The organism is Polaribacter glomeratus (assembly GCF_002954665.1).
GTDB classification, from domain to species: Bacteria; Bacteroidota; Bacteroidia; order Flavobacteriales; family Flavobacteriaceae; genus Polaribacter; species Polaribacter glomeratus.
This window is the reverse complement of record NZ_MSCM01000001.1, coordinates 310,802-368,472: the sequence shown is the minus strand read 5'-3', so window position 1 is coordinate 368,472 and position 57,671 is coordinate 310,802. Positions and strand designations below refer to the sequence as shown.

The following is a 57,671-nucleotide window of genomic DNA, read 5'->3' as shown; positions in this document are numbered from 1 at the left end:
TTTACCCATTCGCGTTAAAAACATTTTCATTTGATTGTGCGTAGTATTTTGCGCCTCATCTAAAATAACAAATGCATTGTCTAAAGTTCTACCTCTCATAAATGCCAAAGGTGCAATTTGTATAACTCCTTTTTCTATATGAGATTCTAGTTTTTCGTGCGGAATCATATCTCTTAATGCATCATATAAAGGTTGCATATACGGATCTAATTTTTCTTTTAAATCACCAGGAAGAAAACCTAAATTCTCACCAGATTCTACAGCTGGTCTTGTTAAAATAATTTTTCGAACTTCTTTTTCTTTTAATGCTCTAACCGCCAAAGCAACGGCAGTGTACGTTTTACCCGTTCCCGCAGGGCCAACAGCAAACAGCATGTCATTTTTTGACATTAATGCAACCATTTTACGCTGATTTTCTGTTTGTGGTTTTATCAACTTCCCGTTTACACCGTGCACTAAAACATCTTTTGCAAATTTTGCTGCGACTGACTTTTCTTCATTTCCGTTGGATGTTAAAATTTGCTCAATGCTGTTTTCATCCAACTTGTTGTATTTATTAAAGTACTTTATTAAACGTTCAAAACGAATTTCGAACTCGTCTAAAACGCCTGCCTCACCATAAATTTTTAATTTAGAGCCGCGAGCAACAATTTTTATTTTAGGAAAGTACCTTTTTAACTGCTCAATCGTACTGTTTTGTGCGCCAAAAAAATCCTTTGGACTTATGTCTGTTAACTCTATAATGCGTTCGTTCAAATGTTTAAATTTTTTAGAATATTAGTAAGAATTATTAAATTAAAAATAGGCATTAAAACTAGTAAATTGATTAGATTTGCGTAAAATAATCAACAACTTTTACACAATTAATTAACAGCCAAAAATTAAATGTCTTTTATTACATTAACTACAGATTTTGGAACAAAAGACCACTTTGTTGGGGCTGTAAAAGGTGCAATTTATTCTGAGCTTGCAGAAGCTAAAATTGTTGATATTACGCACGAAATATCCCCTTTTAACATTACCGAAACTGCTTATATTTTAAAAAACTCTTACAAAAGTTTTCCTGATGGAACCATTCATATTGTTGGTGTAGATTCAGAGTTAAGTGAAGATAACAAACACATTGCAATGGAATTAGACAAGCATTTTTTTGTATGTCCAGACAATGGTATTATCTCAATGATAGCATCAGAAATTAAACCTACAAAAATTGTTGAAATTAACATTCACGATCGTGTTGAAAGTAGTTTTCCTGTATTAGATGTTTTTGTGCAAGTTGCCTGTTTTATTGCGCGAGGAGGAAATTTAACAGTTATTGGCAAAGAAATTACAGAATTTAAAAAACTGATTGAAATTCAGCCAAAGGTAAATCAAGCTCAAACACAAATTATAGGTGGTGTTGTTTACATCGATAATTACGGAAATGTAATTACCAACATCAGTAAAAAAATGTTTAATGATATTGGTAAAGGACGCGCATATAAAGTAACTATATCTCGTTATTCTTTTAAAAAAATATATAAAAAATACAATGAAATTGTTGGCAACAATTCGGAAGATGCAAGACAGTTTGATGGTAATAAGTTAGCCATTTTTAACTCTGCTGGTTTCTTAGAAATAGCCATTTACAGAAGTAACTTAAATACTGTTGGTGGCGCATCCAGTTTATTAGGCTTAGAATACAGAGATCCAATAATTGTTGAGTTTTTCACTGAGACTAAGACAGAATACACGCTTTTATCTTAAACCTATGTTTGTTAGAATTGTAAAAATGAGTTTTCACCCAAAACATATTACTGAGTTTTTAATATTGTTTGAAGAAAAAAAAGAATTCATTAGAAGTTCTGATGGATGCAAATTACTAGAATTATATCAAGATAAAACCAACCCAGAAATATTTTTCACCTACTCTTATTGGGAAAGCGAAAATGATTTAGAAAATTATAGAAACTCAAATTTATTTAAAACAGTTTGGGCACAAACTAAAACCTTTTTTAATGACAAACCAGAAGCTTGGAGTGTTGATAAAAAAGTTTCACTTTATTAATAGTACTATGAAATTACAAAAAATTACATTTTTATTTTTTACACTTTTTACGCTAATTTCATTTTCTCAAATAGAAAAAGGAACTTTTTTAATAGGTGTAAATAGCAATTTAAATTTTAAATTTGAATCTTATACTGCAGATGGCGATAATTTTTCTAGAGATGCTGGCTCTGCAAAACAATTTATAATTTCTCCTGAAGTTGGTTATGCAGTAAAAAATAGACTTTTTCTTGGTTTAAGTCTAATATATGTATACTCAGATATTGATGACAAAGATTTTGGATATGCATCTGTTACAAATGCTACCTCAATTGCTCCTTTTATAAAGTATTATTTTTCAGGAGAAAAAATAAAACCTTTTTTAAGAGCAAGTTATGGTTTAGGCTCTGAAAAAAGTGATAGTCGTTTTTCATTCGGCTCAAATTCATTAATTACTTCTAAAGCTAGCATTTCTTCCTTGAACCTTGGTGGTGGAATAAGTTACTTTTTTAATGAACACGTAAATGTTGAGTTTAGCCTAAATTATTTAAGAGGTACAAGAGATCTTGAAGACCAACAAAATGAAACTTACATTACAAATAATTTTAACTCAAATATTGGTTTTACCATTTTTTTATAAACACTTATGAATTACAATTTTACTCCTTTTCCTGTTTTAGAAACAGAAAGATTAACTTTAAGAGCATTAAATTTAGACGATGCAAAAGCAATTTTTGGTTTAAGAACCAATAAAGAAGTTAATGAATTTATTGATAGAAAAACACCAAACAATCTTTCTGAAGCAAGAGCTTTTATAGATCGTATTTCTAATTTAACCTTAAATAATAAAGGCATTTTTTGGGTAATAGAATCTAAAAGTAACCATCAATTAATAGGAACCGTTGGTTTACGTAATTTTGAAGATGAAGAAGATTATGCAGAAATTGGCTACGAATTAGACCCAATTTCCCAGCAAAAAGGTTTTATGAGCGAAGCTTTTGAAGCAGTTTTAAAATTCGGATTTCAAGAAATGGAATTAAAAACCATCGAAGCATTTACACATAAAAATAATATGGATTCTATTTCGTTGTTAGAGAAACAAGATTTTGTTTTTCAACCAGAAATTAAAGATGAAGGTTTTGAAAATAATATTAGTTATCGATTAATTGCTTCTTAGTTTTTAGTTTTTAGTTTTTAGTTTTTAGTTTTTAAAAAACGAAAAAATCATATCATCGAACTATATAAATTTTAAATTTTTGAATCTTTGAACCCAATAAAAAGTAAAATTTGATTGCCATTTTAAAAAAAGAAATTAACTCATTTTTTGCATCACCAATTGCTTATTTAGTAATTGGTGTTTTCTTGCTGATAAATGGTTTGTTCTTATTTATTTTTAACGACGATTTTAATATTTTAAATACTGGTTTTGCAGATGTAACTCCGTTTTTTTATCTAGCGCCTTGGGTTTTTCTTTTTCTGATTCCAGCAATAACAATGAAAAGTTTTGCTGATGAATTTAATACAGGAACCATCGAACTTTTAAAAACAAAACCTTTAACCGATTGGCAAATCGTTTTGGGTAAATTTACAGCATCGCTACTTTTAGTTATCATTGCTATTATTCCTACTTTTATATATGTTTTTACTGTTTACAAATTAGGTAATCCTACTGGAAACATCGATTTTGGCAGCACTATTGGTTCTTATATAGGTTTACTTTTTTTAGCGGCAACGTATACATCCATTGGTTTGTTTACATCTACTTTATCAAAAAATCAAATTGTAGCTTTTATTCTAGGCGTTTTTATAACGTTTTTTCTTTTCTTCGGATTTGATGCCATTGCTACTTCTTTTGGAAACAGTAGTTTAACGATTCAAAAACTAGGAATTAACGAGCATTTTAAAAGTATTTCTAGAGGCGTTATAGACACAAGAGATCTTATTTATTTTTTAAGTGTAACTTTTTTCTTTTTATTCATTACTAAAACAAGATTAGAAAATGAATAAGAAGCTAAAAAATATTTTATTTCTGATGATTGGTTTGGTTGCTTTAAACACTATTAATCAATCATTTTACCATCGTTTTGATGTAACACAAGACCAACGTTACACACTTTCTGAAACTACAAAAACCATTCTTTCTAAGGTTGACAAACCACTTTTTATAACGGTCTATTTAGAAGGCGATTTTCCATCAGAATTTAAAAGATTACAAGTTGAAACGCGTCAATATTTAGAAGAATTAGCGGCAAAAAATAGCAATATTATCATCCATTTCGAAAATCCTGATGAGCAGCGCGAAGACTTGATAAAAAGAGGGATGATGCCAAGTCAATTAACCGTTGAAGAAGATGGTAAATTATCCGAAGCCATTATTTTTCCTTGGGCAGAAATTAACTTTGCCGATCAAACAAAAACAGTTTCATTATTACCAACAGCAATTGTTGCCAGCCAAGAAGAACAACTGCAAAAAGCGATTGAAAATTTAGAATATAGTTTTAGCAATGTTATAAATTCAATCACTCAAAAAGAACAAAAAACAATTGCATTTTTAAGTGGAAACGGACAATTAGCAGATATTTATTTGATTAGCTTTTTAAGTAAAGTTGCTCAAAAATACAGGTTGGCAAAATTCACGTTAGATTCTGTTGCTAAAAATCCGCAGAAAACCTTGCAGGAATTAAACTCCTTCGATTTGGCTATTATTGCAAAACCAACTCAAAAATTTACATCCGAAGAAAAATTTACCATCGATCAATTTATTGCAAACGGCGGTAAAACCTTGTGGATGATAGACAATGTGCAAGCAGATCAAGACAGTTTACTTGCATCAGGAAAAATGATGGCGTATCCAAGAGATTTAGACTTGACAGATTTGCTGTTTTCATACGGAATTAGAATAAACACAACACTTGTTAAAGATTTATATTCCGCAAAAATTGCCTTAGCAACGGGTACAGTTGGCAACCAAACTCAGTTTCAGAATTTAGATTGGTTTTACCATCCATTAGTTGGCGGTAATCCGAATAGTGCGATTACAAAAAACATTGCACCCGTGCGATTACAATTTGCAAATCAAATTGATACGCTTAAAAATAACATCAAAAAAACACCTTTATTACAGAGTTCGCCGTTAACTCAAAAAGTAGGAACGCCCACAATTATTGAGCTGCAATCTATTGCTGATGAGCCTTTAGAGCAAGAATACGTTTCGGGAAATCAACTGTTTGCTATTTTGCTCGAAGGCGATTTTAAATCAGCCTATAAAAACCGTGTAAAACCTTTTGAAACTTCACTTTTTAAAGAAAATGCAATCGATAATAAAATGATTGTAATTTCGGATGGTGATGTTGCTAAAAATCAAGTTTTAAAAGGAAAACCGACCGATTTAGCAAGAGATAAATGGACGAATGAAGAATTTGGTAATAAAGATTTTCTCTTAAATTCTATAGATTATTTATTAGATGATACAGGCTTAATCGAACTAAGAAACAAGACTTTAAAAATTAATGTTTTAGACAAGCAAAAAGCTTACAAAGAAAGAACTTTTTGGCAATTTTTAAATGTCGTTTTACCGCTAATTTTACTGTTTACTTTTGGATTTGTATTTAATTACTTGAGAAAGAGAAAGTATAGTTAGTTTTTAGTGAACATTAAAAAATAGTATGTTAAAAAGGTTCTCGATACAATTTTCTCAAAAAAATCGAAAATCACTCTAACTTACAACGAACTGGCATTTAGACCTTGCTAAAAATAAACTAATGAGAAATCTCGAATAAAAAGGGTAAAGCTTCAACGAGATCTTTTCACTTTCTTGCTCAGAATTATAAAACACTAAAAACCTTAAAACTAGACACTTAGCAAATCATCATGAATAAAAGTATAACCTAAAACTTCTTGTACTTTTTTAGAGCTTATAATTTTCCATTCGTAGATATCAGTATCCTCAAATTCTGGAACCTCAACATCATTACTTAATTTTGCAATTGTGTAAAACTCTCTTCTTGTTGGATGATGATTAGAGCAGGCATTAAAGGTTTCATTCCAACAATTTTGAGCAATAATTTCAAGAATAATTTCAATGCAATCTTCTTTATGAATCATGTTTACAAAACCTTTTGGTTGCGGAATTTTTCGACCGTTTTTAAACCAATTCGCAGGATGCCTTTGATCACCAAACAAACCAGCAAAACGAATGATTGTTGTTTCAAAAAAAGTATTTTCTCTAAACAAGTTTTCAATTTCTGTTAAGGGAGTTTTTAAAACTTCATCTTCTTCTGTGATTACTCTATTTAACATTCCGTACACAGAAGTAGAACTTATAAAAATTACTTTTTGAATGCTAGAACTTTCAATTTGAGCAATCAAATTTTCGAACCCGTCAATATCTTTAGAAGTAATTGCTATAATTAAAATATCCGCATTTAAAAAATCATCAAACTCTTCAAAGTCAGAAATATCAACGATATAGGGTTCGATATGATTCAGTTCTAAAAGCTCTAATTTTTCTTCGGATGTAGTAGAACCTTTTACGGTATAACCTTCATCTAACAAAGAAATTGCTAATGATTTCCCTAACCAACCAAAACCTAAAATACTAACATTTTTCATCTAAGAAACTCTATTTATAGCAACAAAGATACAATCCCTTATTTTAAGATTTTGTTAACAATTATACTATTTTGAAATCGTAGATTTAACAAAATTAATAAAACACAAATATCATGAAAAAAATATTATTAAGTTTATTTGTAGTAGCGATTGCGTTTTCTACAAATGCACAAAAAAAAGCACCTGCTAGTCCTTCTCAAAAAATTGAACAAGTAGTAGGTTTTACAACTATATCTGTAGACTATTCTAGACCAGGCGTAAAAGACAGAACTATTTTTGGAGATTTAGTTCCGTTTGATAAAGTTTGGAGAACTGGCGCAAATGCGAGTACTAAAATAACTTTTAGTAAAGATGTAATGGTTGGAGATGCAAAATTAGCAGCAGGAACGTATGCTTTGTATACAGTACCTAATGAAGAATCTTGGGACGTTATTTTTTATACGGATACTACAAATTGGGGAACTCCAAAAGAATGGGATGAAGCTAAAGTTGCTGTAAAAGTTGCTGCTGAAGTAATGCCAGTTCCTGATACTATTGAAACTTTTACAATTCTATTTGATGATGTAAAAGACACAAGCACTGTTTTAGGTTTCCTTTGGGAAAACACGTATGTTGGTGTACAAATTGATGTAACTAATTAACTTACAAAAAATTACATTTTAGAATCTCAAGTGAAAGCTTGAGATTTTTTTTGTTTAAACTATATTTTTATTATATTTTTTTCTGTTTAAAAAACACTAACTTAGCTAAATTGTGATGCAAATTACTACTTTTAAATTTAATTCAAGATTAAAACTATCAGCAAATAGTTGTTAAATTAATAAACAAGGTAAATGAAATACGAAATAAAAATTCCGAAACCATGCAGTGAAAAATGGAACGAAATGACCACAACCGAAAAAGGGGCCTTCTGTTTAAACTGTAATAAGGAAGTTTTTAATTTCACAGAAAAGTCAAATTATCAACTCTCAAGAATTTTAGATAGCAATCAAAAATTTTGTGGAAAATTTAAACCTGAACAATTAAACATAGAGATCTCTTCTTTACAAAATAATAAATACTCTAAAACCGGACTACTTTTTGGAATTACAACTTTGCTTTCCTTAACAACTCCAATATTTAGCCAAAATAAAACTACAGAAAAAATAAAAATAACGCAGTTAAATAGCGTGAATAAAGATACTGTTTTCAATAAAAAATTAAAAGATTCTTTAGAGATTAAAGGTCATGTATTTGATGAAAATGGAGGTTTACCGGGAGTAAACATCCTTTTAAAAGGATATTCTAACAAACTTGAAACTGATTTTGACGGAAATTTTACGATTACCATCAAAAAAACAGCATTAGATAAAAATCTTATTCTTATGTTTTATTATCTGGGATTTGAAATGCAAGAAATACAAATCAACCATGAAACAGAATATCTAAATGTAAAAATGATTGAAAATACTCTTGTTATAGAAGAAATTATAATGGGAGAAGTTGTAATAATAAATAAGCAAAATATATTTAGAAAAATTGTTAATATATTTAGAAGAAAATATTGAACAAAATTTCAACCTAAGACTACATAAAAATTAATTGCATTATAGTTTATCAAAGTAAATTTATTGTTCGTTTTTAAAGTATAGTAAAAAACAATTCATGTTAAATACCGCTAAAACTTCTTTAAAAAAAAAGTAAAAATACTAATTAATTATATTTAAAAATAATTCATTACATTTGTAATGAGCAGTTTAAGAAATAGTTATCAAGTAAACTTCTCTCACCCCCCAGCAAAATTTCCCCCAGAAATTAAAAAAATCGCTAATTATAAATAAATATTCCTCGCTATGGAAACATCAAATTTCAATAAAACTCTTGTTTTATTTTATGTAATTTTTATCTACAATATTTTCAATACTCAATCTCAAAATATTGCAATTAATGAGATAATGTCATCCAATAAAATTACGATTTCTGACGAAGATGGTGATTTTGAAGACTGGATTGAAATATATAACTATGGTTCTATAGCCATAAATTTAGAAGGATTTGGTCTAAGTGATAACGAATCTGATCCTAAAAAATGGATTTTTCCTAGAGTTACTATATATCCAGATCAATATCTATTAATTTGGGCTTCAGATAAAAATCGCATAATCCCAAATAAACCATTACACACCAACTTTAAAATTAGCTCTAATGGAGAGAAAATAATTATTTCTGACTCTTCTGGTAACATCATAAACAACTGCCCTTCTGTTGTTTTACAAAAAGATGAATCTTATGGGCGTCAAATAAACGGAACGGGTAATTGGTCTTATTTTTCATCTCCAACACCTAATTTATCAAATAATTCTCAAGTTGATGCAGAAAAATTGAATCCACCCACTTTTTCACATGTTTCTGGCCTTTACAAAAATCCATTTAACTTAGAACTTTTAAACGATAATACGAATGCAACAATTGTGTATACTTTTGATGGATCAGAACCAGATATTAACAACTTATCAGGCACAAGTTTTCAATATAAAAACATTTATCCAGATGATATTGGTGATCCTTTTGGTCCTTTTATTGACGAAACTTATGTATCTCAGATATACAATTCTTCAATTTTAATTAGAGACCGCTCTAATGATGTGGATAAAGTAGCAAACAAAAACTCAGTTCAAGATGACATTTATGTTCCTATAAACCCCGTGCGGAAAACCACTATCATTAAAGCAAAAGCTTTTTTAAACGGTAAAACTTCTGAAACAGTTGCAAAAACTTATTTTATTTGGAAAAACGGTAACCCTTATACAATACCAGTAGTTTCTATTCAATTACAAGAAAATGTATTGTTCGATTACTACGATGGAATTTATAATGCCGGTATAGATTTTGATACTTGGAGAGAGCAAAATCCTTCAGATAAAAATTCATACAAAGTTCAGAATAACAACTATTGGAGAAGCGGAAGAGAATGGGAATTTCCTGCAAGTGTAGAAATTTTTGATTCAAATTCTTTAAATCCTGTTCTAAATGTAAATGCAGGATTTAGAGTGCATGGAAATAATTCTAGAGGTAGTATCTTAAAAAGTTTAAGATTATATGCAAGAAGTGAGTATGATAATCAAAATACTTTTGAGCATAATTTATTAAAAGAAAAAATTCCTGGATCAGTTTTTAACAGCAGTAATAAAAGATTATTACTAAGAGGAGATGGAAGTGGTGGAGATGTTGCTTTTGACGTAGTTTTTAATAAATTAATGCAACCTTTTTACCATGGAATCACAAGAATTCAGAATGTTGTACATTTTATTAATGGAGAATATTGGGGTCTATCGGCTATAAGAGACCGTTTTGATGAATATCATTTTGCCTATAATTTTGGTTTAGATAAGGATAACGTACTAATTGTAGATTGTGACAAAGGAAGATGTGAACTTGGTGAAGGAGAAGAAAGCGATTTTATAAGTTATGAAGAAATGAGAGATTTCATTCTAAACAATGATATGAAGGTAAGCGAAAACTACAACAGAGCTGCCGAACTATTAGACATGGAGTCGCTTATAGACGAATTAATAATTCAAATATTTAGTGAAAGTAGAGCCCATGAATGGAATTTTTGGAAGGTAAGAAATCCTGAAAATAATTCTTACGGTGATGGGAAATGGCGCGCAATTACAAGAGATTTTGAAGCAACCTTAGCCGATGATCAAAATTGGTTAGAAGAACATGCCTTAACAACCGGAAAAGTCGATATTTCTATATTTGGAAACCTTTTAGAGAATGTAGACTTTAAAAATCAATTTATAAAAAGATTTGCAGATTTATCAAATTCTGGGTTCACAAAAGAAAGATTTAAAAATATAGTTAAAGAAACATTTGATGAGGTTACGCCTTATCTGGCTGAAGACATTAACCGCTCAGATGAAAGAGATGAGGGTTTTTATAGTAATTCTAGTAAAAGAAATCTTTTAGAATGGATAGAAGCGAGACCGTTAAGATTACAAAATCAAATAAAAACTTTTTTTAATATAAATAATACGTATCAATTTAATTTAAATATTTCTAATAAAAATGGAGGTTTTATTAAAATGAATACCATTTCTATAAAAAATACAACTGCGGGAGTATCTCAAAATCCCTATCCTTGGACGGGTCTTTATTATGAAAACATCCCTATTAAATTAGAAGCAAAACCTTTAAGTGGTTTTGTTTTCTCTCATTGGTCTGGAGATGCCTCTGGCACGAATCCTGTGATAACAATGAACCCTAGTAAGGACGCTAATATAATTGCAAATTTTAATAAAGATTCAAATACAGCTTCTCATTTAATTTATTTTTGGTTGAAAGATAATAGAATTCCTAACGATTTATCATTAGAAATATTGAATGCTACTTATTCCAGAAATGGACTGAATGCTTCTTTAAAATACACATCTTCTTTAACCGGTTACCCATTCTCTAAAACAAATGAAAATTGGCGTAAAGCTTCTTTAGAAAGAAAAAATGACCCAACAAATATAAACTACAAAGCAGAAGCTAATAATAATACTTTGTATACAGCAGACATTATAAGAGGATTACAAATTAAACAACCTTTTAAATTTGGCGAACTTGAAAATACAATAGAATTAGAATTTTCGACCACAAATTTTGATGAAATTAAAGTTTCTCTAGCTATAAAATCTGATGGTGCTGCAAACAGTTTATTAATTGATTACTTTGATGGAGATAACTGGTCTAACAGCAATTTAAGTGTAAATTCAAGCTCCGTTAATTCAAATTACTCCTTAAAACAGTTTGATTTTTCAAGTGTTGAAAGTGCAAATAATAACCCAAATTTTAAGGTTAGAATACGATTTAATGGAAATAATATGTTTGAAGAAACCGGAAAGACTGTTGTTCTAAATAATATTTCGGTAGAAGGCAAAAGCACCGATTCAGCTTTAAATACTAAAAATGTTTCATTAAAATCAAATCTTAACATTTTTCCAAACCCAACAAAAAAGAACATCCGAATTGTTTCAGAAAAAACGATAACAAGAATTTCTATTCATAATTTAATAGGACAAATAATTTATAATGAAAAGCCTAATAATCAAAACCAACTTATAAATTTAAAAGATTATAAATCTGGAGTTTATTTTATAACAATATATACCGATAATGAAAAAAGAACCTCAAAAATCATAAAAAACTAAATAGTATTAATACTCCAACCCAATCATCTTTCTAACTTCATCCAACGTTTTTATCAAGTTTTTAGAAAATTCAAAAGTCATTACATCACTTTCTTTTTTACTTCTTCTTAAAAGCTGATTGAAGTGTTCTGTTTCAAAATTATAACCAATTGTTTTGTATCCAAAATCGATAGTTTCTTCATTCTTACCTTGAATAATTGTTACTGTAGAAGGCGCATGAAACTGTGTATTAATTTTTACAATCGCAGCATCAAAAGTGTAAATTGCTTCGGTTTTTGTTTCCTCTAACAACGTACTTTTTAAAGTAGCTTTTGCGTCTTTATACTTAAAAATCATGGTACACTCAGCATCTGCTCCTGTTTCAAAAAAAGTAGCTTTTGTATCAATATCATCAGGCATTCCTAAAGTTGACAAAGCTGCAAAAATTGGATAAATTCCAATATCTAATAAACTTCCTCCGCCAATTTCTTTTTTAAACAACCTACTTTCTAAATCGAAAGTTGGCTTAAACCCAAAATCCGCCTCTAAACTTTTTAAATTTCCAAATTTCTCGTTTTTAACAAGTTCTAAAACATAGTTAAAATGCGGTAAAAAGAACGTCCATAAAGCTTCCATCAATAAGACATTATTTTCTTTTGCAACAGCAATCATTTCTGTAACTTCTTGCAAATTCATTGCAAAAGGTTTTTCGCACAAAACTGCTTTTTTGTTTTGCAAACAAAGTATGGAATGTTGTTTATGAAAACTGTGTGGAGTAGCAATATAAACGGCATCTACATCCGTATCTTTCGCTAATTCTTCATAAGAATTATAGGCTTTTTTTACATTGTATTTTTGCGCAAAATCATTCGCATTTCCCTGATTTCTTGAAGCAACAGCCACTAATTCTGTATCATCTAAAGCTGATAAATCTGTTGCGAATTTGTTTGCTATTTTTCCGAGACCAATAATTCCCCAACGTATATTTCTTTTTTCCATAAATTACTCTATCCCAATTGTTTCGATCGCTTCACTCCTATTCTCTTTTGAGGGAACCATAAACTGTAACAGAATTGCAATTGCCATTACCAAAGCACATCCTAATAAATTTAACCATAAATACGGCAACCAGTCTAATATAAAAACCCCAATAATTAGAACTTGCGTAATTAGTGCTGCTATAAAAACAGCATTTCCTTTTACAAATTTGATAAAAAATGCTAACAAGAAAATACCTAAAACGTTTCCGTAGAAAATAGAACCAATAATATTTACTAACTGAATTAAATTATCAAATAAATTAGCAATACACGCCACAGAAATCGCTATAATTCCCCAAACTAGCGTAAACCACTTAGACGCTTTTACATAATGTGCATCGCTCTTTTCTTCCTCAATATTTCGCTTATACAAATCCATTGCTGTTGTGCTGGCCAACGCATTTAATTCGGATGCTGTAGATGACATTGCTGCCGATAAAATAACCGCTAATAAAAGTCCTATTAATCCTCTTGGTAAATTATTTATAATAAAATGAATAAAAACATAATCTTTATCATTTGACTCTATCTTCTTTAAATTATTTTCGTCGGAAACCTTATTAATAATGTCTTTTGCAGCTTCTTTAATTTCTAAATCTCTTGCATTTAAATCTCGAATTTGTTGTTTTTCAGCAGCTTGAAAACCATCAGCAAAAATTACTTTTTTAGTGTTTTCAATATTGATGTGTGCGGCTTCTAATTGTTGATATTCTTCAACATATTTCGACTTTGCAACTTCTTCATTTGCTCCTGGATTAAAATTTAATGGCGATGGATTAAATTGATAAAACACAAAAACCATCACACCAATTAACAGAATAAAAAACTGCATGGGCACTTTTAACAATCCGTTAAAAATTAAACCTAACTGACTTTCTCTAACAGATTTGCCTGATAAATAGCGCTGCACCTGACTTTGATCTGTTCCAAAATAAGAGAGCATTAAAAAGGTTCCTCCCAAAATCCCTGTCCAAACTGTATATCTATTGCTTAAATCAAAAGAAAAATCTAACACTTGCATTTTATCACTTGCACCCGCAATTTCTAGGGCTTTTGTAAACGTAATATCCGCAGGAAGCTGACTCATAATCATATAAAAAGCAATAACCATTCCTATAAAAATGATAATCATTTGTTGCTTTTGCGTAACATTTACGGCTTTTGTTCCTCCAGAAACCGTGTAAATAATTACTAAAAACCCAATGATAATATTTAAGGTTAATAAATCCCAACCTAGCACTGCACTTAAAATAATTGCTGGCGCAAAAATGGTAATTCCCGCTGCCAAACCTCGTTGAATTAAAAATAAAATGGCTGCTAAACTTCTAGTTTTTAAATCGAATCTACCTTCTAAAAACTCATAAGCTGTGTAGACTTTCAACTTGTGATAAATAGGTATAAAAACCACACAAATTATTACCATAGCAATTGGCAATCCAAAATAGAATTGCACAAAACCCATTCCGCTATGAAACGCTTGACCTGGAGTTGATAAAAACGTAATTGCACTGGCTTGCGTTGCCATAACAGACAAACCTATCGTCCACCATTTCGAGTCGTTTCCTCCTTTTATATAATCCGTTACATTGCTGTTTTTTCTGGTTACATAGGTTCCGTAACCAACAATAAATAATAATGTCCCTGCAAGAATTATCCAATCTATATAATGTAATTTGCTAGTAATATCCATCAATTAAACTGTAAAATAATTAGTGATCAAAAAGAATATAATGATGTAAACAAGATTTGCAATCAACACAAAACTGTATTCTTTTTTCCAAGTGTATTTTTGTTCTTTCATTATATCTTATATTTTTAAGAAGCTAATTCCTGCTTATTGGGCTAAACTTGATTCAGTATCTAACTCGCTTTTTTTAGTGTGCGCTAGATACAAATGTGCGAAAGGCAAATTCACTCGAACTGACACTAAAAAAGAGCCCAAACAACTGTTTCAATCAGGGCTAAACTTATTTGCTAACTTTTAGATTATCTATAAACTAATACTTAAGTTTATTACTTATTCTTTAAATTTAGTTTTAGAAAAAGTTCTCGATACAAATTTGCAAAAAAGCAGATTTACTCGAACTGACATTTTTATTCCAACTTTCTAACACCCAATTTAAAGATTTTAAACCTACTTCTTTTTCCCAACAGACAACATGTTTGCAAACAACTTATACGCTCCAGAAACTCCTGCAGGCAATTCTCTAAAGAAACTTAAACCTGTATAAATGTAATTTCCTTTTCCATATTTAGCAATTAATAAACTCCCGTTTTTTGCCGTTTCACCTTTATCATTCATAGAAAAAATGGGCGAATATTCCGTACTCCAAGAGTCAGGAAAATACAAGCCTCTTTCTTGCACCCAACCTTTAAAATCATCCGCAGTAATTTTATTTGGGAAATTTAAAATTTCATGATTTTTATCAATAATTCTTACATCAGCAAATTCATCTGTAACTCTATCATTAGATAAATTTAAAGTAAAGGGTGCAAAAACATCTACACCTCTATCTGTGTTGTATTGCACAACCATATTTCCGCCTTTTTCAACATATTGTAGCAAATATTTTTGTTTAAATTTTAACTCATCAACAACATTATAAGCTCTAATTCCTAAAACAATTGCGTCAAACTTTAGTAAATTTTTTTCATCTATTTCCAATGGATTTATCTCAACAACCGTGTATCCAATTTGTCTTAAATCTTCAGGAATTGCATCACCTGCACCATTGATATACCCAATATAGCTTCCTACTTTTTCAATATTTAAACGAACAATTTTAGCTTCTGAATTTAACAAAATCGATTGCTTTGGAATGTGATTATAATTGATTTCAATTAATTCTTTTTGATACGTTTCTCCTCCCGAAGTCGCAATTACTTTTAGTATACCTTCTGCTTGATTTTTTGGAGGTGTCACTAGAAACTCAACCGTTTTTTTATCGTTTTTTTGACTGATATTAAAATCGATTTCTTTAGGTGAAACAACCCAATTTTCTGGAGTTTGCAAACTCACTTTTCCTGCTATATTATTAGCACCTGCTCTAACTTCTACTAAAACTTTTTGAGGAGCATCATCAGAAAAAATAAGTACTTTATTTTTTAACTTTGTAGTAATTATTGGTAAAATCTCAAAAGGCTCATAAATTTCACCTTTATCACGCTCAGAAAATCTATGAACTATATTTTTGGTAATAGTAATAGGTACACTGTTAATCGTTAAATTAAAATCAATTTTTGCAGGTCTTGGCGTTTCAGGCTTTCCAATTAACAATTGATTATCAACCTTATAAACACCTAAAGAACCTTTTTCTTTTAACCAATAAGGATCAGAAAAAGCATTAGTTTTTAGATTGATTGTTTCTTTAAATTCAATTTTCTTATTTGGTACTAAATCAACTTCTTTTACACTGTTTCTTTTATCAATAGTAGATGTAATTGAAGTTAACTCAATTTGAATTGTACTTCTATTTAAAGCTTCTAACTCAACTTCTACAGCGGCATTTGGCGTTCCGTAAGAACTATTTACCGATGCTTCTAAATACAAACCAGCACAAGCCTCAATAATTTCTTTGAGTTGTTTTTCTTTAATTTCGCGCCAATGTGCATCTTCTAATTTTTGGATTAATTGATAGGCTTCCATCAATTTTGGTAGATGTTTAGACGGATTTACAAAATCAAAATTTTCTTCAACATCGTATAAAACAACACCAATTTCACCTCCGTTGTTTATACGATTCCAAGTGGTGTTAATTCCCGAAAAAATATCATTTTTATCTTTTAAAGGATCTCCTTTTAAAAATTCTACATATTCTTCTTGTTCGCCTCTGGTGGTTAATCTACCAAAACCTTGACACAAATGTTGGCTACTTGCCATTGACGCTAACTCATTGTTAGACAAGCCTTTTAAAGGATAATAAACACCAACATCAAAAGAAGTTAACTTGCCTTTTGTGGCGTTGTCAAAGTCTTCTTGATTTCTATAAAACCAAGAAGAAGTGTTAAAAAACAATCGTTTCGGAGTCCAAACACTGGTATGTTTTAGTTGATCAGAAAACTGAGAACGATCACTAGCCAAGTCAAAAGCTTCTAAGCTTAACATAGCAGAAGCTGTATGATGACCGTGTGTTGAACCCGGAGTTTTATGATTAAATCTATTAATAATAACGTCTGGTTTAAAAGTTCGAATTGCCCAAACAACATCGCTTAAAACTTTTTCTTTATCCCAAATTTTCAAGGTTTCATCTGGATGTTTAGAATAGCCAAAATCGTTTGCTCTTGTAAAAAACTGTTCGCCACCATCAATATGCCTTGCAGCTAATAATTCTTGCGTTCTTATAACACCTAATAATTCACTAATTTCTGGACCAATTAAATTTTGACCACCATCGCCTCTGGTAATCGATAAATAACCCGTTCTAGCTTTTACGTTGTTTGCTAAATATGCAATTAAACGAGTGTTTTCATCGTCTGGATGTGCAGCAATATAAAGAGCTGTTCCTAAAAAATTAAGTTTTTGAATTTTTTCGAAAATCTGATTTGAGGTTAATTTCTCTGGTTTCTGTGCAAAAACGGTACTAAATATAAGTAAGAAAGAAATGGTACTAAAAAAGGTGTTTTTCATTTGTTTGGTTTGATAATAAAACAAAAATAGCTTTTTTAAGACCTAAAAGCCACCAATTAACATAATTATAACGTTTTAAATCCATTAACAAAATGGGGATAACCTGTTGATAAATTAATTTTTAAAGTCACTTTTTTAGAATATATTTGTAATTCGAATCAAGAAAAGAAATTAAATGAAATTTATTGTATCAAGTTCACAATTATTAAAGCAATTACAAGTTTTAGGTGGCGTTATAAATAGCAACAACACATTACCAATTTTAGATAACTTTTTATTTGAAATTTCTAAAAATCAGTTAAAAGTCTCAGCATCAGATTTAGAAACAACAATGAGTTCTGTTGTAGATGTAGAAAGTGACAGTGTTGGTTCTATTGCTGTTTCTGCACGTTTGCTGTTAGATACTTTAAAAACTTTTCCAGATCAACCTTTAACCTTCAAGACAGAAGGTGCTAATACAATAGAAATTAGTTCTGATCAAGGAAAATATGACATGGCTTATTTTGGTGGAGATGAGTTTCCAAAAGCGGTTTCTTTACCATCACCAAGTAAAACCATAATTCCTGCACATATTTTAGGAACTGCAATCTCTAAAACAATCTTTGCCGCTGGTAACGATGATTTACGCCCTGTAATGAGCGGAGTATTTTTTCAATTTAGCTCTCAAAGTTTAACTTTTGTTGCTACGGATGCGCATAAATTAGTAAAATATTCTAGAACAGATGTTACTGCAGATCAAACGGCAGAATTTATTATGCCAAAGAAACCTTTAAATTTATTAAAAGGAATTTTAGGTGGTTCTGATAGCGAAGTTACTATTGAATATAATGATGCTAATGCAAAATTCACGTTTGATAATGTGGTGTTAGTTTGTCGTTTAATTGACGGAAAATACCCAAATTATGAAGCTGTAATCCCTAAAGAAAATCCAAATAAACTAACTGTTGACAGAGCATCTTTTTTAAACTCTGTAAGACGTGTTTCTATTTTCTCTAGCAAAACGACGCATCAAATCCGTTTAAAAATGGCAGGAACAGAATTAAATATTTCTGCAGAAGATTTAGATTTCGCCAACAAAGCAGACGAACGTTTAAGTTGCGATTATCAAGGAGATGATATGCAAATTGGTTTTAATTCTCGTTTTTTAAGCGAAATGTTAAACAACCTGAGTTCTAATGAAGTTTTAATTGAAATGTCTTTACCAAACAGAGCAGGAATTTTAACTCCTATTGATGGTACAGATGAAGGTGAACAAGTTACCATGCTGGTAATGCCAGTGATGTTGAATAATTAATTTTTAATAAAAAAGATTCTTTTGAATCAAGATATAAGATAAAACCACAATTGAAAGATTGTGGTTTTTTATGCTTTATAATTATGAGAAAATGAATTACTATCTTGTGAAGGATAAACAACCAAAAATCTATGATTAAATTCTTCCGAAAAATTAGACAAAACTTACTGTTACAGAATAAAACAGGCAAATATTTTAAATATGCCATTGGAGAAATTGTTCTTGTCGTAATTGGGATATTGATTGCGTTGAGTATAAATAACTGGAATGAAAAAAAAGCGAATGACACAAAAATAGCATTCATATTTGAACAAATTAAGCGAGAACTTTTGGAAGATGCTATAACTGCCAATAATTTAAATATATTTTGGGAACGCCAAGATTCTCTTTATAAAATTGCCATGAGCGATTCTGCAACTATTAAAATGTATAAAGAATCTCCTCAACTTAGATCCTTCTTTTATTTTGCTGAACAAAACACCATTCAAACAAATGGTTTTGAACTATTGAAACTAAATGCCAATTTAACAGAAGAAAGTTTGAGTCCATTAATTTCTAAAATGTCGAAAATGTATAATTACTATACACAAGAATTTGAAATTAATCTCCATGAAATGATTGTGACTATTAATAATCATACTCAAAAAATGGCAGAGAAGCATGATTGGTATTATAAAGACAGAAAAAGTGATGAATGGCTCAACTATTTAGTGAACAGTTCAGAGCATAAAAACAACCTAACATTATATGGTACCGCTATTTATCTAAATCTTTATGACAGTAGAACTTTTATGAAACAGGCAATTGATGTTTTACAATCTATAGAAGAAATGCAGACTAGTAAAACAGTAAAAAAAGAAACAATTTTCTCTAAAGTTATTGGACCCATTAAAGTTTTAAATATGAAACCTTCTAAGGAAAATATTCCTAGAAGTAATTTTAGAAGGGATTCAGAGAGATACTATTCAATTTTTACAAATGAAACAGGGAATCCTATTCAATTTTCTTACCTCTTTAAAAATGGCAGTGAATTTAGGTTTAAACAGAATAATATTGCAACAAAACAAAAAGATGAATTAATAACTATAGCAAGTGGTGATTCATACATTTTATACATTATTTCTGATGTAACACTTAAGATTATGAATATGAATGATGATTGTATTGGCTATCATGTAACAACAAAAGAAAACGCTGCAATACATATTAAATAACCCATAGAAAAAGTAATATTGCACAAACAAAACCAATATTGCCATTCACAATTTTGTTACAAATTTCTTATCTTTACTAAAATACAAGTTATGAGTACTTTAAAAATTCGCAATGAAATATTAGAGATTGTAAAAATGAAGATGAATCTTCATTGGGCAATTTATATCAACTTATAAAAAGCTACAAGCATCAAAAACAATTAGATAAAATGATTGAAGAAGGTGAAGAAGATATAAAAGCTGGAAAAACATTTACTACTGAAGAAACGTTTAAGGTGCTTAAAAGTTGGATGTGAAATAATAAATGATATTTTTAATTAGTTTTCGATAAAAGTTGCACAAGTATTTGAAGATTTTATAAACTATATAAACATTTAATATTTCGCCCTTCTTGGGCTTATAATATCTTCAAAACATTAAGCTATTCATATTTCATCCCTTTGAGATTTTTTAACTCCATTGGAGCGTAATATTAATAAGAAAGTAGCATATAAAATAAATTCAAAGCTCCATAGGAGCGAAATCTAAATGAACAAAATTATTTTTGATTCTTAATATTTTAAAACCACATCTTTTAGTTGTGGTTTTTAACTACTTTTACTTCAATGAATTTTCTAGCACATTTATATCTCTCACAAAACAACACCAATATAATGATTGGCAATTTTATTGCAGATCATATTAGAGGTAATATTTATGAAGGATTTTCTAAAGAAATTCAGCAAGGTATTTTTCTACATCGAGAAATAGACACGTTTACAGATGCTCATAAAGTTGTAAGAAAAAGTAAAAGACGTTTGCACAAACGTTATAGACATTATGATGGCGTAATTATAGATATATTTTTCGATCATTTCTTAGCTAAAAACTGGGCAAATTATTCAGCGATTCCTTTGGATATGTATACCGATGCAATTAATGATTTATTCGACAGTATTTCATCAGAATTACCCGTAAAATCACAACAATTTATCAAATACATGATTGAATATAACATTCTTTTTAATTATCAATTTGAAGACGGAATTGAGAAAGTTTTAAACGGAATGAACCACAGAACCAAAGGGAAGTCTCAAATGAATTTAGCTATTGAAGATTTACAAATTTTGCACAAAGAATTTGAAGAAGATTTCACACTATTCTTTAAAGATTTATTATATTTCACTAATCAAAAATTAAAAGAATTAACCGTTATAAAGTAGTAACAAATTTCATTCTGAATCTACGAATAATAAATTTATTTAAACACTTCTAAATGAAATTAACCTTTAAAATGATAAAATCCTGAATTAAATTCAGCTAGATACACCTCGAAACTCATGAAAAAAATTATCTTCTTTTTTGCTATTTCTTTATTGTTAATAAATTGCAAAACAACACCTGAACCAGAAAAAATTACTGGTTTAATAGCAGAAAAAGCAATGGTAGTTTCTGCAAAACAAGAAGCTTCTAAAATTGGTGCTGCGATTTTACAAAAAGGTGGTAATGCTTATGATGCTATGGTTGCAACGCATTTTGCTTTGGCAGTTGTATACCCTGTTGCTGGTAATATTGGTGGCGGCGGTTTTATGGTATACAGAGATAAAGACGGTACAACTGGTACGTTAGATTTTAGAGAAAAAGCACCAATTACCGCTCATAAAGACATGTATTTAGATGAAAATGGCGATGTTATAGAAAATAAAAGCACCTTGGGCGCACATGCAGTTGCCATCCCTGGTTCTGTAGCGGGTGTATTTGCTGTCTACGAAAAATTTGGAAGTTTACCTTTTAAAGATCTAATTCAGCCTTCTATCGATTTGGCAAGAAATGGCTATGTTGTAACCAAAAACGAAGCTGAAGATTTAAACGGTGCTGCTGATAGGTTTAAAAAAGTAAATAATTATGAAACTGTTTTTGGTAAAGAATGGAAAGAAGGTGATATTCTAAAACAAGAAGAACTAGCAAAAACTTTAGAAAGGATTCGTGATTTTGGAAAAGATGGATTTTACAAAGGTGAAACCGCCGATTTTTTAGTGAATTATGTAACTGAATTAGGCGGAATTATATCGCACGAAGATTTAGAAAAATATGAAGCTGTTTGGCGTAATCCCATCACTTTTAATTTTAAAGGTTATAAAATAACTTCTATGGATTTACCTGCGAGTGGTGGAATATGTTTAGCTCAAATTTTAAAATCTATTGAGCCTTATGATTTATCTAAAATAGCACACAATTCAACCGAATACATTCAATTATTAACAGAAGCAGAAAGAAGATCGTATGCCGATAGAGCACATTATTTAGGTGATATTGATTTTGTAAAAGTGCCTGTTGATAGTTTAACAGACACCAACTATATTAACAAAAGAATGCGTTCTTTTTCTTGGGATAAAGCAACGCCTTCATCCGAAGTTTCGCAAGGAAAAATTTTGGGATATGAAAGTGATGAAACAACACATTATTCAATTGTAGATCAATTTGGAAATGCCGTTTCTGTTACTACAACTTTAAATACTGGCTATGGTTCTAAAGTAGTGGTAAAAGGTGCTGGTTTTATTTTAAATAATGAAATGGACGATTTTAGCGTTAAAGCCGGAGTGCCAAATGTTTATGGTTTAGTGGGTTCTAAAGCTAACGAAATTGCATCAGAAAAAAGAATGCTAAGTTCTATGGCGCCAACAATTGTAGAAAAAGACGGAAAATTAAAAATGGTAATTGGAACTCCTGGCGGTTCTACAATTATAACATCGGTTTTACAAAATATTTTAAATGTAACCGAATACAATATGGGAATGCAAGAGTCTGTTGATAAAGCTCGTTTTCATCATCAATGGTTGCCAGATTATATTACACTTGAACCAAATGGTTTTAATGCCGATACAAAAAATAAATTAGAATCTTTAGGATATACAATTTTTGAAAAAAATTCTTTGATTATCGGTAGAGTTGACGCCATTTTAGTATTGCCCGACGGTAAACTAGAAGGCGGTGCAGATAAACGAGGCGATGATGCTGCTGTTGGGTTTTAGGGTAAAAAGTTTTGAGTTTTGAGTTTTAAATAAAATTTAAAAATCCGGCATAATAGGTGTTCTCGATACAATTCCGATGAAAAATTGGAATCACTCGAACTGACAGTAACCAACTTTGAACTTTTAAACTTTTATACAAAACTAACAACTAATAATGATACAACCATTCCACTTAGCAATTCCGGTGCAAAATTTAGAAAAATGTAGAACTTTTTACAGAGATATTTTAAGCTGTGAAGAAGGACGTAGTTCTGGGAATTGGGTAGATTTTAATTTCTTCGGACATCAATTAGTAATTCATCAAAAAGAGGACTTTAAACCCGAAAGAATTTCGAATCCTGTGGATGGTCATGATGTTCCTGTTCCGCATTTTGGAGTCGTTTTAACTTGGGAAGATTGGCATATTTTAGCTGATAAACTAAAAGCTTCAAATACAAAATTTGTGATTGCGCCTTGTATCCGTTTTCAAGGAAAAGTAGGCGAACAGGCAACAATGTTTTTTAATGATCCAGAAAATAATGCACTTGAGTTTAAAGCTTTTAAAGATATGAGTCAATTATTTGCTAAGTAAACTACAGCTCTAAAGGTAGAAAAATATTAACAAAAAGTGCTACCAAATATATTTTTGAATAAAATTTTAAGTAAAAAATTTAATTACATCTCATCGATTTTAAGAAACCGGTGAGATGTATTAATTTAAACAAAATCGATTATCAATCAAAACTTAAAAAAAAATTGACTCATTTTACACTTGATGAAGTTTATCTTTTATCAAAAAAAAATAGTAAGAAATAACCTTGTTAATTCTTACTATTCTACTTTTTTTATACGATTCTAATCCATTAAATATTTACACGTATTTTATACAATTCCTAAAGCCGAAGAAAGCAAAGATGCCAAACCTAAGAAACTAAGAAACCCACAAATATCTGTAACGGTTGTTAATATAATAGAAGATGACGTGGCAGGATCTTGCCCAATTGCCTTTAAACCTATTGGAATTATAGCACCTGCAAAACCAGCAATCAACATAGAGATTACCATAGAGATTGCTATAACTATTGCAATTCCTAATGAAGATGTCCAGAAATAAACGATGGTTCCTGTTGTTAAAGCCACTGCTACACCGTTTACAAAACCAACCATAATTTCTTTTTTGGCTACTCTAAACCATTGCGAAATTCTAATTTCTTTTAAAGCTAAACCTCTAATTGTTACTGCTAAAGCTTGTGAGCCCGTATTTCCTGATTGACCTGCAACTACAGGTAAAAAAATAGCAAGAATTGTAATTTTTGCTATAGTTTCTTCAAACAAACCAACTACCATAGAAGCCAAAAATGCTGTGGCAAGATTAACTTGTAACCAAGGTAGCCTTTTACGAACTGCAAACGTCCATTTAGACAAAGCTTGCTCTTCTTTACCTGCTCCAAACATAGATTGTAAGTTTTCGGTAATTTCTTGTTTAGAAGCAGACATTAAAGCATCATTTCTAATAATACCAAGAAGTATATTATTTATATCTGTAACAGGTATTTGCAAAAGATCTTCCTTTTCAATAGCTTCTAAAATCTCTTCTCTAGTGCCCATTGCATTTATAAATGGAGCAGCACCCATTAATTTTGCTAGTTTTTCTGTTGGATTAGAAATTGCAATGAGTTGTATTGGAACTTTCCCTAATAATTTACCTTCTTCATCTGTAACGTAAATAACCATTATGTTGCGTTTACCAATTTTTCTAATTCTAGTAAGAACGTCATTTACTAAATTGTCTGAATGAAAAGTTATTACATTTGTTTCCATAAGATAACCAGCAGTATCTTCTTTATAATTTAAAAAATCTAGAATTTCTCTAGAAATTAAATCAGGAAGTAACGAAAGTTTATCAGTAACTTTATTTTTATCTAAACGAGAAAGTAATCGTGCTGCTAAATGTGTGTTTACTTTAAAAAATAACTCTCTAAAAAGTGCATCATCCATATTTAGAATTAGCTCGGTTATCAATTCTGGAGTTAATTGAAAGAAAATATCTCTAGCATTATCAACTTTAAGTTCTGCTAGATATTTTAAAACTATTTCAGCAGAAAATAAATCTAATGTATGTGCAGCGTCTTTTGGAAATTTCGAAAAATATTCGTTTCGTAATTCGCTTTCTATAATTTCAGTTTTTAATTTCATATCGCTTTTATTTACCTACACTTTTTAATAACCCGGTTAAACCAATACGATATAATTCGCCTAGAGCACCTGCCGTTTCTAAAACTTCATTTTTAGAAGTATCAATATTTTCGTCCGTAAGTTCCATCGCTTTTTTGTAGGATAAAGTGCCTAAGATTTTTTCTGATTTATCGATTACAGCTATATGACGATAATCAAACCAAACGGCATAGTTTTGAACACTTTTAATCTGAGTTTCTGGAAATATTTTTGGAATGGAGGTAATAATCAAATCTTCTAGTGTCGCTTTTTTATCAGCAAGTAAAAGGTCTTTTACTATTACAACACCTTTTAAGGTGCGATCTAAATCTATAACATATAAATAAAACTCTTCTTTGTCTTTATTATTTTTTATTATATTAATTGCCTCTTTAACAGTCATTTCTTTATTTACACATAGTGCAGTTTCCATTAATGCGCCAACAGTGTTTGGTAAATGTTCCATTTTACGCATAATAATATCTTTTTTATCAGATGTTATTTTTTCTAAAAAAACATCACGCCTTGGTGCTTCTATTAACTTTAATAAAGAAGCAATAAAATTAGGTTCCCCTTTTTCTATTAAATCTTTAGTTTTACTAGTTGGCAAGAACAAAAAACATTCAGATGCTTTTTTAATATTCATAATGCTTATTAGCTTTAAGCTCTTTTCTATTGGCAATGATTGCATAAATAGCGCTACTTCTTCGCTATTCATTCTATCTAGTGTGTGCGCTGCTGCAAACGGTTGCTTATCTATAAAATCATTTAAAATTGTTTGATTTACATTCATGTTTAGTGCTTTATTATTTTATTAGATAAGACTTTGTTTCATTAAACTCTTTTGCAGGAATAGTAAGTTCTCCTATCTCATTTTCTAAAATTACAGTTGTGGTATCTATTTTTATAATCTTACCTCTTGTCTTTCCTATTTGTACTTCATCCCCTTCTTTATATCTTTTACGCACATAATAACAAGCCAAAATATTACTTATAGAAGTTCTTGCTCCTAAGCCAAAAGCTAAAGCAGCTCCAAATAATAAGGCCGCAAAAGCGATATCAATAATATCTATAAGTAAAGAAATTTCTATACCTATTTGATCTAAAGCTATTATTATAGCTACAGAAAGCAGTAAAAACCTTATAAATCTTACTAACGTTATACTGTATTGAAACCCTTTACGTTTACTAAAAGACGCTATCAAATCAGAAACTAGATTGCCTAGCATTATTGAAACAAAGACAATTAAAATGGCTGCAAGTATGTTTGGTATGTACTGAATTATACTTTGAAACCAATTTGTTAAAATAGTTAACCCAAGTATATCTGTAATTAACAGAATACTTGAAAATATAATTAACCAGAAAAAAGCCGTACCCAGAAAAGAACCAGCTTGTGTAAAGTTTTGGTTGCTAAACTTTCTACTTACTAGTTTCCCTAAATACCTAAAAAAATAAGCCACTAAAGATTTAACCAAACGAGCAATTATGTAGCCTATAGCCAACACTATTAATGATACAAGCATATTAGGAATCAGTTCTAATAATTCACTTTTTAAGCGTTGAAACATACTATTAATTTCCTCCATATAATTTAGTTTAATTTTAATAATTGAATAATGTTATCGTTTTTAAAAATAACACGAATTACTTCAATAAATAGTTTTGAAGAATTTAAAAGCTTAATCTATAAAGTTTTAATTCGTTATTATTTTTCTAATTGTTTTTTGTAAAAAAACATTATTTGGCAAAGTTATTTCTTCTTGTGTTTCTGTTGTAACTAAAGTAACAAAGAATAAACCAATATCTGTAACCTTGCCTTGAATCTCATAATCTTTAGATTCCATAATTGATATGGTATCGTCCATTTTTACAGAATGATTAAAAAACAACACAATACTTGCCGTTATATTAGATAAAATAGACCATTGAGCAAACATAGCAACGCCAATAACAGTTAGAACAGAACCTATGAAAACTGCTAGTTCAGACTGCTTAACTCCCCAGATTATAAGTAGAATAGTAAGACAAATTAATAAGATTATAAAACGAATGGTTTTTCTAATAATTTGACTTCTTGATTTTTGTACTAATCGCTTTTTAACAGTTCTATTTATAAGTTTGTAGGCTACAATACGTGCAATCACAAATACGACAAGAACAATTAACGATTCTATTATTTTACTATAATAATTTTCCATGCTATTTATGTCCAAAAATAAACTACAATAATTTATTATGCAAAATTTATGGCTATTTTATTAACAAAAGACGCTTTTGTTAAATGGTTTTAAACTTGACAATAAATGCCAAAGTTTAAAAAAACATAATTTATTTAAGCTTTAATCGTTTACAGTTTTTCTAAATTTAGAACTGTATTCATTGTTTTAGAAAGTCTATTAATCAACTCATAAATTTCTTCCTCATTATACGAAGCAAAACCAATTCGAATACAATTATGATTTAGTTTATATTGATCATAACGTTGCCAATCTCCTATTTCTAATTTGTATTTTTTCGCAATTTTAGTAACTGTTTTCCAAGAATAATTTTTATTCAATTTAATCCAAACAGCCATTCCTCCTTTAGGGATTTCAAAAGTAAAAACATCAGAAAAATGTTGTTTTAAAAGAGTACAAAATAATTCTTTTCTTACTTTATATACTTTCATCACCTTTTTAATATGCCTATCTAAATCACCATTTTTAATAAATTCTTCAAAAGTTAATTCTAATAAAGCATCTCCTTGTCTGTCAATAAATCTTCGCTGATTTGCCGCCTCATTTACAAATTGTTGTGGAGCAATTAAGTACCCTATTCTAAAAACAGGTGCTACCGTTTTACAAACAGAACCAATATAAATAACATTTCCGTTTGTGTCATGACTCGCAAGAGGCAAAATTGGCGAATGTTGATAATTAAAATCGTAATCATAATCGTCTTCTATAATTGCAAAATTGTATTTTTTAGATAAATTTAATAAATGAATTCTTCTTTCTGCGGATAAAGTTACTGTTGTTGGATGGTGATGATGAGAAGTTACATACACTGCTTTTATTTTTTGAAGCTTACAAAGCTCTTCTATGTCTTTTGTGACCAACCCATTTTCATCTACTTTTACTCTTAAAAGTGTTGCTTTTTGTTGCATAAAACAACTATCTGCAGATGTGTAATTCGTTTCTCCAACCACGATTAAATCCTTTTTTTGCAACAACAATTTAGCAGATAAATGAATACCCATTTGACTACCTCTTGTAATTAAAATATTTTCTTTGGATGTGTTTAAGCCTCGTGTTTTATTCAAATAACTAGAAAGCGTTTTTCGTAACTTTTCGTTTCCATAAGTAGCTCCGTAAGACATTTCTTTAAAAATCGTTTTTCTACTACTAATTCTTCTGTAAATTCTTGCAATATCATTTATAGGAGTCAGTCTTACATCACAAACACCATCATTTAAACTCATAAAATCGTCTTTGGTATCAAATGATTTTCTTTCTAAAAACGAATCTTTATAAAAACTAAATCCTATTAAATTTTGCTCATTTTTACTTTCTTTTTCTAAAAATTCTTGTTGCTGCAATTCTGGTAAATTAGCATTTACAAAAGTCCCTTTTTTGGCAACACTTTCTACCCAACCTTGTAAATGCAATTCTTCATAACAGGCTACAATTGTTTTTCTATGAACTTGCAATAATTCTGATAAAACTCTACTTCCTGGTAATTTTGTTTCTGGCACTAACTTTCTATCTTTTATCAACGCAATAAATTGATTTGCCAATTGCAAATACAATGGGCTCTTAATTTTTCTTTTTAAAATAAAACTAGTTTTATAAGGAAACATAAACTGGACTATTATTTATTTACAATCTGGATGATTATAACAGTCCATAAATATAGTAGTTTTGAAGTATTAATTTGCGATACCTAAACAAAAATCTAAGAATGCTAGAAATTAGACCCAATTGCGAGCATTGTAATAAAGATTTACCAAACACCTCTAAAGGTGCAATGATTTGTTCTTTTGAATGTACTTATTGTAAAACGTGTGCCTTAGATATTTTTAAAAATGTGTGCCCAAGTTGTGCTGGTAATTTTGAGAAACGCCCAATTCGTTCATCAAAAATGATTGAAATATATCTAGCATCAGAAAAAAGAATATTTAAACCAAAAGACTTAGAAAGCGCAAAAATTACATCAGAAAAAACAAAGAATAGCTCATCAGAAAAAAGTTAAGAAATGAAAGAATACCAACAATCAAAATTAAACAGAGTTAAAAGAGGCGCAATAAGAGCAACCTATGATGTAGAAAAAATAAACAGCATTTTAGATGCTGGTTTTATTGGTTATGTTGGTTATATTTTTGAAGGAAAAGCAATTACAATACCAATGGCTTATGGCAGAAAAGGCAATATAATAATTTTACATGGCTCAAATGCAAACAGAATGCTAACCTCTTTATTAACTGCAAAAGAAATGAGCATGACGGTAATGCATTTAGACGCGTTGGTTTTGGCACGCTCTGGATTTCATCATTCCGTAAATTATAGATCTGCAACCTTATTTGGTGCTGTTAAAAAAATTGAAAGCAAAAATGAAAAAAATGAAGCACTTTTATCTTTTATGGAACATATGATGAAAGGCAGATGGAACGGAATTAGAGAAATGAATCAAGAGGAATTTGATAGAACTTTGGTTGTAGAAATGACCATAGAAACTGCTTCTGCAAAAGTAAGAGATGCAGGAGTTTTAGATGAACCAGAAGATTATAACTTAGATGTTTGGGCCGGAATAATGCCAATTAAACAAGTTGCAGGCTATCCTATTTCGGACAAAGGCAAACCAGAAAACATTAAAATTCCGAAACATGTTTTAGATTATTATGAAGAAAACAAATAAGGCCGACTAAAAAAGAATTAAATTAGCTTTTTTAAATTTTAATGTATAAAAATGAAAAAGGTTTTTAAATTTATTGGTATCCTTTTATTGGTGCTGTTTGTTGCTGTTGGCGTTTATTATTTTGTAAATAATGAGCCATTGCCAAAAGGTAAAAAAGGCATAGAGGCAGACGCTCTTGCAATTAAAATGTTTAACGCCATAAACCATGAAGCGTACGAAAATACAGAAATTTTAGAATGGAACTTTAGAGGCGAACACTTTTACAAATGGCGCAAAAAAGACGGTTTTGTAATCGTTTCCTGGAAAAATAACAAAGTTTTTTTAAATACAGCGCAACCAGAAAAATCTGAAGTTTTTATAAATGATGAAAAGGTACAAAACCAAGTAATTTTAAAACAAGCAGAAGACTTTTTTAACAACGATTCTTTTTGGTTAATTGCTCCTTATAAAATATTTGATGCAGGCACAGAAAGAAGCATTGTAAATTATAAAGGTAAAGATGCTTTGTTAATTACCTACACATCGGGTGGTTCAACTCCTGGGGATTCCTATTTGTGGATTTTAGATGAAAACTACGTTCCTACTTCTTTTAAAATGTGGACTAAAATAATTCCTATTGGTGGTGTTTCTGCAACTTGGTCTGATTGGAATACTACTGCATCTGGCATAAAATTACCCACAAAACATACACTTTCTCTATTCGATATGCAATTAGATATGCGTTCTGGAAAAGGCTATAACCCCAACGCAGATGCCCTAGCTACTAAAGTTTTAAAAGCAATAAACCATGAAGCATACAAAAAAACTCGTTATTTAGAATGGAGTTTTGGCGGAAAAAGAAGTTTTAAATGGGATAAAGATAACCATATAGTAGACGTTTCTTGGGATACGATTCGGGTAAATTTACAACCTAATAATTTGCAAAAAAGCACTGTTTTCTATAATGAGATAGCTCAAATAACTGCCAATGAAAAAATTATAAAAAGAGCTTTAGATATTTTTAACAACGATAGCTTTTGGCTAGTTGCACCTCATAAATTATTTGACGATGGCACAATTAGAAGCATTAAAAAAATTGACAAAAAAGATGCGCTTCTAATAAAATATACCACTGGCGGCTCTACTCCTGGTGATTCTTATATTTGGATTTTAGACGAAAATTATATCCCAAAAAATTATAAAATGTTTGTTCCCAGTATGCAAATGAACGGCGTAGATGCTACTTGGGAAGATTGGATAACCACAGAAAGTGGCACTTTATTGCCAACTAATCATACTTTTGAAAGTGGAAATAAATTAAGTATGGGAGACGTAAAAGGATATAACTAATGACTTCAAAAAGCATTTCAAACGGAATTTTAAGAGCCTTAGCAATTGTATCTGGTATTTTATTTTTACTCTATTTTTTATTCGAAATTCAATCTGTAATTGTTTACATCGTTATTGCAGCAGTTTTATCTTTAATTGGGCGTCCTTTAATTCGATTTTTAAGAGATCGCTTAAAATTCCCAAATACAATTGCCGTAATTGCTACAATGCTTTTAATGCTTAGCCTTTTAACAGGTTTAGTGGTTTTATTTATCCCTTTAATTCTAGAACAAGGCACAAATTTATCGCTTTTACATGTAGAAGATTTACAAGCAAGTGTACAAGATATTTTTAATGAAGTTACCGCCTACTTTTCGTCTAAAGGGGTTGATATTTTAAGCAAACTAAAAGACATCAATTTTGTATCGCAATTTAAAGCAATACCAGATTTGTTAAACGCAGTTTTAGGTGCTTTAGGTTCGTTAAGTGTTGGTTTATTATCGGTTTTATTTATTTCTTTCTTTTTAATGAAAGATAGTAGAATATTAGAAACCAGTTTATTAACATTAATTCCCAGCGATACTGAAGGCAGACTTTCTAAATCGCTAGAAACCATCAACAACTTATTATCTAGTTATTTTATTGGTTTAATTATTCAAATAACAACGCTATTTATTATTTACAGTATTATTTTACTAAGCTTTGGTATTTCAAACCCAATTGTTATCGCATTTTTATGTGCGCTTTTAAACCTAATTCCTTATGTTGGTCCTTTAATTGGTGCCTTAATTATGTTTGTCTTATCGATGATAAGTAATATTGGTCAAGATTTTCAGGCTGTTATTTTACCAACCTCTTTATGGATTTTATTTTGCTACGGATTGGCGCAATTGATTGATAATTTTGTGAGCCAGCCATTAATATTTTCAAAAACTACTAAATCACATCCTTTAGAAATTTTCTTAGTGATTGTTATTGGTGGTTTACTATTTGGTGTTATTGGTATGGTTACAGCAATACCTTGTTATACAGCATTAAAAGTGATTTTAAAAGAATTTTTATCAGAAAATAAAATTGTAAAATCGTTAACAAAAGACATTTAATCAATTTTGAATCTTGCAATTTTACATCCCAAAGTTCAGCAGTTTATTGTTGATAATTTAAAATCCAACATAACAAAACTGATTTTAAAAGGAAGCCTTTTTGTTGAAGTTTCTGTACAAGAATTGGCAAATCAAATTCTTGCCAAACAAAAAGCGGAACACAAATTACCTACCTGGTTTACTGCTAAAAATATTTATTATCCGCCAAAAATTAGTATTGAGCAAACTTCCTCAGAAAGTACTGCTGCTTACAAAGCAAAATTAGTTTCTGGTAATTGTTTAGTTGATATTACTGGTGGTTTTGGCATTGATTGCTTCTATTTTGCAATGCAATTTAAGAACGTAACGCACTGCGAAATTAATACTGAGCTATCAACTATTGTACATCATAATTATCAACAATTAAATCTTAAAAATATTGATACTTTTACGGGGGACGGTATTGATTTTTTAAAAGAAACCACGCAACTTTTTGATTGTATTTATATAGATCCATCCAGAAGAAGTGACACCAAGGGAAAAGTATTTTTATTAAAAGATTGCTTACCAAATGTGCCAGAGAATATTGATTTTCTATTTACAAAAACCAATCAAATTTTATTAAAAAACTCACCTATTTTAGATATTTCTAGTGCTATATCAGAATTAAAATTTGTAAAAGAAATTCATATTATTGCCATTAAAAACGAGGTAAAAGAATTGCTGTTTTTACTTGAAAAAAACTACGAAAAAGACATCCGAATAAAAACCATCAACCTTATAAATGACGATTCACAAAAATTCGAATTTAATTTTAATGAAGAAGTAAAATCAAATTACTCTCAACCACTTACCTATTTGTATGAACCAAATGCTGCCATTTTAAAATCTGGCGGTTTTCATCAAATATCAACACAATTAAACCTATTTAAAATTCATCAACACTCGCATCTTTATACTTCAGAAAAATTAATTGATTTTCCCGGTAGAAGTTTTAAAGTTAGTACTGTTTTAAAGTATGATAAGAAAAAAATAAAAAGTCTTTTACCCAATAATAAAGCAAATATTACAACTAGAAACTTTCCTAAAACAGTTGCACAAATTAGAAAAGAAACCAATCTAAAAGATGGCGGAACAAACTACCTCTTTTTTACAACGGATAATAAAAATGATTTACAGGTAATTATTTGCAAAAAAACCAATAACTAATCTACATTGTACTTAATTATCAGTTTTTTAACATACTCTTTTTGTACCTTTATAAAATTGATGTGTTTTAGTTGTAGGGATTTAAAACACTTAACATTAAGTCTCGAATTTAAATTCGAGACTTTTTTTAACTATCATTTTTAAGTAAGTTTGTGTAGAAAGTAGTATTTTTATTTTTATGCAAAGTTTACAGTATCAAGGTTTAAAAATAGCATCCAATAATCATCAAAAGGTTGATGACTTTTTAGTGATAGAAGCCGCACTTCAAATAAATATCAATAATGAGCCCTATACAGTGGTAATGAGGACGCCAAATGATGATGTTGAGTTGGTTAGAGGGTTACTTTTTGCCGAAGATATTTATAAAAAAGCAGCTCCTTTATCATTTAAAATAATAAAAAAAGAGGCAGCTATTATTTCTATTATTAATGTTAATATCTCTAAAGAGGATTTAGGAAAAGGCTATTTAAACAAAAGAACTTTATTATCTGTTTCGTCTTGCGGTATCTGCGGAAAACAGGAGTTAAAAGATATTAAAGTAACTGGAAATAAGTTGGATCAAATAGTTTTTTCATCAGAAAACTTGCATAAAATGTTTGCTAAAATGGGCGACTTTCAAGAAACTTTTAAAAAAACTGGAGGCTGTCATGCAGCAGCAATTTTTGATAAAAATCAGAATTTACGAAGCATTAAAGAAGATATTGGCAGACACAATGCCGTTGATAAAACGGTTGGTGATTTGCTAGAAAAAGGAAGTCTAAAAGAAGCCAACTATTTATTGGTAAGTGGTCGTGTTTCTTATGAAATTGTAAGCAAAGCATTTATTGCTAAAATACCTATCATTGTTGCGGTTTCGGCATGTTCTTCTTTAGCGGTCGATTTTGCAAAAGAATTCGGAATTTGTTTAATCGGTTTTTCACGAGAACAAAAAATGACCATTTATTCGAACCCTAATTATCTAAATAATTTAGAAAATGTCTAAAAAAACAACTGCACAACCGCCAGAAAAATTAACAGGAATTCAGTTCACAGCGATTCCAAAATCTGCTGTAGGTTTAAAGGCAATTGCCTCTTCGCTGCGTCATATTAAAGATGAAGTTGGTATTTTAAAAGGGATTGGTTTGTTAAAAAACTTAAACCAGAAAGATGGTTTTGACTGCCCAGGTTGTGCATGGCCAGATCCTGACGAAAAACGTGCTTTTTTAGCTGAGTATTGTGAAAATGGTGCAAAAGCGGTAGCAGAAGAAGCTACTAAAAACATGGTTTCGCCTATGTTTTTCGCAACTCATGCCGTTGCCAAATTGGCAAAATTATCTGATTATGAAATTGGTAAAAGTGGTAGAATTACCCATCCAATGTATTTAGCTGAAGGCAAAACACATTACGAAGAAATTTCATGGGGTAAAGCTTTTAAATTAATTGCTGATGAGTTAAATGCATTAAATTCTCCTGACGAAGCTATTTTTTATACCTCTGGCAGAACCAGTAATGAAGCTGCTTTTTTGTATCAATTATTTGTGCGTGAATTCGGAACAAATAATTTACCAGATTGCTCTAATATGTGCCACGAATCTAGCGGTGCTGCACTTTCTGAAACTGTAGGAATTGGCAAAGGTTCTGTTACTTTAGACGATTTTAACCATGCCGATTTAGTAATTGTAATTGGGCAAAATCCAGGTACAAATCATCCAAGAATGTTAACCGCTTTAAGTGAAACAAAAAAGAAAGGCGGAAAAATTATAACTATTAACCCACTTCCAGAAGTAGGATTGATGAACTATATAGATCCTCAAAACCCTTTAAAATGGTTTGGTGACGGTCAAGATTTAACAGATTTATTTCTGCAAGTAAAAATAAATGGAGATGTTGCGTTGTTAAAAATCATCTTAAAATTGATGAAAAAACAAGAGGATATCAAACCAAATTCGGTTTTTAATCATCAATTTATAAAAGAGAAAACAGCCGGAATTGACAATTTATTAAAAGATTTAGACAGCTATTCTATAGCCGAATTAGTGCCACAAACTGGCATCAGTTTGGCAGAGATAGAAAAAGCTACAGAACTCATTATCAATAATGAAAATATTATTATTTGTTGGGCAATGGGTTTAACACAACATAAAAATGCTGTAGATAATATTCGTGAAATTGTAAATATCCTGCTTTTAAAAGGAAGTATTGGCAAAAAAGGAGCTGGAACTTGCCCGGTTCGTGGGCATTCTAATGTGCAAGGAGACAGAACCATGGGTATTTGGGAAAAACCACCCGCAACTTTTCTTGACAGTTTAGAAAAAGAATTTAATTTTAAAGCACCTAGAAAAAATGGTTTAGATGTGGTAGATGCCATTGAAGCCATGCATCAGAAAAAAGCAACCATATTTTTTGGAATGGGTGGTAATTTTATTTCTGCAACGCCCGATACAGAATTTACTGCGGATGCCCTGCGAAACTGTAATTTAACCGTGCAAGTTTCTACAAAACTAAATAGGAGTCATCTAATTACAGGTAAAAAAGCATTGATTTTACCTTGTTTAGGTCGTTCGGAAAGAGATTATCAAACTTCTGGGCAACAGTTTGTTTCTGTAGAAAATTCTATGGGAATCGTACATCAATCTAGAGGACATTTAGAACCTTGCTTTGAAAAGTTATTAAGCGAAACTGCCATTGTTGCCAATTTAGCGAACTTCACTTTAAAAAATTCAACTACAAATTGGATCAATTTAACTTCTAACTACGATTTAATTAGAGCTAAAATTGAAGCTACTATTCCTGGTTTTGAAAACTACAATAAACGAGTACGAATAAAAGGCGGATTTTATCTACCCAACAACGCAAGAGAAAATAATTTTGAACCTACAGCAACTGGAAAAGCAAATTTTAGCATTAACAAACCATCTGCAATTGCTTTAGAAAAAGACCAATATATAATGATGACGATACGAACACATGATCAGTTTAACACTACTATTTATGGCTTAAATGACAGATATAGAGGCGTTTTAAACGAACGAAGAGTTATTTTTATGAATGCGGATGACATGAAAAAACTTGGTTTACAAAAATTAGATTTGGTAGATTTAACGAGTCATTTTAAAGATGAAAAAAGAGAAGCTAAAGGGTTTTTAGCGATACCATATAGCATTCCAAAACAATGTACCGCAACTTATTTTCCTGAAGCTAATGTGTTAGTTCCTTTAAAAAGCACCGCAGACACTAGCAATACGCCTACTTCTAAAACAGTTATTATTACCATCAAAAAAAGATAAATACATTCTATGAAAAAGTATATTTTTTTATTGGCAGTACTTTGTACTAGTCAATTTATAAGCGCTCAGAATGAATCAATTCCAGAAAAAAAATTCCAAAAAGGATTCGGAAAAATAGATTTTCTTTCAATTGAAATGCCAGAAACTACCATTCCTAATGAAGCAAATATGGGCTTTACAGGAATTCATTACAATTTAATGCTAAATGATTGGTCTTACGCAGGTTTAGGTATTTACGGAGCAGTGAGCGGTGCTCGAGGTGGTTTTTTTACATTGGGTATCAATGCCGGAATTAAAAAATACTTTTCTGATACTTTTTATATAGATACTGGTTTTCACTTTGGCGGCGGCGGTGGTGCTGCTGCACCTGATGGTGGTGGAGCATTTATTTTACCACATTTTAATCTAGGTTATAATTTTAAAGATTTTTCTGTAAATTCGGGTTGGAGTTATGTTAACTTTTTTGATGACGGTCTAATTAAAGGACATCAATTAAATGTTGGTTTAGAAATTCCGTTAGACTATTCGTATGCTAATTATAACGTTTCTGGTGATGATTTTGATTTTGAAGGATTGCAAAAATCTAGTTGGAATGTAAATTCTAAAAAAACATCACTCATGCTGCACTTAAATAATTTAATGATAAAGGGTGATGATAACAATGCAAATGTGCAACGCTTTAATAGAGCAACTATTAGACTTGCCGGTTTTGAAATGGCTTCGTATCTTACTAAAAACTGGTTTGCTTTTCTAAAAGTAGATGGGGCATTTGATGGAATTAAAGCGGGTTATATGGATGTGTTTTTAGGCGCAGGATATCATTTGCCATTCAATAAAAACCGCACTAATATTCTTGCCAAATTTGGAGTTGGTGCTGGTGGTGGTGGTGGTGTAGATTCGCAAGGCGGATTTTTAATCTATCCAGATATTTCTATTGAACAGCAAGTTTTTAACGCTTTTTACCTTTCATTAAATAAAGGCTATGTAATGTCTCCTAATTCGCATTTTTACACCTCTTCATTTGGAGTTGGTTTAAAATATTATGTAGAAAGAAATGGTATTATTTCTGATGAAAAATCGTTTTCTAAAGGAACATTTAAAGGGTTAGAAATAATTACAAAACAAGACCTTTATATAAATGCCAAAAGAGATGGTAATCCTACAGAAGACATGCAACAAATATCGGTACAAGTTAATTTAGACCTAAATAAAAACCTGTATGTTGCAGGTCAAACTTCTTTTGCAAACTTTGGCAATGCAGGCGCATATGCAGAAGGAATTGTTGGTTTTGGCGCAAAAACAAATCCTTTTTTAAATAACAAAACAACCTTTTTTACGCAAGTCTTAGCAGGTGCTGCAGGTGGTGGCGATATTAGCACAGGGCAAGGATTTATTGTAAAACCAAGTGCTGGTTTTAGCTACCAACTAAATGATGCTTTAAGTCTTAGAACGGCTGCAGGATATGTAAAAGCAAAAGGTGGCGATTTAAGTAGTACTTTTATAAATCTAGGGATTACCTATCATTTATCATTTTTAAAAATGAACTGATAAAAAACCCCTATTTTTAAGAATAAAACCTCAGCAAACATGAACTATAAAATTTTAATAGTATTTATTTCTTTTCTTTTAATTCCTATTTTGACGGCAAACGCACAAGACATTAACATCATTCCAAAACCTCAAGATTTTTCTTTTGGTAAAAGCACTATTGTTATTGACGATAGCACAATTATAATTCATACGACAGAAAGTACTGCATCCGCAAAATTATTACAAAACCATTTTAAAGAAAAGTATAATTTAGAGTTACTATCAACCGAATTTCAAAGCAATAAAAAGAAAGCTATCAATTTTAAAATAGATAAAAATTTACCAAGCGAAGGCTATGAATTAACGATTGCTGATGACGGAATTACCATTTGTGCTTTAGACGATCGCGGTTGGTTTTATGCCGTGCAAAGTTTAATTCAATATTGTACTTCTAATGCTTATTTTTCTAAGTACGAAAAAACAATTAAAATAAAAGAAGTGGTTATTAAAGATGCACCAAGGTTTAAATGGCGCGCTTTTATGTTAGATGAGGCTAGACATTTTAAAGGAATGGAACAAGTAAAAATGTTGTTGGATGAAATGGCTTTTTTAAAAATGAATGTTTTTCATTGGCATTTAGTAGATGACCAAGGTTGGAGAATCGAAATTAAAAAATACCCAAAACTTACAGAAATTGGTTCTAAAAGAAAAAGTACTCAAATAGGACCTTTAGAATGGGACAGTCCTATACAATCTGCAGAACCACACAAAGGTTTTTATACGCAGGTAGAAATTAAAGAAATTATAAAATATGCATCCGAAAGACATATTACCATTGTACCAGAGATAGAAATGCCAGGTCATTCATCGGCAGCAATTGCTTCGTATTCTTGGCTGGGAACATCAAAAGAAGAAATAGAAGTTCCTATTAAATTTGGTGTTGGTGCAGATGTATACGATGTTACAAGCCCAAGAGTAATCAAGTTTTTACAAGATGTTTTAGATGAAGTAATGGCACTTTTTCCATCCAAAGTAATTCATATTGGTGGTGATGAAGTAAAATACAATCACTGGAAAAACGCTGCTTCGGTTAGAGAATTTATGTCTCAAAAAAACTTAAAAACTCCGGCAGACTTACAAGTATATTTTACAAATAATATGTCTGCGTATATACAAGGTAAAAACAAACGAATGATGGGTTGGAATGAAATTATGGGGCATAATTTACATTTTTATCAAGATAAAGAAGATACAAAAACTACTCAAAAATTAGCAAAAGAAACCATTGTACATTTCTGGAAAGGTGATACTGAATTACTAACTACAGCTGCCAGCAGTGGCTATAAAGTGGTAAACTCGCTTCACTCGTACACTTATTTAGATTATACCTATAAAGTGTTACCGCTTTCTAAGGCGTACGATTTTGACCCGATTCCGGAAACTCTAGACCCTAAATACCATGATAAAATTATTGGTTTAGGTGCACAAATGTGGGGAGAATGGATTCCTACAAATGGTGAGATGCATTTTAAAGTTTTTCCAAGAATAGCTGCCTACGCAGAAATTGGTTGGACAAACAAAGAACATAAAGACTTTAGCGCTTTTAAAACTGCTTTAAAACATATTCAAAAAAGATGGACGGCCAAAGGTATTTATTTTGCCGCTGATGAATATGTAGAAAAAAAGTAATCAACTATTAACTGTACTATTAAATTTGGTTTAATATAATTTGATATTATTTTTAGCTCAAATACTATAGTTGCCCTTTTTTTATTGCTTGGCTATGCATCCTTATTTTTTAAACTTTATTATTTTATTTAGGAAGCTAGTTGTTTTAATCTATTTTAGCGTTCTATTCTTTAAAATAAAAAACGTGTCGATTTGTTTTCATTCTCAATTTTTTTTGAAACGATCGCTTTTAACCCTTTAAACACAAATATAAATTAGTTTGTTATGCTATTAGTCAGTTTATTTTTTAGACTAAACTCTAAATGTATTGTTCTAAATATTTGATAATAGTACACGAATATCGACAAAAAAGCATGCAAGTAACTGAGCTACTGAATTTAATAATTGATTAAGTTACTTAATGAACAATATGCAAAATGACAAAAAATTTATTTGTAAAATACTTCCTTTATTTAAAGTTATCGAAGATAATGTTAGTAAGCAAACTACCTATTTTTCAAAAAAAAGGGAGGGTTTGATAAGCAAATACAAATTTATTAAGTAAATTTGTATATAATTAACCCCCAAATTCCCCCATTATGAATACAAAAACTATAAAAATCGTTCTTATTTTATTAATCGCAACTGTTGTTTTAATCTTCTCTGGTAAGCATTTATTGCTTATTAATGATGTAGAAACTTTATTCGACGGATTAATGGTTATGTTCTTTTTCATCTCATTATTCCCATTCTTAAGCCTTTTAAGTGTTGTTTTAAATAAAATTTTCAGAGTCTTTTCGCACGCTAAAAATTATTAGTACAAACCTTTTTTGGGGTTTTACTACATGCTAGTTTTCTAGTATATGTTATTATTTACGATACGTTAAATAAAGAATAAAATATTTATCTTATATTATTAGTTCGAGTGATTCCAATTAAAAACGGAATTACTCGAACTATTTTTTATTAGAATTAAAATAGCAATGCTGGTATTTATGTAGGTATTTTCATATTAAAATAAAACACTCCTTACTATATACTAAACAAGAAATTGGTTCATAAAACTTTAATTTCATAAAAACTACACAAATAGTATAGACTCCTTTTCATCCAAAATAATGCATTTAAATGGCAATGAAATTATTTTTAGTTCTATAACTTTAAATTGCTTTTTTATTTAAAACCTTTTAAAAGCAGTCTACACCAGCAACCTTTTATCTAAAAAAAACTATAAAACATTCCTAAATAGCTATTTACACTCTTTTACATCTCTTTTAATCAACTGTTTTAACAGTTACATATTGTTTTCTATCTACACGAAATCGTATTTCAACTGTTCCTTAAAATATTATTTGATTTATAAAACTACATTTATAATAGGAAATGAAAAGACATCATTTCTTTTAATCACCAACCTGTAAAAATCAAACATTATGACCAAAGACACTTTTCAACAGATTATTTTTTTTATCATCACATCTGCTTTAATTTTTATGACTGGTAAACAGTTAATTATTATTAATGATATTACCACATTTGCAGAATTAGGTATAATTATGGTTTTCTTTGTTTCTCTTGTGCTTTTTTTAAATTATTTTTTAAGACTTTCTAGCAAACTAATTGGTACTTTTCGTTTCTAGATTACTGTTGCAATTCTATCTAGAGATATATACAAATGCCTTGAAAAAATTAGGCGAAAACAAATCACAAAGTTTTAAATACTACTATTGTTATTGATTTTGAATATTTAAAAAGTATTAAAGTAATCTACTAATAATTTGCTTCTTTTAGTTATTAGAAAACTACTTATTAATATCACAAAGATTAAAACTCCCTACAAATTTTATATATTCTTTCGTTTCTACTTTCCATTAATTTACATAATTTACTGCCTAAAGTAGCAATGCTCCCGCTTTTTTTTGAATGCTTATTATATTCCTGAATTCTTTACTTTACGCTTAAAAAAGAGAACCAAATTTTTAATAGGTTTTAGTTTACTCGTAAAGCCCCATTCCTAAATAATTTAACTTATTAAAAATATAAATAAAAGCGTCTGCTTGCTTTTAATCAGGAATCCGTTTATTTACCGTGCCGCGTTTCTAATCTCTTATCTCTTGCCTGTTGTGTCTTGTTTCTAGTATCTAGTTTTTAATTTTAACTAATAGCGAAAAAAAACCTCTAAAACACAGTATTTTAATACGTTATCAGTTGGCACTTGTTTTCTATCTAACCTAAATTGTATTTCGTCTGTTCTTTAAAATATTATTTAAAACAAAGGCTTAAATTTATATAAAGGAAAGAGCATATATTATCTCTTTTAATCCCCAAATTGTAAAAACTTAACATCATGACAAAAGACACTTTTCAACAGATTATTTTTTTTATCATCACATCTGCTTTAATTTTTATGACTGGTAAGCAGTTAATTATTATTAATGATATTACCACATTTGCAGAATTAGGTATTATTATGATTTTCTTTGTCTCTTTTGTGCTTTTTTTAAACTACTTCCTAAGGTTATCAAGCAAGCTAATAAGTACTTTTCGTTTCTAATTTGTAAGTTTAAATGTAGTGCAGGTTTGTTTATACATTTGCGCTTAAACATATATAAATAAGTTCTTAAGCATTTTTTTTTGTAATCGTAAAGTTATCTATACTTGCTCTATTTTAGTACAAAACACTCCCAAAACATTTTTTTATGGCGTTAATGCTATGTAAACTCTTTAACTTTTCTAAAAGTTAGAAAACCTTTTAATTTCAACTTTTTACTTGGCTTTCGCTTCATAACAAAAAATGTAACTACCAACAATTAAATCGAACGGAACAACTAATCTTTATATTTCTTTTTTGAAACGATGTTATAAGTAATGGCAAAATAAAAGCCGCTACGAATTCTTGCAAAAGTAGGCACTTCGGTAACTGAAGCACTTACATAATGGCCAATAGCATCTTGTTTTACAGCCTTAGATAATTCATTTATTTTGGTAAAACTTGCGCCTGCATTAAATGCTAACTGACTTTTTGTGCCCAAAATAGCACTCAATCCAAAAAAATATCTTGTTTTAGCATCAAAAGGAGATACCGATGCCCCAAGATTAAAACCACCTTTAAAGCAGCTCGTGAATTTATAACTAATATGACCTAATGCACCTATGGATACATCACCGTTTCTAGATTTTTCTTTTCTAATATTATTAATTAACGTATCCCTTTTTTCTATGTAATATCCTTGGTCAACTTTATCCGCGAAGAAAAAACCCGTGGTAAAGTCTAAATTCCAATTGCCTTTTGTGTAAAAATCTATGGTTTGTGTTTTAATTGTATCCTTAGTAAACGAGTTTATTAAATTAATCTGTACGTCTAAACCACCAGGTTTTGCGGTAAAAGACTCTAAACTAATTTTATCTTTTGCCTTTGTAGAATTGTATATAAAATTAACTGCTTTGATGTACTCCTTTTTATCAACTTGACTATTTATTTCTTGTAAATATGAATACAAAAAAACTATTTTAAAAGAAGGCTGCTTTTTTTTTTCTAAATAGACTTTAAAAACATTCGTAACAGCATTAATATAATATACCGATGCAGATACGTTTTTAATAAATTCTTTCTTATTCTTAGGATTATTAAAAGGCTCTGACAAACTAGCTAGTACTTCTTTAGCTGCCTTGTTATCAGGATTATATTTTGTTTTAATATATAAGTTAATCGTTTTTTCTTTTAACATCTCTAAATTGGTAACCTCATTTTTAACGCTATCAAATAACTTTTCAAGAACCTCTTCTTCATTTATAGAATCATCAGTTAAAGAATCATTTTTAATAAATGGGTACTGTTTTACATTACTGTCTATATTTTTTAAATCAATATCATTATTTGCAATGCCTACTAATAAAGGTTTTAAAATTTCTGGAATATTAGATACAATTCGAAATGGCTTTAGTTCTGCTTTAGATTTTATAGTAGCTGTATTTATACCATTTAAAATAATGTTATACGCTTTACCCTTTATAATTTCTCGTGCCTTTTTGTTTTTTTTAAATTCTGTACCTTTTTCATTTGTGAACACAATTTTATTTCTTATTGAATCGTATTTTAGATACACTTTATTACTTACTGTGTCTTTTAAAGAATTTTGTAGTGTTTTGTTTTCTTGCGAATAACCAACACCAATGGCAAAGGTTACAATAAATAAGGTGGTTAGAAGTCTCATAATTAGATTTTTAATATTTACAATATACGGTAAATTTAAAAAAAAGATAGCCTTTTACTATACCTACTTATAGTGATTTTTCATTATTTAGACATTTACGAGTCGCTGTTGTATAAACTACGCCGCACTAAAAAATAGGCTTATTTGTATGTTTTTAGTTGCTTGTGTTTGGCCTAGCAGCCCTAAAAAAGAATCGCTAAATACATAAAACTAAAAAACCTAGAACGTAGACTGGGTTTATAATTGAATCTTTTTAAGCACACCATAAAGATTTTTTATTTTACGGATAACTATAACAGGTTTACAAAATATTTTAATCGGCTAAAAGATAAAACGTACTGTTTTAACCCGTCATTCCGTCAATAAAGATATTTACAAATTTCTTCATCTTTACGATAATTCTTTCACCTATTTCACGCGCTTTTAAGATACTAGGTCTATTGCCTAAACATTTAAAAACGTCTTGTCTTATTGGTTCTTGACCATTATAAATATAGCTTTCTATTAAGGAATTGAATTGCTTTTGATCTAGATGTTCTTCTTCACAAATTTTAGCCAATGCCAACACTTTTTCTTGTTGCCAATATTTTTCAAATTCGTCTTGTATGGCGTCTACGTTGTCTATATGCGGTAAGTTTTCTTCTATAAACTTTTCTATCAATTCTCTTTTACTTCTTAACTTAATGTTGCCGCCTAATAAATCGATGATTGCTTTTTTCTGCTTTTGTGCTTCTGATGTATTTGCTAATTTTATTTTAGCTAACAACTGTATAATATAAACAACGTTTATTTCGTCTCTATGAATTAACTCCAACTCAAAATCTACATCCTCTAAAATAGATGCTTTTTCGGTTTGCGCTTGTTGAGTTACTTTTTCATATACATCTAAATATTCACTTTTATAGTTCTCGAAAGTTTGCTCGTCAATTGCTAAGTCTTCCCAATTAAAATCTACATACGATTCCAACACATTTTTAGCCCTTAACAATCTTCTAAAGGCCTGTACAAATTTAAATTGTTGCTCCTCTCCTACTAAGTCGTCTACACTTTGGTGCGTGGGCGCAATTTTAAACAAGGCTTCTAAGGCTTCATCAAATTTTTCGGCAATGTTTTCGTAAGGCGGAACGATAATTGTTTCATTCGCATCTTTATTAGAAAATAAGGTAATCGCTTCATCTGTAGCCTTTTTAAGGTTTCTAAAGCAAACAATGTTTCCTTGTGATTTCTTTTCGCCCAATATTCTATTGGTTCTAGAAAAAGCCTGAATTAACCCGTGGTGTCTTAAATTTTTATCTACGTATAAAGTGTTTACTTTTTTAGCATCAAAACCTGTTAACATCATATTAACCACAATTACAATGTCTAAACGATCTTTAGCATCATTAAAGTTTTTTCTTTCTCTGTCTTTTAACCGTTTGCTAATATTTTTAAAGTAATTCTCAAACTGAACAGCGTCTTTTGTAGAAAAACTTGTAGTGTACATTTCGTTATAATCTGCAATATATTCGTCTAACTTCTCTCTTGAATGACTTGATGTATAGGCAAGCCCTGGTTCTGCAGCTTCCCCATAATCATCTCCTGGTAAATAGTCTTGTGCATCCTCATTGGCTTCATTTGCACCATACGAAAAAATAGTAGCGATTCTTAAAGAATGCAAACCTGCTTGTTTCTTTGCCTTAAAAATATCATAATATTTAATCAAGGTCTTAATATCGGATACGGCAAATAAGGCCGAATATTCTTTGCTAAATGTTTTTGTACCATGATACGCAATAATATAATCTGCAATTTTTTCGAGACGATTTTCATCATAAAAAACTTCCGATTTATTAATGTCTTCAACCTGAATGTCTACCAACGTTTTTCCTTTTTGTTTGTATCGCCCAATGTATTCAATCCCAAATTTTAAAACGTTATCGTCTGCAATGGCATCTGTAATTACATATTTGTGCAAACAGTTGCCAAATAAATCTTTGGTAGTTCTTTTTCCTAAATCGTTTTTAGAAGCATTGTCTGCAAAAATAGGCGTGCCTGTAAAGCCAAAAAGCTGACAGTTAACAAAATAATCGGTAATTAATTTATGGGTATCGCCAAACTGACTTCTATGACATTCATCAAAAATAATGACTACGCGCTTGTTCTTTAATACGGATAATTTCTTTTCGTATTTGTTTTTAGAAATGGCATTGTTTAATTTCTGAATCGTAGTTAACACTAATTTAGATTCATCTGCCAGCTGTTTTACCAAACTATCTGTATTTTTAGTAACGTCTACACTGTCTTTTTTAAAAGAATTAAATTCTTTCATGGTTTGATAATCTAAATCTTTACGGTCTACCACAAAAAGCACTTTATCTACAGCTGGTAAATCCATAATAATCTGACTCGCTTTAAAGGAAGTTAGCGTTTTACCAGAACCTGTTGTGTGCCATATATATGCGTTGTCTGTTGTGTTTTGTACTTGTGCTACTAGTTTTTCTACGGCATAAAATTGATAGGGTCTTAACACCATTAATATTTTATGCGTCTGATTTCTAACAATATACTTCGCAATCATTAACCCTAAATGATTAGTATTTAAAAAAGCATTGGTAAAATCTACTAGCTCTCGTATGTTTTTATTTGCTTCATCAGACCAGAAAAAGGTTTGCTTTACAGATTGTAATTCGTTATTTGCTAGATATTTAGTATTTACACCATTGCTGATAATAAACAATTGCACATATTGAAACAACCCATGATTAGACCAAAAAGAATGTTTTTGATAGCGATTAATCTGATTAAATGCTTCCTTTATTTCTAAACCTCGTCTTTTTAATTCTATTTGTACCAATGGCAAACCATTTACCAACAACGTAACATCATATCGGTTTTTGTACGTGCCTTCTTGCGTAATTTGGTTGCTAACTTGGTACTTATTTTCTAAATGATTTTCGCTATTAAAGAAACGAATGTACGTAGGTTCATCCGCATCATTTAAAAACTGAAAACGACCTCGTAATGTTTTGGCTTTGTCAAAAACGCTGCCTTTTGCTAAATGATTTAAAATAGTTTCGAACTCTTTTTCTGAAAATGTACAATCATTAAACGTTTCTAATTGTGTTTTTAAGTTTAAAAGCAACGCATCACCATCTACAACCGTAACGTTTGTGTAGCCTAAACCTACCAATTGTTTAATGAGGTTGTTTTCTAATTGTAATTCAGATTGTTTGCTCATAGTTATTTTTTTCTTTTTGTCATTACAAGGCACTTTTAAGCCTTAGCAATCTGCTTATTACATTTGTACTTTTTAATCTAAAGACAAATCTTCCCAACCAGTATTTATGCGTTCTATCAATGCTATTTTTTTTGATCGGCTTCCTGCTTTTAATTGTTTTTCTCTTGCAATGGCATCACCTATCATTTGAAAGGCTTCATAATATACTAATTTGTCTAAATTATACCTTGCTGTAAATGATTTTTTATCAATTTTACTTTTATGCTGTTTAATTCGTTGTTCTAAATTTGAGGTTACACCAATATATAATGTGGTGTTATTTTTATTTGTTAATATGTATACAAATCCTGGTTTCATCCTAAATTGTTCTTCTCGTTCGTCATTGCGAGACTTTTTTCAGTCGAAGCAATCTGTTTGTTTAATTGTTCTTCTCGTTCGTCATTGCGAGACTTTTTCAGTCGAAGCAATCTGCTTGTTTAATTGTTCTTCTCGTTCGTCATTGCGAGACTTTTTTCAGTCGAAGCAATCTGCTTGTTCAATTGTTCTTCTCGTTCGTCATTGCGAGACTTTTTTCAGTCGAAGCAATCTGCTTGTTCAATTGTTCTTCTTGTTCGTCATTGCGAGACTTTTTCTGTCGAAGCAATCTGTTTGTTTAATTGTTCTTCTCGTTCGTCATTGCGAGACTTTTTTCTGTCGAAGCAATCTGCTTGTTCAATTGTTCTTCTTGTTCAACAGATTGCTTCGGCAAAAGTGCCTCGCAATGACGTGTGCGTTTTAACTTGCAACGACGTGTGCATTTGTCATTGCGAGATTTTTTCAGTCGAAGCAATCTGCTTGTTCAATTGTTCTTCTCGTTCAACAGATTGCTTCGGCGAAAGTGCCTCGCAATGACGTGTGCGTTTTAACTTGCAACGACGTGTGCGTTCGTCATTGCGAGACTTTTTCTGTCGAAGCAATCTGCTTGTTTAATTGTTCTTCTCGTTCGTCATTGCGAGACTTTTTCTGTCGAAGCAATCTGCTTGTTCAATTGTTCTTCTCGTTCAACAGATTGCTTCGGCGAAAGTGCCTCGCAATGACGTGTGCATTTTAACTTGCAACAACGTGTGCGTTTTAACCCACAACCACTACACAAACAACTGCTGCAACAAGCCTTTTTTAAACAATTGTGTTTTTTCTATTTGTGTTTGTACGCTTTCTATTTTTGTATCAATAGCACTTAAATAAGTGGCTATTTTTTGTTGTTCTTTTAGGGATGGTATTTTAATTTTGATTTTAGTTAAATCGTTTGAATTTATTGCAGGATAGCTTGTTCCTGTGCATCTTTCTAAAACGTTATTTACAAAATGATGAGTATGCAATAATTGATAAAGAAACATTGAACTTTCTTTTGTTCTTAATTGTGCATAACCAGTTGAAGCAATATAATCTCCTTTTTTATCAAAGTAAAGATTATTCATTTGATAAGGTCTAACAGTTTGAAATAAAATGTCATTAACTTCTAGAACTCTTTGAGCTCTACTTGGTGCTTTTTCTAAATTGATTTTATTTTGTAATACTAGCCTTCCTTTGTCAACACTTTCTAAATCAACATAAATAAAAGAATTGGGTAATTCAGAGTTTTTAGGGTTTACATAACAAACCTCCCCCAACTTCTTCACTTCCCAATCTGGAAATTCATTTAAGGAGATTGCTTCGTCCTTTGTGGTTGCAATAACGTTTGTATTTATAACGTCTGGTTTAAAACGTATTTGCTGACTAAAGATTTGCTGCATTGCGCCTTTTTTATAATTTTCTAAAGCACTTTTTTTAGCGTTTAATTGCTGTAATTTAGTATCTACGGATGTTAAAAAGGTAGCTATTTTTTGTTGTTCTTTATCCTTTGGTAAATTCAATTTTAAAGTTTTCAATTGACTACTATAAAGATGAACCACAGAAATACCTTGAGATAATCTTGCAATGTCAATTTTTTTCTTGCTATTCAAGTAATACGAAAGAAAAACTCCATTTATTTTTGATTTAATAATATTCAAATCTCCGCCAAGTGCTACACCTTCTTTTAATACACAGGAAGCAGTAGCAATATCAATCCGTGTTTCACCAGAAGCAGGAATTATAACATCATTATTTTCGCTTAAAATTAAATCATCCGCTTTAAGATTAGTTTTAGATTTAATGTCAACAATTATTTCGTTGTAATTTGTATACAACTCTCCATATCTAATACATTCTAATTCTCCATCATCAACAATATCTGCTTTAGTAATATTTTTCCCTTTACTAAAAGTTGCAATATTCCCTAACTTCTTGATTTCCCAATCACCTTCAAACTCTTTAAAACGTAGTTTAGGAGTTAAAGAAACAGATTGCTTCGTCCTTTGTTCTCGCAATGACGCTGATTTATTGGCCTCGTCATTGCGAGGCTTTTTTGCCGTGGCAATCTCTTTGTTATTTATATGTTGGTTACTCATTTTGTTTCGTTAGTTTAATTGACAGATTGACGCGCTTCTCTGCGTTACGCTCGCAATGACGACTGGTTTGACTGCGTTACGCTCGCAATAACACTCGAATCCGTCTTTGCGAACGCTAGTGAAGCAATCTGTTAAAACGGTGTTTCAATATTTAACTCTTTACAGAAATCCGCAATTATAGCATCTGTGTTGGCAATGTCTGTTTCTAGGGTTTTTAAATCCGAAGAAACCGCCAAAAGATCTATGACCTCTTCTTCTTCAAAAGTATCTACATATCTTGGTATGTTTAAATTGTAATCGTTTTCTTTTACTTCTGCCAACGAAGCCACATAACTGTATTTGTCTTTGGTTTCTCTATTTCTATAGGTGTCTATAATGTCTTTTAAATGCGCTTCTGTTAAAACATTTTGCGTTTTTACTTTGTCAAAAGCATTGCTAGCATCAATAAATAAAATGTCTTTGGCGTCTTTTCTATTTTTCTTTAATACCAAAACACAGGTTGGGATGCTTGTACCATAAAAGATATTTGCTGGCAAGCCGATAACGGCGTCTAATTGGTTTTTATCATCAATAATATATTTTCTGATGTGCCCTTCTGCCGCGCCTCTAAACAAAACACCATGTGGTAAAACGCACGCCATCGTTCCGTTTTCTGCTAGCTGATGAATCATGTGTTGCACAAAGGCAAAATCTGCTTTGCTTTTGGGTGCCATTTTTCCGTAAGGCGAAAACCGATCATCGCTAATAATAGCATCTGGATTCCAGTTAGCAGAAAAAGGCGGATTGGCAACAATAGCTTCAAAACGTTCGTCTATATGTTTTGGCGACGGATTTACAAGCGTATCTTCATTATAAATATCAAACTTTTTATAATGTACATCGTGCATAATCATGTTCATTCTGCACAAGTTGTAGGTAGTTGGGTTGCTTTCTTGCCCGAAAAAACCACCAACTTCTTTTACTTCTTTAGCAACTCGTAACAGCAAAGAACCAGAACCACATGTAGGATCGTATACCTATTTTAAACGTGTTTTATCTGTAGTTACAATTTGTGCCAATATTTTAGAAACTTGTTGTGGTGTGTAAAACTCACCTGCTTTTTTACCTGCGCCAGATGCAAACTGCCCAATTAAATATTCATAAGCATCGCCCAACAAATCGTTTTCATTGTTTTCTAAATCGAAATCGATGCCTTCTAAATGAATTAATACTTTTACAATAAGTTCATTTTTAGCCTCTTCGGTTTTACCCAGTTTGCTACTTGTTAAATCTAAATCTTCAAAAAGGTTTCCGAAGTCTTCTTCACTTTCGCTACCCATTGTACTCTGTTCTATATTGGTGAGAACCTTTTGTAAATCTTCTAAAATAAACTTGTTTACTCCGCCAGAATTTCCTCTTTTGGCTAATTCGCTAAACAACTCGGTTGGTTTTAGAAAATACCCAAGCGCATCTAGCGCATCTAGTTTAATTTCTTGCAATAAGATTTCTTCGGATTCGTGCCCAATTACCTCATGATATTCTAAACCGTCTGGCTTTAAAATAACATTGGCATGTAAAGACATTTTTTTACTTAAATACTTGTAAAATATAAAGCCTAGTATGTAATCTCTAAAATCATCTGCATCCATATTACCACGCAAATCGTTGGCAATATTCCATAATGTTTGATGCAATTGTAATTGGTTTTCTGACATGTCTTTTAGTTGGTTTTTATGAAATAGAATTCATAAATTGTAGCAATTTGTTTTTTGTTTAAAAGTAAAAAATTTATAGGAATAGACAATCTATTTCTTAAATAGTATTTTTAGTTGAGAATTAGTATTAAAGAAGTTCGAGGACTTTTGTAATTGGATTAAAAAAGGCAATTAATTTTGTAGAGTGTTGGCAATGGCAAATTATTTTATCCAATAGGTTAGGTTTAAATTCAAACTTCTATTTTTAACATTTGTTTCTAAAAAATCGTTATCTCCATCTTCGGCGATATTATTAAGTCCTAACTTATAAATTAAATCAATTGTAAAACGATTAACTTTAACTCCAATACCACCTGTTAAACCAAAGTCAATTTTCTTAAAATTTTCATCTACAGACTCTTCAAAAGGAGATTTTATAAAACTATATTTTCCTCCGATTAAATAAGAAAGATATCCTCCAAATTTTAAGTTTGGTCCATTTTTAGTTTTTTTACTATCTAATAATAAAGTTATTGGAATATTTATGTAATTAAGTTTTGCTGTATTTGCGATAGTAAGGTCTTCTGTTTCTTGTTTAAATCCATTTTGAGTAAAATTAAAACCAGTTAAAATATAAAGATTATCTGATATTTCATTTTTGTAATCAAACCCTATATTAATTCCAAAAACGTTCTTAAAATCGTTTTCTTCCGAGTTGTTTCTTAATTTGTCTTTATTAGTTTGTGTTGATAAATTAGTTCCAAAATGGAAGCCGTAGTTTTGACTATATGTTAATGTTGTAAATAAAATGCTAAAGATAAATATTCCTTTTTTCATGTTTTTTGTTCTTATTATTAACGTGTTATATAAGGCTAGATGGGTGTTTTAAGTAGTTAATTTAATAAATAGAGCACAGATAGAAAGACTGCGAAGATTTTGTAAATTGGTTAAAACTAGCAATAAATTAGATACTACGTTCACTGCTGTTATTTTAATAATGCATCTATTCCAGTTCCAATTCCGAATACTAAAATTAAACTAGTTACTATGCCAAATAAATAGCATAAAAATGCTTTCAAATAATTTATTTTCTTTTTTCGGTCAAAAAACTGTCCAATAGCCCAAGTGCTATATATTAAGCTAATAAATATTCCTGATTTTAATAATGGAAAATCAATTGCACTTTCTATAATTCCTAATAACGTATAAATAAGTACAGAAATCCCCATTATGTAACATAAGAGAATGTAGATTTCATAAAAATTATAATTATATTTCTTAAAGAAAAATCTAATCCAAATAGCTATAAAAACAGCCATTATACTATTTGCATAACCATAATTTTTAGAAAACCAATCAAATAATTGAAGCGTTATTGGTGCATTATCTCGGTTTTCTATATTATAAATTAGGTAGCCACCTTCGTAACTAAGAAATTGTTGTCCAATTGTATAGATTAACGAACAAATAATCAAAAATATAATAGGTTTTACAATTTTTTTTCTGTCACCATTAACAAATTTTCTAACTGTATTACCGGGTCTAATAAACATTTCTTTAATTGTATAAAAGATTCCTTTGTCAAAATTTAAAATATCACTAATTTCTTCAGTAATGTACTTACTGTCAATTCGTTTAATTTCTTTTGGGAACCCACAATCAGCGCAAAATTTTCCTGATATATTCTTATTACAATTATTACAATTTTCCAAAGACTTTATTTTATAGTAGCGTTTTTAATTGCAGCTACGTTGTTTTGTATTAAAAGTTGCGGTTTTGAGAACTAGTAATTTTATAAGGAAATTAAGTAGTTTGCAAAAAGAGCAACTAATTTTTATTTTAGCTAAATGTAGCAATTTTTACTTAAAAGGTGTTGCAAAATATTATTTTAATTTTAGACATTCTTTAGTAAAATCGATCACATTTTTTTTTCCATATTCCGCATAATAAGATATGTAATTTCCATTAGAGTTAATAACTACAAAGCTCCCAAATTCAAATTCAAAAGGGAAAAATAATTTTTCAATTATTCTGTCAGAATCTTCAACCCATTTAATTCTGTCGCTGTGAAAATATTCTAAGTTTTGATTGTCTGGATTATTAACCCAAATTTGCTGAATGTTAGGAATCTTATTTAAGTCTCTTAAATAATCCTGTTTAAATATTGACCAATGCGATTTTTCTCCAAAATAAGGAGTTATTGGGGTAGAAGAAAGATAGTTAAGGACTATTACTTTATTTGAATTAATTTTTTCGTTAGATAGTTTAGTAAGATATTCCTTCAATTGGTTTAATTCTATTTTATCTAATTTTCCTATATTTTTTCGTCTAACAAGTATTCCTGTTTTTAGCGAATCGTATTGAATAAATATTGGGTAATTAACTTTATAGTCTTTTTGTTTATGGAATTCTCTCTCAGTTATTTCATTGTTGTTAATGTCAAGATATTTATTTTTAAATTTCTGCGAAAAAGAAAAATAGCTAACTAATAAGAATATAATTATAAAATATTTTTTCATAGTTTCATTTTAATATTTACAAACGTGTTGGTATATGGCTCGTTGTGCATAAATTAGAAAATAAATTTCGGATTAAGCACAAGCCAGATTTTTAAATTTTACTAATTATCTTTTTTATTTGAAATCGTCAAATTTAAAAATTTGGCGACTTTCCAAATACGCCTTAACCTCGATTAAGCAACAAACTAGCTATTAACTATATACGTCGTTGTGCTTTCGTTATTTTTCAGCCAACTCTTTGTTTATTAATCTAACGAGAGATTTCATTTCATTTTCAAATAATAAATATTCATTATTTTTCAAGGAAGTGCCGTACGCAACAAATTGAAAAACATAATTTTCATATTGTTTGGAAAGTAACAAACTTTTATTTCCTTTTTTATTTGCGGAACTATCTAATCCAATTATTTTATTAAATCCCATATCATCAGCTAGATTTCTAAAATCCCCATTTTGATAAAAATAATTTACTAGATTTTCTTGAGCTTCGGTAACCTGACCTTCTTGTAATCTGACTTCGGTCAATTTTCCTTCTAATGATGCTAATAAAGCTCTAATACTGTCGTTCTTAATCTCTTTTAATCCTCCGCTATAAATAATTTGGTTCAAGGCTCCGTTTTCATAAAAGAACACATTATCTTTTCTTTGGAATTCGTAAATCGAAAATGACATTTCTAATTCGGTTAAACTATTTGATAGGCTATCACTATTCATTATATTTAGTAATTTATAGCCATTTTCCAATTTACTTGATAGTTCTTCTTTCTCTATTGCGAGTAAATTTAGGTTGCTTAAAGTTTCTACTTTTATCTGCCTTAAATAGTTAAGTTGTTGCTTTTGAATTTTATGCTCCTCTTGTTGGTTATTTAAGTAAAGTGCAATTAAAATTCCTATAACCACTAGAATAATTTCTCCGATTGCATAAGCTAGATATTTTCCGAACTTATTTTCAGTCAGCATTTTTTGTCTAATTTTTCTGAAGAATTTTATCATTTGTTAGCGGTTTTACATCACTACCAACGTTGTTGTATAAGATTAGTTGCGTGGTTCAAGCAGTGAATTTAGTAAATAAAAACTACCTACGGAAGTCAGCAAGAACTTTTATAAGTAGGCTATAAACAGCAATGAATTATACACGTTGTTAGCCTTTCGTTATTTTAATCAATTTTTTATTGAATCCTGTTCAATATCAAAATCCGGCAAGGGTTTCAATTTAGGATTTGATTTTAATAATTCTTTATGAATTTTTTCAAGTAAACTAATAGATTTTTCTTTGAAATATAGTACCGTTTCTAATGTACTCTTATTCGCATAATATGCATTTAAAATAGACCTTTTAAAAAATGGTGAATTTATAAGCCCAATGATAGTACTTTTAGTTTCTTCAATATCCATTTTGTCAAAACCTTGAATCAAATCAGAATTAAAATTCACGGTATTTATTTCATTTAAATCTTTCCATCTTTGGCGCTGATTACTCCAATCATATTCGATTCGTCGATTAAATTTCATTACAGAACCATCAAAATACTCATTAATTTCATTATTTAATTCTTCATTTGTGCTTAAACTAGTTATACCTAAATTGTTGATTTTTATTTTGGTATTTGCATCGATTTTTATATCAACATTTGCTTCACTAAAGAAAAAGTACAAGCTATCTAAATCGACAGTTCTTAAATTCTTAACTTTAAAAATAGCCTCTTGTTCTTTAATACTTACTTTTAGATTTTTAATAGCCCAATTACACGTATTAATATCCTCTATAATCTCTTCTGTCAACTCCAACAATAGAACTTCTCCTTGATTATGCTGAATTCGTTTTTCATTCCAATTATTTATTTGCAATGCAATTAATATTCCAATCACAACCAAAATAATTTCTCCAATAGCATATTTGAAATACTTTCCAGTTTTATTTTCCATGAGTAAGTTTTGTCGAATTTTTCTAAAGAATTTTATCATTGGTTAATAGTTGGTCATAATGAAGGCTAACGTTTTGGTATATGAAAAGTAGCAGAGTAAAAATACATATACTTTCAGTTTATAAATTAAAATAGTAGAAAAGCACAAACTTTATAGTTTGCACTTAACTGCTATTTTTTATATACCGTGTTGTGGTTTGTATTTTATTGTTTTATAAGTGTAACTTCTGTTGGAAAAGTAAAGCCTCCAGTTGGGATATTACCATCTGTTCTTCTAACTTTCCATTTAGCTTCTGTAGGGGTAGTTAATGTTATGTATAAATTACACCAAATGTTCTTTTTTAAGTCATTCATACTAAGTTCCTTATAATTATCTTTTTCATAACCGCCTCCTCTAATTAAGTAAAGAGAATATCCATTGACATTATTTGGAGTAATATTTACGCCTAATGAATTATGTTTTTCTACTCCATTATCTACATATCTATATTTTCCAATAAGATAATCCTCATAAGTTTCTCCATCGTAAACCATTTCTACTTTTAAGAACTCAACCTCTAAAAGTGAGGTCCCACTTTCCCATTTCCAAGTTCCAATAAAAGGGGCAAACTTATTTTCTACATCTTTTAGATAAGAACCAGTAAATAATTCAATATTATTATCTTCATCATTTGCAAAATCAACTGTGGAAATTATTGGTAGCTGTGCTTTACAACTCAATACAGTTATTAAAGCTATTATAAATAGTATATTTTTCATTTTTTATATTTTTAAATTATTAATTACAAGGTGTTGTACACTGTTATTTTATTCTTTCGTAAAAATTTCTTTTATCTCTTGGTTTTCGACCATCTTTGTACATTGGATAATGTTTTATACTGTAATCGCCGACTTTGTTCGTTTTAGATGTGTATAATATGTTTTCGTCTATTTTATCATTTACATTAAAGTTCCAAATTTGATTGTCAGAAAATATTAATTCCCAATAAGTTGGATACGAACCATAGTTTATTTCATTAAATAATATCTTTTCAGTTTTAACCAATTTTATTTCGGAATTTCCATTTTTCTTTTCATAGAATCGTATTTCAGTTTCTGAAATTTTCAAAAAGTGTTCTTCTTTAGATTCATTATTGACTAATTTCCAATTTCCTTTCAATTCATTTATCTTTTCTTTCCTTACTAATGGTTTTAAACTATCAATTTTTTTCAAACAAACTTTTCCCAGTTCACTTTCTTTATTGTTTTCATATGCCCAATAAAATTTTATTAATGCGCCTGCTAAATCAGGTTTTTCAATCTCAATTTTAGCCTTTTCAAACCATTCTTTTTGATATTTATCAGCATTATTTTTTTGCCCAAAAGACTTCAAACTAATTAAAATAATTAAAATGAGAATAATGTTTTTCATAATTTAGTTATTTACTTCGAAAATATTAAAGTATTTGTCTTTATAAAATTTATTATGAGTAAAATTGACTTTTAAGTTAGTATGCTGCTTAATATAAGAACGAGGCATTTCTG

General features: G+C 30.0%; 45 protein-coding genes and 2 pseudogenes (1 of these 47 cut by a window edge). 25 read left to right on the top strand and 22 right to left on the bottom strand.

All coding sequences use genetic code 11. The features are described from left to right. Positions 1 to 756, bottom strand: the 5' portion of a protein-coding gene (locus BTO16_RS01545) for a PhoH family protein (protein ID WP_105019920.1). The gene continues 198 nt to the left of window position 1, outside the view; 756 of the gene's 954 nt are visible here — the first part of the coding sequence; it begins with the start codon at positions 754 to 756; its stop codon lies off the left edge, out of view. A 129-nt stretch (positions 757 to 885) separates the two neighbouring features. On the opposite strand from BTO16_RS01545, the gene BTO16_RS01540 reads away from it, so the two are divergent. The 6 genes from BTO16_RS01540 (at position 886) to gldG (ending at position 5,666) form a co-directional block, all read left to right on the top strand. Beyond that, the gene (locus tag BTO16_RS01540; RefSeq protein WP_105019919.1) at positions 886 to 1,746 is read left to right on the top strand and encodes an SAM hydrolase/SAM-dependent halogenase family protein; all 861 of its coding nucleotides are present in this window, start codon (positions 886 to 888) and stop codon (positions 1,744 to 1,746) included. A 4-nt stretch (positions 1,747 to 1,750) separates the two neighbouring features. Further along, positions 1,751 to 2,047 (top strand): putative quinol monooxygenase, encoded by a 297-nt coding sequence (locus BTO16_RS01535; RefSeq protein WP_105019918.1) that lies wholly within the window; start codon positions 1,751 to 1,753, stop codon positions 2,045 to 2,047. Positions 2,048 to 2,054: 7 nt separating this feature from the next. Next, positions 2,055 to 2,666: an outer membrane beta-barrel protein gene (locus tag BTO16_RS01530; RefSeq protein ID WP_170064396.1), complete on the top strand. Its 612-nt coding sequence runs from the start codon at positions 2,055 to 2,057 to the stop codon at positions 2,664 to 2,666. Positions 2,667 to 2,672: 6 nt separating this feature from the next. Continuing rightward, positions 2,673 to 3,203, top strand: a complete 531-nt coding sequence (locus BTO16_RS01525; RefSeq protein ID WP_105019916.1) for a GNAT family N-acetyltransferase — start codon at positions 2,673 to 2,675, stop codon at positions 3,201 to 3,203. A gap of 110 nt (positions 3,204 to 3,313) precedes the next feature. Then, a complete protein-coding gene (gldF, locus tag BTO16_RS01520; protein WP_105019915.1) occupies positions 3,314 to 4,033 on the top strand; it encodes a gliding motility-associated ABC transporter permease subunit GldF in 720 nt (239 codons plus the stop codon). Then, the gene (gene gldG / locus BTO16_RS01515; RefSeq protein ID WP_105019914.1) at positions 4,026 to 5,666 is read left to right on the top strand and encodes a gliding motility-associated ABC transporter substrate-binding protein GldG; all 1,641 of its coding nucleotides are present in this window, start codon (positions 4,026 to 4,028) and stop codon (positions 5,664 to 5,666) included. The genes gldF and gldG overlap by 8 nt, the downstream gene beginning before the upstream one ends. 209 nt (positions 5,667 to 5,875) lie before the next feature. Here gldG and BTO16_RS01510 read toward each other — a convergent pair whose 3' ends face one another. Further along, the gene (locus BTO16_RS01510) at positions 5,876 to 6,637 is read right to left on the bottom strand and encodes an NAD(P)H-binding protein (protein ID WP_105019913.1); all 762 of its coding nucleotides are present in this window, start codon (positions 6,635 to 6,637) and stop codon (positions 5,876 to 5,878) included. Positions 6,638 to 6,750: 113 nt separating this feature from the next. Here BTO16_RS01510 and BTO16_RS01505 point away from each other — a divergent pair, with 113 nt between their 5' ends. From BTO16_RS01505 to BTO16_RS01495, 3 genes are all read left to right on the top strand, one after another. Then, positions 6,751 to 7,278, top strand: a complete 528-nt coding sequence (locus tag BTO16_RS01505; RefSeq protein WP_105019912.1) for a DUF2911 domain-containing protein — start codon at positions 6,751 to 6,753, stop codon at positions 7,276 to 7,278. Between the two features lie 192 nt (positions 7,279 to 7,470). Next, entirely contained in the window at positions 7,471 to 8,184 is a 714-nt protein-coding gene (locus BTO16_RS01500) for a carboxypeptidase-like regulatory domain-containing protein (RefSeq protein WP_105019911.1), read from the top strand. A gap of 285 nt (positions 8,185 to 8,469) precedes the next feature. After that, complete coding sequence (locus tag BTO16_RS01495) at positions 8,470 to 11,814, top strand: CotH kinase family protein (protein ID WP_105019910.1); 3,345 nt, start codon at positions 8,470 to 8,472, stop codon at positions 11,812 to 11,814. A gap of 6 nt (positions 11,815 to 11,820) precedes the next feature. On the opposite strand, the gene BTO16_RS01490 is transcribed toward BTO16_RS01495, so the two are convergent. The 3 genes from BTO16_RS01490 to BTO16_RS01480 form a co-directional block, all read right to left on the bottom strand. Continuing rightward, complete coding sequence (locus BTO16_RS01490; protein ID WP_105019909.1) at positions 11,821 to 12,792, bottom strand: Gfo/Idh/MocA family protein; 972 nt, start codon at positions 12,790 to 12,792, stop codon at positions 11,821 to 11,823. 3 nt (positions 12,793 to 12,795) lie between these two features. Further along, positions 12,796 to 14,523: a sodium:solute symporter gene (locus tag BTO16_RS01485; RefSeq protein WP_105019908.1), complete on the bottom strand. Its 1,728-nt coding sequence runs from the start codon at positions 14,521 to 14,523 to the stop codon at positions 12,796 to 12,798. A gap of 444 nt (positions 14,524 to 14,967) precedes the next feature. Further along, positions 14,968 to 17,460: a PIG-L family deacetylase gene (locus BTO16_RS01480; protein ID WP_105019907.1), complete on the bottom strand. Its 2,493-nt coding sequence runs from the start codon at positions 17,458 to 17,460 to the stop codon at positions 14,968 to 14,970. A gap of 175 nt (positions 17,461 to 17,635) precedes the next feature. Here BTO16_RS01480 and dnaN point away from each other — a divergent pair, with 175 nt between their 5' ends. The 6 genes and pseudogenes from dnaN to BTO16_RS01455 all read left to right on the top strand — a co-directional run bounded on the left by dnaN (position 17,636) and on the right by BTO16_RS01455 (position 23,550). Further along, positions 17,636 to 18,754, top strand: coding sequence for a DNA polymerase III subunit beta (gene dnaN / locus BTO16_RS01475; RefSeq protein WP_105019906.1), 1,119 nt, complete (start codon positions 17,636 to 17,638; stop codon positions 18,752 to 18,754). Between the two features lie 131 nt (positions 18,755 to 18,885). Continuing rightward, a pseudogene (locus BTO16_RS18030) lies at positions 18,886 to 19,083 on the top strand (DUF6090 family protein); the annotation flags it as partial. Positions 19,084 to 20,120: 1,037 nt separating this feature from the next. Then, positions 20,121 to 20,264, top strand: coding sequence for a hypothetical protein (locus BTO16_RS17530; protein WP_170064395.1), 144 nt, complete (start codon positions 20,121 to 20,123; stop codon positions 20,262 to 20,264). 309 nt (positions 20,265 to 20,573) lie between these two features. Beyond that, positions 20,574 to 21,170, top strand: coding sequence for an acyl carrier protein phosphodiesterase (locus BTO16_RS01465; protein WP_245891919.1), 597 nt, complete (start codon positions 20,574 to 20,576; stop codon positions 21,168 to 21,170). Between the two features lie 117 nt (positions 21,171 to 21,287). Further along, positions 21,288 to 22,979 (top strand): gamma-glutamyltransferase, encoded by a 1,692-nt coding sequence (gene ggt / locus BTO16_RS01460; RefSeq protein ID WP_105019903.1) that lies wholly within the window; start codon positions 21,288 to 21,290, stop codon positions 22,977 to 22,979. 154 nt (positions 22,980 to 23,133) lie between these two features. Continuing rightward, positions 23,134 to 23,550 (top strand): VOC family protein, encoded by a 417-nt coding sequence (locus BTO16_RS01455; protein ID WP_105019902.1) that lies wholly within the window; start codon positions 23,134 to 23,136, stop codon positions 23,548 to 23,550. A 290-nt stretch (positions 23,551 to 23,840) separates the two neighbouring features. Here the strand turns inward: BTO16_RS01455 and mgtE are convergent, their stop codons facing one another. From mgtE to pdxR, 5 genes are all read right to left on the bottom strand, one after another. Then, positions 23,841 to 25,154, bottom strand: a complete 1,314-nt coding sequence (gene mgtE, locus BTO16_RS01450; protein ID WP_105019901.1) for a magnesium transporter — start codon at positions 25,152 to 25,154, stop codon at positions 23,841 to 23,843. A 7-nt stretch (positions 25,155 to 25,161) separates the two neighbouring features. Then, positions 25,162 to 25,965, bottom strand: a complete 804-nt coding sequence (locus BTO16_RS01445) for a CBS domain-containing protein (RefSeq protein ID WP_105019900.1) — start codon at positions 25,963 to 25,965, stop codon at positions 25,162 to 25,164. A 13-nt stretch (positions 25,966 to 25,978) separates the two neighbouring features. Beyond that, on the bottom strand, positions 25,979 to 26,761 hold the full coding sequence (locus BTO16_RS01440; protein ID WP_105019899.1) for a mechanosensitive ion channel family protein: 783 nt from the start codon (positions 26,759 to 26,761) through the stop codon (positions 25,979 to 25,981). A 108-nt stretch (positions 26,762 to 26,869) separates the two neighbouring features. Then, positions 26,870 to 27,373: a mechanosensitive ion channel domain-containing protein gene (locus BTO16_RS01435; protein WP_105019898.1), complete on the bottom strand. Its 504-nt coding sequence runs from the start codon at positions 27,371 to 27,373 to the stop codon at positions 26,870 to 26,872. Between the two features lie 149 nt (positions 27,374 to 27,522). Continuing rightward, positions 27,523 to 29,013, bottom strand: a complete 1,491-nt coding sequence (pdxR, locus tag BTO16_RS01430; RefSeq protein ID WP_105019897.1) for a MocR-like pyridoxine biosynthesis transcription factor PdxR — start codon at positions 29,011 to 29,013, stop codon at positions 27,523 to 27,525. A 101-nt stretch (positions 29,014 to 29,114) separates the two neighbouring features. Between pdxR and BTO16_RS01425 the strand changes: the two genes are divergently transcribed. From BTO16_RS01425 to BTO16_RS01380, 10 genes are all read left to right on the top strand, one after another. Beyond that, positions 29,115 to 29,405, top strand: a complete 291-nt coding sequence (locus BTO16_RS01425) for a DUF1272 domain-containing protein (protein ID WP_105019896.1) — start codon at positions 29,115 to 29,117, stop codon at positions 29,403 to 29,405. Positions 29,406 to 29,408: 3 nt separating this feature from the next. Beyond that, positions 29,409 to 30,068, top strand: a complete 660-nt coding sequence (locus BTO16_RS01420) for a pyridoxamine 5'-phosphate oxidase family protein (protein WP_105019895.1) — start codon at positions 29,409 to 29,411, stop codon at positions 30,066 to 30,068. 51 nt (positions 30,069 to 30,119) lie between these two features. Then, complete coding sequence (locus tag BTO16_RS01415; protein ID WP_105019894.1) at positions 30,120 to 31,397, top strand: hypothetical protein; 1,278 nt, start codon at positions 30,120 to 30,122, stop codon at positions 31,395 to 31,397. Continuing rightward, a complete protein-coding gene (locus tag BTO16_RS01410; protein WP_105019893.1) occupies positions 31,397 to 32,479 on the top strand; it encodes an AI-2E family transporter in 1,083 nt (360 codons plus the stop codon). Before BTO16_RS01415 ends, BTO16_RS01410 begins: the two co-directional genes overlap by 1 nt. Positions 32,480 to 32,485: 6 nt before the next feature. After that, the gene (locus BTO16_RS01405; RefSeq protein ID WP_105019892.1) at positions 32,486 to 33,667 is read left to right on the top strand and encodes a THUMP-like domain-containing protein; all 1,182 of its coding nucleotides are present in this window, start codon (positions 32,486 to 32,488) and stop codon (positions 33,665 to 33,667) included. A gap of 178 nt (positions 33,668 to 33,845) precedes the next feature. Next, positions 33,846 to 34,649 (top strand): formate dehydrogenase accessory sulfurtransferase FdhD, encoded by an 804-nt coding sequence (fdhD, locus tag BTO16_RS01400; RefSeq protein WP_105019891.1) that lies wholly within the window; start codon positions 33,846 to 33,848, stop codon positions 34,647 to 34,649. Continuing rightward, positions 34,642 to 36,933 carry an FdhF/YdeP family oxidoreductase gene (locus tag BTO16_RS01395; protein ID WP_105019890.1) on the top strand — a complete coding sequence of 764 codons (2,292 nt, stop codon included), beginning with the start codon at positions 34,642 to 34,644 and terminating at the stop codon, positions 36,931 to 36,933. Before fdhD ends, BTO16_RS01395 begins: the two co-directional genes overlap by 8 nt. Positions 36,934 to 36,942: 9 nt before the next feature. Next, positions 36,943 to 38,481 carry a hypothetical protein gene (locus BTO16_RS01390; RefSeq protein ID WP_105019889.1) on the top strand — a complete coding sequence of 513 codons (1,539 nt, stop codon included), beginning with the start codon at positions 36,943 to 36,945 and terminating at the stop codon, positions 38,479 to 38,481. Positions 38,482 to 38,520: 39 nt separating this feature from the next. Next, entirely contained in the window at positions 38,521 to 40,152 is a 1,632-nt protein-coding gene (locus BTO16_RS01385) for a beta-N-acetylhexosaminidase (RefSeq protein ID WP_105019888.1), read from the top strand. 1,412 nt (positions 40,153 to 41,564) lie between these two features. Beyond that, complete coding sequence (locus tag BTO16_RS01380) at positions 41,565 to 41,771, top strand: hypothetical protein (RefSeq protein ID WP_105019887.1); 207 nt, start codon at positions 41,565 to 41,567, stop codon at positions 41,769 to 41,771. Between the two features lie 1,188 nt (positions 41,772 to 42,959). On the opposite strand, the gene BTO16_RS01375 is transcribed toward BTO16_RS01380, so the two are convergent. The 12 genes and pseudogenes from BTO16_RS01375 to BTO16_RS01320 form a co-directional block, all read right to left on the bottom strand. Then, positions 42,960 to 44,345: a hypothetical protein gene (locus BTO16_RS01375; protein ID WP_105019886.1), complete on the bottom strand. Its 1,386-nt coding sequence runs from the start codon at positions 44,343 to 44,345 to the stop codon at positions 42,960 to 42,962. Between the two features lie 343 nt (positions 44,346 to 44,688). Beyond that, positions 44,689 to 47,562, bottom strand: a complete 2,874-nt coding sequence (locus tag BTO16_RS01370) for a type I restriction endonuclease subunit R (RefSeq protein WP_105019885.1) — start codon at positions 47,560 to 47,562, stop codon at positions 44,689 to 44,691. A gap of 72 nt (positions 47,563 to 47,634) precedes the next feature. Next, positions 47,635 to 47,919 carry a GIY-YIG nuclease family protein gene (locus BTO16_RS01365; protein ID WP_105019884.1) on the bottom strand — a complete coding sequence of 95 codons (285 nt, stop codon included), beginning with the start codon at positions 47,917 to 47,919 and terminating at the stop codon, positions 47,635 to 47,637. A 767-nt stretch (positions 47,920 to 48,686) separates the two neighbouring features. Then, the gene (locus tag BTO16_RS01360; protein ID WP_105019883.1) at positions 48,687 to 50,030 is read right to left on the bottom strand and encodes a restriction endonuclease subunit S; all 1,344 of its coding nucleotides are present in this window, start codon (positions 50,028 to 50,030) and stop codon (positions 48,687 to 48,689) included. A gap of 131 nt (positions 50,031 to 50,161) precedes the next feature. After that, positions 50,162 to 51,724, bottom strand: a pseudogene (locus BTO16_RS01355) (type I restriction-modification system subunit M). Between the two features lie 201 nt (positions 51,725 to 51,925). Then, positions 51,926 to 52,540, bottom strand: a complete 615-nt coding sequence (locus BTO16_RS01350; RefSeq protein WP_105019882.1) for a porin family protein — start codon at positions 52,538 to 52,540, stop codon at positions 51,926 to 51,928. 149 nt (positions 52,541 to 52,689) lie between these two features. Further along, on the bottom strand, positions 52,690 to 53,415 hold the full coding sequence (locus BTO16_RS01345; protein WP_105019881.1) for a DUF3667 domain-containing protein: 726 nt from the start codon (positions 53,413 to 53,415) through the stop codon (positions 52,690 to 52,692). A 171-nt stretch (positions 53,416 to 53,586) separates the two neighbouring features. Beyond that, positions 53,587 to 54,222: a hypothetical protein gene (locus BTO16_RS01340; RefSeq protein ID WP_105019880.1), complete on the bottom strand. Its 636-nt coding sequence runs from the start codon at positions 54,220 to 54,222 to the stop codon at positions 53,587 to 53,589. Positions 54,223 to 54,441: 219 nt separating this feature from the next. Next, positions 54,442 to 55,215, bottom strand: a complete 774-nt coding sequence (locus tag BTO16_RS01335) for a DUF6090 family protein (protein WP_105019879.1) — start codon at positions 55,213 to 55,215, stop codon at positions 54,442 to 54,444. 168 nt (positions 55,216 to 55,383) lie between these two features. Continuing rightward, positions 55,384 to 56,148, bottom strand: coding sequence for a hypothetical protein (locus BTO16_RS01330; protein WP_170064385.1), 765 nt, complete (start codon positions 56,146 to 56,148; stop codon positions 55,384 to 55,386). 203 nt (positions 56,149 to 56,351) lie between these two features. After that, positions 56,352 to 56,906 (bottom strand): DUF6705 family protein, encoded by a 555-nt coding sequence (locus tag BTO16_RS01325; protein ID WP_105019877.1) that lies wholly within the window; start codon positions 56,904 to 56,906, stop codon positions 56,352 to 56,354. Between the two features lie 43 nt (positions 56,907 to 56,949). Continuing rightward, entirely contained in the window at positions 56,950 to 57,558 is a 609-nt protein-coding gene (locus BTO16_RS01320) for a hypothetical protein (RefSeq protein ID WP_105019876.1), read from the bottom strand. Between the last annotated feature and the right edge of the window lie 113 nt (positions 57,559 to 57,671).

Coding starts and splice junctions, on each gene's coding strand:
- BTO16_RS01540 (WP_105019919.1), top strand. CDS start 886: ATGTCTTTTATTACATTAACTACAGATTTTGGAACAAAAGACCACTTT.
- BTO16_RS01535 (WP_105019918.1), top strand. CDS start 1,751: ATGTTTGTTAGAATTGTAAAAATGAGTTTTCACCCAAAACATATTACT.
- BTO16_RS01530 (WP_170064396.1), top strand. CDS start 2,055: ATGAAATTACAAAAAATTACATTTTTATTTTTTACACTTTTTACGCTA.
- BTO16_RS01525 (WP_105019916.1), top strand. CDS start 2,673: ATGAATTACAATTTTACTCCTTTTCCTGTTTTAGAAACAGAAAGATTA.
- gldG (WP_105019914.1), top strand. CDS start 4,026: ATGAATAAGAAGCTAAAAAATATTTTATTTCTGATGATTGGTTTGGTT.
- BTO16_RS01510 (WP_105019913.1), bottom strand. CDS start 6,637: ATGAAAAATGTTAGTATTTTAGGTTTTGGTTGGTTAGGGAAATCATTA.
- BTO16_RS01505 (WP_105019912.1), top strand. CDS start 6,751: ATGAAAAAAATATTATTAAGTTTATTTGTAGTAGCGATTGCGTTTTCT.
- BTO16_RS01500 (WP_105019911.1), top strand. CDS start 7,471: ATGAAATACGAAATAAAAATTCCGAAACCATGCAGTGAAAAATGGAAC.
- BTO16_RS01495 (WP_105019910.1), top strand. CDS start 8,470: ATGGAAACATCAAATTTCAATAAAACTCTTGTTTTATTTTATGTAATT.
- BTO16_RS01490 (WP_105019909.1), bottom strand. CDS start 12,792: ATGGAAAAAAGAAATATACGTTGGGGAATTATTGGTCTCGGAAAAATA.
- BTO16_RS01485 (WP_105019908.1), bottom strand. CDS start 14,523: ATGGATATTACTAGCAAATTACATTATATAGATTGGATAATTCTTGCA.
- BTO16_RS01480 (WP_105019907.1), bottom strand. CDS start 17,460: ATGAAAAACACCTTTTTTAGTACCATTTCTTTCTTACTTATATTTAGT.
- dnaN (WP_105019906.1), top strand. CDS start 17,636: ATGAAATTTATTGTATCAAGTTCACAATTATTAAAGCAATTACAAGTT.
- BTO16_RS01465 (WP_245891919.1), top strand. CDS start 20,574: ATGAATTTTCTAGCACATTTATATCTCTCACAAAACAACACCAATATA.
- ggt (WP_105019903.1), top strand. CDS start 21,288: ATGAAAAAAATTATCTTCTTTTTTGCTATTTCTTTATTGTTAATAAAT.
- BTO16_RS01455 (WP_105019902.1), top strand. CDS start 23,134: ATGATACAACCATTCCACTTAGCAATTCCGGTGCAAAATTTAGAAAAA.
- mgtE (WP_105019901.1), bottom strand. CDS start 25,154: ATGAAATTAAAAACTGAAATTATAGAAAGCGAATTACGAAACGAATAT.
- BTO16_RS01445 (WP_105019900.1), bottom strand. CDS start 25,965: ATGAATGTAAATCAAACAATTTTAAATGATTTTATAGATAAGCAACCG.
- BTO16_RS01440 (WP_105019899.1), bottom strand. CDS start 26,761: ATGGAGGAAATTAATAGTATGTTTCAACGCTTAAAAAGTGAATTATTA.
- BTO16_RS01435 (WP_105019898.1), bottom strand. CDS start 27,373: ATGGAAAATTATTATAGTAAAATAATAGAATCGTTAATTGTTCTTGTC.
- pdxR (WP_105019897.1), bottom strand. CDS start 29,013: ATGTTTCCTTATAAAACTAGTTTTATTTTAAAAAGAAAAATTAAGAGC.
- BTO16_RS01425 (WP_105019896.1), top strand. CDS start 29,115: ATGCTAGAAATTAGACCCAATTGCGAGCATTGTAATAAAGATTTACCA.
- BTO16_RS01420 (WP_105019895.1), top strand. CDS start 29,409: ATGAAAGAATACCAACAATCAAAATTAAACAGAGTTAAAAGAGGCGCA.
- BTO16_RS01415 (WP_105019894.1), top strand. CDS start 30,120: ATGAAAAAGGTTTTTAAATTTATTGGTATCCTTTTATTGGTGCTGTTT.
- BTO16_RS01410 (WP_105019893.1), top strand. CDS start 31,397: ATGACTTCAAAAAGCATTTCAAACGGAATTTTAAGAGCCTTAGCAATT.
- fdhD (WP_105019891.1), top strand. CDS start 33,846: ATGCAAAGTTTACAGTATCAAGGTTTAAAAATAGCATCCAATAATCAT.
- BTO16_RS01395 (WP_105019890.1), top strand. CDS start 34,642: ATGTCTAAAAAAACAACTGCACAACCGCCAGAAAAATTAACAGGAATT.
- BTO16_RS01390 (WP_105019889.1), top strand. CDS start 36,943: ATGAAAAAGTATATTTTTTTATTGGCAGTACTTTGTACTAGTCAATTT.
- BTO16_RS01385 (WP_105019888.1), top strand. CDS start 38,521: ATGAACTATAAAATTTTAATAGTATTTATTTCTTTTCTTTTAATTCCT.
- BTO16_RS01380 (WP_105019887.1), top strand. CDS start 41,565: ATGACCAAAGACACTTTTCAACAGATTATTTTTTTTATCATCACATCT.
- BTO16_RS01375 (WP_105019886.1), bottom strand. CDS start 44,345: ATGAGACTTCTAACCACCTTATTTATTGTAACCTTTGCCATTGGTGTT.
- BTO16_RS01370 (WP_105019885.1), bottom strand. CDS start 47,562: ATGAGCAAACAATCTGAATTACAATTAGAAAACAACCTCATTAAACAA.
- BTO16_RS01365 (WP_105019884.1), bottom strand. CDS start 47,919: ATGAAACCAGGATTTGTATACATATTAACAAATAAAAATAACACCACA.
- BTO16_RS01360 (WP_105019883.1), bottom strand. CDS start 50,030: ATGAGTAACCAACATATAAATAACAAAGAGATTGCCACGGCAAAAAAG.
- BTO16_RS01350 (WP_105019882.1), bottom strand. CDS start 52,540: ATGAAAAAAGGAATATTTATCTTTAGCATTTTATTTACAACATTAACA.
- BTO16_RS01340 (WP_105019880.1), bottom strand. CDS start 54,222: ATGAAAAAATATTTTATAATTATATTCTTATTAGTTAGCTATTTTTCT.
- BTO16_RS01335 (WP_105019879.1), bottom strand. CDS start 55,215: ATGATAAAATTCTTCAGAAAAATTAGACAAAAAATGCTGACTGAAAAT.
- BTO16_RS01330 (WP_170064385.1), bottom strand. CDS start 56,148: ATGGAAAATAAAACTGGAAAGTATTTCAAATATGCTATTGGAGAAATT.
- BTO16_RS01325 (WP_105019877.1), bottom strand. CDS start 56,906: ATGAAAAATATACTATTTATAATAGCTTTAATAACTGTATTGAGTTGT.
- BTO16_RS01320 (WP_105019876.1), bottom strand. CDS start 57,558: ATGAAAAACATTATTCTCATTTTAATTATTTTAATTAGTTTGAAGTCT.